Here is a 57,671-nt window from a genome sequence, read left to right on the forward strand (position 1 = left end):
TACATGCAAAAATCGGTGAGCAGGCATTAGAAATTGATTTTTTAGAAGGTGTGTTGAAGAAACTGGGCCGCTTCAACCACAAAAGTTAATCGACGACTCACTTCAGATTTCAGTATCTAAGCAAGCTAAGCTACTGAAAGTCTCCCGTGGTTGTTATTACTATCGCCCAAAACCTGTGAGTGCATCAGATCTGAAGCTGATGCGCTGTATTGATGAATTACATATGCAATACCCTTTTGCAGGTAGCCGTATGATGCGTGATTTATTGAACCGTCAAGGACATCATATAGGACGACGTCATACACGTACTTTAATGAAAAAAATGGGCATTAATGCGTTATATCGTAAACCAAATCTAAGTCAGGCCAATCAAGCTCACCGTAAATATCCATATCTGCTCAAAGGATTGAATATTCAACGGAGTAATCAAGTGTGGGCAACGGATATAACGTATATCCCTATGGCAAAAGGCTTTGTCTACTTATGTGCTGTGATTGATTGGCACAGCCGTAAGGTGCTTGCCCATAGCGTATCGATTAGTATGGAGGTTGCATTTTGTATAGAAACATTAAATGAAGCTATTGAAAAATATGGTCGACCTGAAATCTTTAATACAGACCAAGGCAGTCAATTTACCAGTGATGCGTTTATTGAAGTGTTAAAATCAAATGACATCCAAATCAGCATGGACGGTAAAGGTCGTTGGGTCGATAATGTGATGATTGAACGATTATGGCGGAGCGTTAAATATGAGGAGGTTTATCTCAAAGCCTACAGCAATGTTTTGGATGCGAAGAAGCAATTAAACGCATATTTTGAATTTTATAATTTGAAACGACCTCATTCGAGTCTGGACAAAATGACTCCAGATGAGTTTTACTATGACCAGCTACCACAACAAAATAAGGTAGCTTAACTAGAGCAGAATATCACTTATAAATAAGCTTTTAGTTGTTCAAACAAGTGGGACCACCTCTGTGTCGTCTTACGTTAGATTTATTTCTAAAAAGGGAGGGTTAATCCCCACTGCTGTCCCATAGTTTGATTTAAATAAAAAACCTGAGTCCAAATCGTTAAAATATGAGTGCAAACAAACACTTTAACGACCAGGATTCAGGTTTTGTCACATCAGAATACCGTATTTCATCAGCTTATTAAACCCGTCGTGCGACAGGATTTTGAGCAACTTGCTAAAGTACACCATGTTGGACAGAAATTTAGAGCGGCTTCAAGATGGGATCAGTTTATTGCCATCTTGATGTCTCAACTTTCCTGCAGGCAAAGTCTGAGAGATATTCAATCCAATCTGGAGTGCCAACAGGACAAACTGAGTCATTTCGGAGCAAAGTCTATTCCCCGAAGTACACTGGCACGAATCAATGAGCAGCAGCCTGCTGCCTTGTATCAACAGCTCTTTTACAAGTTGCTTAAATACTATGAACACTCAAAAGTAGCCCATAAATTTCGCTTTAAGAATCCATTATATTCCCTGGATGCCAGTCATATTGACCTGTCGCTTTCCTTATGTGAATGGGCCAAAGTTCACGACTCAAAAGCCAGCATGAAACTCAGCATAGGATTGAATCACAGCAATGATATTCCTGAGTTTATTGCAGTTGAAAATGGTAAAGAAAATGACATGTTACAAGGCCGAAAATTCCAGTTTCCCGCTGGCAGCATTGTGGTCTTTGATAAAGGCTATGTCGATTATCAATGGTATGCGAATCTAAGCGCTCAAAACGTTAGCTTTGTGACACGTTTTAGGCCTAAATCTGTGTATCAGGTGATCCAGCAACATCCAGTGCTTGAATCCAAAGGCATTCTAAAAGATGAAACCATTCAGCTAAATAGCGCACATGCCCTAAAAAGAAAAGCCCCCGTATTAAGAAGAATTGAATATAGAGATCAGCAAAGTGGCAAGCACTTTAGCTTTCTCAGCAATAACTTTCATCTAGCTGCCTCTACCATTGCAGCGATTTACAAAGACCGCTGGAAAGTTGAATTGTTCTTTAAAGCGATTAAACAGAACCTGAAATTAAAAGCCTTTTTAGGCCGAAGCAAGAACGCCATTCAGACGCAAATCTGGATTGCGATGATCGCCTATTTACTGGTAAGTTTCGCTCAACATTTAGGGAAAAAAGGCTGGACAGTTCAGCGCTTACTCAGAATAATTCAAGTGAATTTATTTGAAATAAAAACCTTAAAAGCGTTATTTTCACCCGATAAAGTCCCCATCAAACAAGAGGAAGCTTAAATGAGCTTCCTCTTGTAAAAATTGTGGGACAGCAGTGGGTTAATCCCTCCCTTTTTTATTGCGACTCAAATTAAAAAAATATTTCTATATAAATCAAATACTAGAGATGAATTATGACAACAATGTATACACTAGAAGAAGACTTTCTCTTTTTACCACGAGATGTTGAAATCGCCCAAACTTCTCTTATCAATACCCTCTACAATCATATTCATAAACAAAATTTAAGATTTCTAACCACTTATATTGATGAAACAGACACTCTACATATTCAGACAACTCATCGTCTAAAATTTCAAATCACGTGCGTCAAAAATAATATTAATAGTTTCAAAATCACAAAATTTGATAGAACAAAAGAAGTTGAAACACTCACTTTCAGTAAAGTAACAATCACCAATATTATAAATTTCTTAGAATTAATATCTTCTCTAGATATTAAAGATATTGACCAAAGAAAAATTTCTTTAAATCAGATATCTAAAACCGATATAAAGAACTCTATATCTCAACTAATTCAATCAACACTGGAGAACAAAGATCAAGCTGAGCTATTAACAAGTTTTCTAAATAATGGACTAATAACTTGTCAAGACATAGTAAATACAGGGTACAGAAAACAACAGTTAGATGTTTTTGAGAAACTACTTTATGAACCTGATGCTATCACTGAATATCAAATAACCAATCAACTAACAAGTTTTTCTGAAGAGAAAACTTGGCAACATTTTTTTGAGAAAAATGAATGGATTTTTGGATATGGCTTAGATTACAGATTCAACAAAATCTTACAACGTGAAGCACATTTAAATCCATCAAATCTCGACGGCTCAAATTCCGTTATTGTTGATTACGTAATGGCTGATAATAGATTCACTACTTTTGTCGAAATAAAACGACCAAATACCCCCCTATTTAAATCACAAAAACTGCGAGGTAATTGTTGGCGCATTTCCAATGACTTATATGAAGCCCATAGTCAGATTCTCGCACAAAAAATTTGCGCCCAAACTAAATTTGAAACAAATAATGCAGGTTTTTGCAGTAAAGGGAAAAGAATTCAACAAGGTGCTTATGATCCTAAAGCTATTCTTATAATTGGTTGTTGGAGCGAAATTGAGTCAGATAGTGAATATATACAGAACTTAAAAATTCGAACATTTGAGTTATTTCGTCGTGACTTAAGAAATATAGAAATTATTACCTTTGATGAACTTTATGATCGAGCGAAGTTTATTGTTGAACATCATCAATAGTTAGGGCTTTATCTAGAATAAGTTTTCAATAAAATAAAAAATATATTAAATAAAAGCCACCCTCGCGGTGGCTTTTTTATGATCTGAATGATCGACTTTAAATCCTGCGATTTATTTCAACCGCTTCCCTGCTTCATCAATAATCATTTCCCCATCTTCATTGCTAAACGCTGCGCACTGCGGAGCAGAAAGAATATCTAAAACAACTTCTGATGGAGGAACTCTACAAGTTCACCTTACTCACCCGCGGTCAGTCTGCTGATCTCACCAATCGATATTCTGAACGGGTCGAAAGTGCCGGGGAATTATCAAAGCGGGTAAATCAGAAAACAATCTAGTATTTTCCAGACTGCTTCGATTCATCTTTTTAAAACCTCAATATTTAAAATCCCGCTTTAAAAGCGGGATTTTTTATTTTGAAAATTTAGCAGCCACAAATCATTTCAATTAAAACTCTTTTGTCACGCTCAAACCCGCACTCCAGTTCTGCCCTTCTGCCGGCTCATAATAACGTCCTTCTGGTCTACTACTTTCATTAACAATCACCGAACCAGAATAATCTTTATCAAACAGGTTATCGACACGCGCAAAAGTATTCACCGCCCAATCTTGCATTTTCCAGTGATAACCTACATTGGCACCAGCGACTGTGTAGCTTGGCGCATATTCAGTATTGGTATCATTGACATAAATACGATCTGAGTAACGCACGTCTAAACCCGCACTCAAACCATTTTCAGGTTTCCAGCCTAAACTTAAAAATGCCTGATTTTTGGCAATCCCCGGAATATAGTTTCCTGATTCAACTCTCGACACTGCAATACTGCCATTCTGATTTAAAATTTCAGGAATATCTGCATCAAAAGTTGCATCTATATAGCTATAGCTGGCCTGTGCAGTTAGGTCACGCCATAGGTTTTTATTCCAGGAGAGTTCAACACCTTCTCTTAAAGTTTTATCGGCATTACGGAAAGTCGCACGTCCTCCCTCACTTCCTGCCGAGACAATGTCATTTTTAGTTTGGGTCTGAAAAACTGCAACAGTAAAATCACCTAATATATTTGCAGACTTCAACCCCATCTCATAGGTTTCACTTTCTGCTGCTTTTAAATTAAATGTGCGGCTACTACCATCCGCTGGATAAGCCATTTCCGTAAAAGTTGGAGTTTCAAAGCCTTGGGCATAGCTGGTATAGGCCATAAGTTCAGGTAGAATTTGCCAACTTAGAGCCAGTGAAGGTAGTAATTTCTCATAAGTAGTTTTACCTGAGTTATTACCATTTCTATCGTCTTCCTCATCAGCATCAACGATATAGTAATCTTTGGTTTTGAAATGCACATTGCTATAACGTAGCCCTGCATCTAAAGTCCAATCGGGAGCAAAGTGATAAGAAGCTTGCAAATACGGATCTAAATTCCACAGGGTATTATCTTCATCTCGACGCAGTTCACCTTTAACCCCCAAGCGATCACCTAAAAAGTTTTGATAGCCTTTACGGTCTTCGGTCATGGCATCTACGGCGACACCTGCAATCAGTTTGGTATTGGGCAGAATATCTTTACCCGTCCAGCGTAAATCTGTCCCATAAAAATTACGGTTAAAGTCAATTACACCACCCGGGTGGTTTGCTGCCTGCTGAATAGTCCTAGGAATACAAATATTCGTATCTTTCACATATGCACACTTCGGAATAGACTGATATTGTGTAACTTCACGCTGTCCCCAATAGGCCATACCATACAGTTCATGCTGGTCATTGATCGGTTTATTCCAGGTTAGACCCGTTTGAACCTGTTCAATTTCTTTGCGCGCATTGAAATCTAATACATTTTTTACTGCTTGTTTAGGATTTGCTTCCCAATCCTTTCTCTCTAGACCGCCCGGATCATTTGCTGCAATTTTAACGTAGTTATTGACCCAGTTAATTTTACTACCATCTTCCAGATCCCAGGTCAGTTTCGCATTATTCAGGACTTTATGCGCACTGCTGTGGTCACGAAAACCATCGGTATCAAAATAAGATGAGCTGATGATATAAGCTGGTTCATCGGCATTTTCTGAACCACCTTGCAAAACCAGCTTGGTCTGCCCTTTATTTTGACTACCAGCAGAATGCCCCAGTTCAATCGAATCAGCACCTTGCCCCTCTCGCGTGGTGGTTAAAATCGTTCCCCCCGAAGAGTTGCCATAGAGCGATGAAAATCCACCACCCAATACTTCAATATGGTCCAGACTGTTCAAATCAATATTCGAGGTTTGTCCCTGTCCATCCGGCATCGTCGCAGGGATTCCATCTACATATAAACGCACACCACGCACACCAAAACTGGAACGTGCCCCAAAGCCTCGCATCGAAATTTGCAGGTCTTGGGCATAGTTTTCACGATTATTTAACTGTAATCCCGGAACACCTTTTAATGTTTCAGAAAGGTTCACATTCAGGCTGTTATCTTGTTCTTGATTCAGATAATACACTGACGCCGGTGTGGTCAATCGCTCCCGATCGGTACGGGTCGCTTGAATGACAATCGTGTCTAACCTTTGGACTTCTTGTGTGTCATTTTCTGCATAAATGTTCTGACCTGCGCAAGCAATCAGGCAGGACAAGGTCGATCTCACGAATGGAAATTTCGGGCTTTGGTACATAAATGACAGGCCTTATTTGAAAGTGGTTTAATGCGGCAAATACCTTATCGAGATGGCGTACATCTCATGATTCAATTCATTTTGTTTTAAGCATCGATATCCAATAAATGCGCTGATTCGATCACATATAGTTCGCTCAATAGGTAAAAAGGTTTTGAGCTTAAAGTTCTGTGTTCGATAAATTCAGACTTGATTAATCCTTTATCTGAATAGCGCTTAAAATCAGCCATATACAAAGAATATTATTTTAATGCGATCTGAATAAAATTGAGCTTTCAGAAACAAATCAACATCATTTCTCTGTGTCCTTAAAACTCGATGTAGGCATTCAACAATAGCGTATAAAAAAGCCTGACGGATCAGGCTTTTTTATACTGAATTAAAGGTTTAACTATTTATTGTCTGGCAAGGCATAAGCCACCAGAGAGTCGCCCATTTTGGTGCCAAAGGAACCATGACCACCGGCCATAATGACCACATACTGCTTGCCATTGGCTTCATAGGTCATTGGTGTAGCCTGACCACCTGCAGGTAGACGACCTTTCCATAGTTCATCACCGTTGTTCACGTTAATGGCACGGATATAGTTATCTTGAGTTCCACCCACAAACATCACGTTGCCCGCAGTTGAAATAGGGCCACCCAGCATCGGCACACCCATTTTGAATGGTGGCAATGGAATGCCCGGCATACTGTCACGAATGGTACCGATACGGCGTTTCCAGGCCACTTCATGAGTATTTAAGTCCACACCTGCAACAAAGCCCCAAGACGGCTGTTTACACGGCAATCCAAACGGAGACAGGAACGCACTGATTTCAACGCCATAAGGCACGCCATACATCGGTTGAACGCCGGCTTCTGTGCCTGCACCTTTAGCCGTCTTAGGACGGTTCGGATCTTGAGGAATCAGTTTTGATACAAATGGCAGACCAATCGGGTTGGTTAATGCAATTTGACGGTCCGGATTCACCGACATACCACCCCATTCAAACACACCCAGGTTACCCGGGAAGACCAGCGTCCCATTTTCAGAAGGTGGGGTATAAATGCCATCGTAATTCAGTTTGTGGAACGCAACACGGCAGACCAATTGGTCAAACATGGTCGCACCCCACATCTGTTTATCGGTCAGTTTATCTTGTGGCGCTAGGTTAAAATCAGAGAACGGTTGAGTCTTAGAATAGAACTCGCCTTTAGTTTGAGGACCGCGTTTCACAGATTGTGGTACCGGTTTCTCGGTAATCGGCACAATCGCTTTACCATTACGACGGTCCAGTACAAAAGCATTCCCGGTTTTGGTCAAGACATAAATGGCTGGAACCATATTGCCGTTTTTGTCTTTAATCTCGGTCAATGTCGGCTGTGAAGGTACGTCCATATCCCACAAATCGTGATGGGTAGTCTGGAAGTTCCATACCAGCTTACCGGTCGTCGCATTCAAGGCCAGCATCGAGTTGGCATAACGCTCGTCCAGCTCAGTCCGGTGACCACCGTAAATATCCGGTGTGCCGACACCCGTTGGTACGTAGACGATATCCAGCTCTGCATCATAGGCCAAAGGTGCCCATGCATTTGGTGAGTTGTGTACAAATTTTTGACCCGGTGCAGGAATCAAATTCGGATCTTCAGCGCCTGTGTCAAATACCCAAAGCAGTTCACCGGTATTCACGTCATAACCACGGATCACACCCGATGGTTCTTCAGTTGAATAGTTATCGGTAGTTGAACCCGCAATAATGATCGTAGTGCCGGTTACTACAGGCGGTGAGGTGGGAATATAACCGCCCGGATATGGGAATGGCATATCTTTTTGCAGATCGACTTCGCCATTTTTACCAAAATCAGAACAGACTTTACCGGTGGTCGCATTGACCGCCACTAAACGCCCATCATTGACCGGTAAAATGACTTTTTGTGGACAGTCAGCCGATGTGGTTTTCTTCGCAGCGAGACTGCTTTCAAAACCTACCGTATTGTTGACATCATAATAAGATACACCACGACAGGTTAAATGCTGATAGGTATGATCAGCTTTCAGCTTTGGATCATAGGTCCATTTTGCCTTACCGGTTGCCGGATCAAGCGCTGTCAATTTCTGGTGAGTGGTACAGATGTACATGTTGTCACCCACCTTAATTGGGGTAACCTGATTGGTAGTTTCACCCGAGTCATTTTCAGTCTTGAATTCGCCCGTGTGATATTCCCAAGCCACCTGCAAATCTTTGACATTTTCAGTATTAATCTGCTTTAAGGGTGAATAACGCAAACCAGACTGGGTACGGCCATAAGCCGGCCAGTCTTCATCTGCCACACCGGGAATTGGCTGGTGGGTTGCAGGCTGCTGGGATTTTAATTCACCGCGAATTTCTTGCGGGTCATTAAATACAGCATAAATCATGACAGCGATGGTAATGGCCAGTGAACCACCCAGGGCAATTTTCGCACCTTTGCTTTGATCAAAACCGCGTGTTACCGCCGGAATCAGCAGGGCCAGACCAAACAGCCCTAAAATATCTAAACGCGGCGCAAGTGCAAAGAAATCTGAACCGACTTCCCACAGCCCCCACACCACTGTCGCCAAAACGAATATGGCATAAACAAGGAGTGCAGCACTTTTTCGTTTATACAAGAGAACTGCGGTCGCAATAAAGAGAATACCTGCAATGATGTAGTACCAAGACCCACCCAGCACTGCAAGATAAATCCCTCCAATCAGCAGTCCTATACCGAAAACAGCGGCAATGACCGCTAAAATCGTTTTCAGTACCGAACCTGATGATGAAGTATTCATATTGAACACCTATAAAAGTTTTTTTGAAAGTCCATGCACATGACAGGCATGAGCACCCTTATTGTTAAATTCTGAGTTATAAATACATCAATGTCTTAAGCAGGCATTGCCCATTACTGCAACAAAGCACCTAGAGATTCAATAGTGTATTTGCAACTAAAAACTATATTTTAAAATGACGTATTAAACTTGATTCCGCCCACCCAGACATTTTCACCATCTTTATATGCACCGACGTGACGCACATATTGCACATTCGGGCGAATGGTGAGCCAATTAGTGGCATGTAAGCCATAATAAATTTCTGCATCGATTTCTTGATGACGGTCAGCACTGACATCGTCATTCATGTTGATGCGTGCAATACCAAATGCGATTTCATCTTGAGGGCGTGAATCCATTGCACCCTTATAAACCAGCCCGATATTTTGCATATCACTGACATTATTGGTTTTGGAGTCATGCACTGTCGCATTCACAAAGCCGGTCAAACCACGCGAAGTATCTCCGTGATGTGCAGTCAATTGTTGCTTGGCAACAATCCAGCCCCCATGGTGATGATCGGTTTGATCTGGATTGGAAATGACTTCAGCCTCTGCTGTACTGTAGTAATAACCGGCACGGTATTCACCCGGTAGTTTCTGTTCACCCAGTTTAGGCGCCCAAACCACTTCTGCAGGAAGCATTGCCCCTTTGGAACCATCCGTACTCAGGTTAAATCCTTTACCACGTTCCAGATTCTCAGGGTTGTATTCATAAGCACCGACTTGGGCATAAAATTCAGGGTTAAGGTTATATTTGACCCGTGCAGCCCATTGGCTTACCGGCCAGTTGTACCACTGATCGCCAACCCAGTTCCCGACTTGTGAACCGCATAGGGCCAGATTCTGGAAATCACAGTCAAAACTATTGAAGTCTTCACCCTCACCAAAGCGTCCGACTTTCACATCCAGTTTTTGTTCCAGGAATTTTTTCTTGATCCATAAATCAGTCAGGCGCCAGGTTTGACCACGGCCCCAGACTTCTTGCACTGAACTCAGATGGCCATTTAAAGCAGCAGCGCTTTGAGACAGTGACTGACCGTTACGCTGGGTCACTGTTATTTGTGCTTCGGTGTCTTGCCAGCCTGCAATTTTTGCCAGATCCAGATGTGCCCCAAAAACAAACTGGTCCGCATATTCAGTTTTATGGTTTGAAGATCTTTGCGCATCGATCAAGGTTGCCATTTCACCGGTATAACCAAAACTGAAATCATAGCCCTGATTTTGGAGTGCTGTACGTTGCCCGTTCCAGTCACCGAGCATCCACGGGCTTTCCGAACTGAAAGCAGCTTCAGCATGCACAGTGGTCGTGGTTAAGATGAAAGAGGCACAGCAAAGGTAAACGGCCTTCGATAATGGGGAGAGATACATTGAATGTGATACCTTCATCACAATATGAAGCTTTTTATTATACGCCTGTTGATTTTAAAAAATCGTTACTAATAGATAAAAAGTATGAATAAAATGTTATATTTATTAGTATTATTATATGCTTTTTGTAAATTTAAAATTTATAAGTATCTGTTTATCATCATATTAAATTTAACAACATCAAACCATAGTTCCAAAGAAAAATTTGATATTCATCAGATAGATTTAGCTTTAATTTCTTATAAAAGATTCAGAGATAAATCAGCTCCATTACTATTTAATTTTCTTCATTTCAAATCATGCAACGCTACATTTTTTGTTGATTGAATACTGAATCACTATTGCGATAAGGCTTTTAAAAACATGAAAAAATTATTGTCATTTCACCACAAACTTTTAAAAATTAGATTATGCTAAAGTTATTCTGATAAGAAATTGCGTCGCTTTAAAACAATAATCTGGCTTAATAGACGAGAACAAGCATGAAAGGTTCAATCCTTGATTTTTCTATTCAACACAATACCGGTTTTATCTCGGGGGATGATAATCAGCGCTATAGCTTTAATGGCGCGGACTGGCGTAGTGAGCGTCCACCTTCACGCGGTGATCGGGTCGATTTTATCGTCAATACTACAGGTGAAGCCTCTGAGATTTATCTGGCCTTAGGCAGTTCTATTTATCTGGGAGAAAAAATTTCCAGTCAGCTCGGCAAATATTCCAATCTGGATCAAGCCGAGGAAAACTACAGCAGCATTGACTGGTTTGTAAAATGTCTGACCAACTATGCAAACTTTTCCGGCCGCGCACGCCGTAAAGAATTTTGGTTCTTTATGCTGTTTTGTGTAATTTTAGGCATTATTGCTGAGGTAATTGATACAGTTTTAGGCACTAAACCGCTGGTGAATAGCCTGCTTAATCTGGCACTTCTAGTCCCAAGTCTGGCCGTTGGCGCGCGTCGCTTGCATGATGTAGGACGCTCTGGTTGGTGGCAATTACTGACGCTTACCGTGATTGGTATACTGGTACTGATCTGGTGGTGGGCAACTGAAACCAAGCAACAAAACAATGAATATGGTGCTCCTACCAAATAACCGAACCTTACAAATCCCGTCTTGATGCGGGATTTGTTTATCGATTATTTAATGACTAAATATCAGCAAAATCAGACTTTCTCCATGCTGCAAGATCAATTAGTGAAATTTCCAGATGCTGTATGGGTGCAAATCTATAAAGATAAAATGCAGCTGATGAATATAGATGGCACGATTACGCATACTCTGCTACCCGATGTGCCTTATGCCCATCCGCGGAGTATTATTGCCGACTTTGATGCAGCGGCGGTGACGCTGAAACAGCTGTTACCCTCCTCAATGATGAAGAAACTATTTAGCTCTATAGCATTGCTGCAAATCATGGATCTGCCTGAAGACGGTTTAACCGAAGTTGAAAAGCGCGCGTTACTCGAACTCGGTTATGAAAGTAGCGTGCAAAATGTCATCCTGTTTGACCATGCAGGAAATGCACTGACCAAAGCCAGAGTTCCACCCCAACATCGAATGACGATCATCAATATTTTACTGGTGATTATCATTATGGTGGTGTTGGCATCGACCTGGTTTTTGACGCTTTAAATGTTCTTGTAAGAGCAAAAATCCCGCACGCTGCGGGATTTTTATTGAGATAACAATCTAATAAGAGAGTTGATCTGTATAGATGTAGCAGCTTATAGACAAAATATCTCTAAAAATCAGCTCAAATAAAATAAGCAAAAATTAGGGTTTATTTAAAATAATCTAGCAACTGATTAAAGCGGTCTATTTGATATTTAGGCTGTGCCAGTGCTAACTCTTCCTGACTACCATAACCATAATTTACCGCAATAGTATCAATACCATTTTGACGGGCACCAAAAATGTCATGCTCGCGATCACCGACCATCATGCATTGATCGGCCTGTAATTTTTGTTGCGCTAAAATATACTGAATCAGCTCGGCTTTATTGGTTCGGTCACCATTCAGCTCACTGCCATGAATGTCGGTAAAATACTGGGCCAGATCAAAATGTTCCAGAATCTGTTTGGCATACACTGTCGGTTTTGCTGTAGCGACAAACAAGCGATAACCACGGCGTTTCAGTTCTGCCAGCGTTTCTGCTACACCCTCAAAAACATGATTTTCATAGAGACCCTTGACTGCAAAGCGCTCCCGATAACCCATCAAGGCCTGTTCAGCCAGAACATGATCGGCCTCAACATTTAAAATTTTGGCAAGCGAGGCTTTTAAGGGCGGACCAATAATCCAGTCGATATTGATCTCGTCACTAATCGGATGACCAATTTTTTCCAGACCATAGCGTGCAGACGTCGTAATCCCCACTTTCGGATCGGTTAATGTCCCATCCAGATCAATTAAAATATTCTTAATCACCGCCTATCCCCTCTCATCAGCACCGATATAAATTAATATCGAGAGTTCATTCAAATTTGCCTATACTAATGCAATTTTAGTGAATGAAGGACATCATTTTGCGCCCTACCGTACTTTGCTTTTCCGGTTTAGACCCTTCAGGTGGAGCCGGCCTTCAAGCAGATATTGAAGCTATTGGTCAAAGTGGTGCACATGCGGCAATTGCCTGCACAGCCCTCACTATTCAAAATTCACAGCAGGTTTTTGGTTTCGAAGCCACTTCCAGAGAATTGCTATTGGCACAGGCCAATGCGGTGGTCAATGACCTGCCCATTCGTTGCGTAAAATCTGGCATGTTAGGCACCACAGACAATATCGTGGCTCTGGCCGAGTTTCTGACTGTACATCCAGATTATCTGTATGTGCTGGATCCGGTTTTGGTCGCCAATAGTGGCGGCTCGCTGGGTAATCAGGAAACGCTGGTCAAAGCATTTACCCAGCTGATTCCATTGGCCACCATTTTAACGCCAAATACGGTTGAACTACGCGCCCTGACGGGTGAGCAAGACCTCAAACTGGCCACTCAAAAATTATTTGAAATGGGTGCACAGGCAGTTTTGGTCAAAGGTGGCCATGAAGATACGCCAGATTACATTCAGAACAGCCTATATATCGCAGGTGAGCTGGTCAACGAAACTCGCTGTCCACGTCTGCCAGGTGAATATCATGGTTCAGGCTGTTCACTGGCCAGTTTCATTGCCGGACGTCTGGCCATGGGTGATCAGTTGAAAACTGCGGTACAGCATGCTGAAACCTGGTTATTTGGGGTATTAAAAAATGCTGAAATTCCTGTTCCAAATGGCCAGAGAATTCCAAAGCGTTTTTAAGATCACACTTCTTAAAATCAAAACTAAAAAAGCCTGAGTCATTCAGGCTTTTTTATCACTGATATTTTGTCCCGTCCTGAAATAAGTTTACACCTTAAGAGACTTATTTTATGGAACATAAACGAGAACAACGAGTTAAACGTACACAACGTGACTATAGCTTTGCCTTTAAAATGATGGTGGTACATGAAGTAGAAAAAGGGCAAATTACTTATAAGCAAGCTCAGGCAAAATATGGTATTCAAGGAAGATCAACTGTGCTGGTATGGTTACGCAAGCACGGACAACAGGACTGGACTTCGAATATGCCGACTTCTTCTAAACGCCAATTGACACCCCAACAACGAATCCGCCAATTAGAAAAGCAGTTAGCCGCAGAAAAGCTTAAAACTGAATTTATTCAGGATGTGATTTATCACATTGATAAAGAATGTGGGACTGATCTTGGAAAAAAGTATACCGAGCACGTTTCAAAGATTGGCAAAGCCAAAGAAGACTAAGCGTTTCACGTTATTGTCAGTGGTTGGGAATCACCCGACAAGCTTATTATCAAGCAGAAAAACGTGCTCAAATGACTGCACAAGCAACTGAACAAATACTTGAGTTGGTTATGGAATATCGCTGTCTCATGCCAAGTATCGGAACACGTAAGCTGTATTGGCTTATTAAAGGCAAATTGTTGCAACGTGGTTTAAAGTGTGGACGGGATCAGTTATTTAAAATATTGAAAGAAAATAACTTATTGATTCGCCCTAAGCGTCGCTATACAAAAACTACGGATAGCAAGCATTGGATGAAGAAGCATCCAAATTTATTAAAGGATTATTCAGCGGTGCAAGCCAATGAAGTCTTTGTTAGTGATATTACCTATGTTGAGAGTGCTGAAGGTGTGCATTATTTATCCTTGGTGACAGATGCTTATACCCGACAGATTAAAGGTTATAAGTTATCGAATGATATGCGTGCAGAGAATGTTGTGCAGGCACTACATATGGCGATGCAGCATGTGACAGATCGGGCAGCCAGGATGATTCACCATTCAGACAGAGGCTCTCAGTATTGCTCTGAGCTATATCAATCGGCATTGCGCCATTATGGGATATGTCCTTCCATGACAGATGGCAAGGACTGTTATCAGAATGCATTAGCAGAGCGAATTAATGGAATATTAAAGCAGGAGTTTTTAACCACGCGATGTCAAACCATGAAGGAGTTAGATCACTTAATTGCGGAATCTATCATGATTTACAATTGTTATAGACCGCATTTAAGTTTAAATATGAACACCCCGAATCAGATGTATGAGCAAACAAAAACCGAGCTAATTGCTTAACTCGGTTTGAAGTGGAATACTGTCAATCTATTTCAGGACAAGACATTTTATAAACAATACTATTTGGCCTGATAAATGATTTTGCTTACATAGGTCGGTAAATTCCAAGCACCACCGGCGAAGCCTTTGCATTGTACGGTCAGACCACTGAAGCTTTTGACAAATTTCTTGCCATTCCAGGCCCATTCGTTCTGACTCAGACAATCGCCCAAACCACGCACTTTATGCCCGGAAAATATCTGGCCTTGGTTAAATGTTTCTCCCGAGGTCGTCACCAACTGTTTAAATTGCTTGTTTCGATCCATCAGCCAGAAGCCACTACCCATATTATAAGCCCCACGCCAGCATGGAATCTGAATCAGTTGATTCTGGGCATTAATGGGATAAATGGTCATAACATCATCATCCAGAAAACGCTGGCTAAACAGCAAATCACATTGATCTTCCTTGGTGGTGGCTTGCAGTTTTCGAATCATCTGCTGACTTGTTGCCGTATTCAGTTTTGCTTGAGTGACTTTGCCTGACTGATATTTTGGTATCTGAATTTTCGGTATCGCTGCAGCTTTGAGCACCGCCTGATTGGATTTTTTCCCCGGCCTGATCAAGGCTGAGGGCGTAGAAAGTCGACGCTGAAATTCATCCATCTTGAGTAAAACGGCACTGGCACCGGAAGTCGACAGGTTCCAGCGTGATTGCGTATTCTTAAATACAACCGGAGCTGTTCCCTGTACAGCTTTTAGCAAGGCTCGCGTTTGATCAGTACTGAGGTGCCCTATTCCCTCCCGATTCAGACCAATCACACCATAAGGTGTGCTGGCAATTTGTAGCTGAAGCTGTCGTGTAGGTGTGGCAGCAGCTAAGGGTAAAATCTGGACTTGGGCTTTGATACTACTGTTTGCACCCGCAGCACGCTCTAGTAGCACCGAAACCGGCTGATCAATATCTTGATCCGATTGATAACCGGCAGCGCGGCAGGTGCCGGTATTATCACAGGAAATTTCCCAGTCTTTATGTAAAAAATGCAGTCCCTGAATAGCAGCCAGACTCCATGAACTGATACTGGCTAGACCAAATGTGATACTCATGATTTTGATGCTGTAAATCCATTTTTGTTTCATCATTTAGTCCTTATTTAAAACGCTTGCCGAGGTAGCAGGCTGCATCTGCTCAATCTGCTTCTGTTTATCTTTTTTCTTGCGCTCATTGCTCAGGGTCGCCATTAAATCCTGCGCCAAAGCCTTAAGCAGAATCATATCTTCGGCCTGCATCTGTCTCGGTTGTTTATCCAGCAGACATAGACTCCCAACCGCAATTCCATTTTTATCTTTTAAAGGCACACCAGCATAGAAACGGATATGATGCTGTCTTAATTCTGACAGATGTGGAAAGCGCGGGTCACGCTGCAAGTCTTCTATCACCAAAGGCTCATTCTGATAGAGCAAATGGGTGCAGACTGAATCCTTGCACATTTGTCGGGTTGCAACAGGCTCCTGAGTAAAAGGACTGATTGGAATATACATTTCATGCTGATTCAGCCAGGAAATTTGTGCGTAATCAACGTCAAAGGCTTGACGGGCTTCTTCAATATATTGTTTATAAAGGGTCTGATGACGATGATCCAATAACCCCAATTCATTTAAAGCCTGCTGCCGTTCTTTTTCATTCTTGATCTCCAGATTCTCAAACCAGCTTTCGCCTTCATTCAAGGTATAAGTTTCGATAGTCAGAATCAGATCATCGACATTATTGACCAATGCCTCCAGCTCAAAACGTTGTTGCAGTTCATCCAGAAGCTTCAGCTGCATCACGCCCCAAGTCGCAAAAATGATTTTCAGCTCAGGATATTGCTGCGCCAGTCTATATTTCAGCAGCCGAATCTGTGCCGCAGGCGCATGATGAAAAATCGACACACATAAAATCTTGATCGAAGCTGGCAGTACAATACCCTTTCCTGATTCACTCGATTGAATCAATACATCCGGATCATTTCGGGCAGCAATATTTTTGAGATTCAGCGCGTGTGCCAACATGGCAGAAATCTGGGTGTCAATTTCCCAACGTGCACCAACGCAATAGACTTCGGGCTGCTCGGCACTCATCTTACTCGGATAGGCTTTTTGAAACGCATGATTAAAGAACTGCAAGCCCTGATAAAGACGCAACCGGTGTTCGGCAGTGACATCGGTATCATGTCCTTGAGAATAAATCCGAATGGCTGGAATGGCCACTTCGCCATAGAACATTTGTACCCGACGGGCCACCTCCTCTTCACTGGGCTTTTTCGGTAATTGTGCACAGATGTAATCATTGGCTACCTGCATTGCATCATTGACTTCATCAGCCACCAGTCGTTGGTAAAAGCGTTCGGAGGGTGACAATACTGGCGTACTGCCAAGTAAGGTTTTGACAAAACCCAGTGCCGGTACATAATTGGACAAAACCAGCAGGCAGGCAGTCAAAGGCGTCGACAAGATCAGCCCTACCGGTCCCCAGAGGGTGGTCCAGAACGTAGCAGCCAGAATAATTGCCAAAGTAGACAGACCGGTACTTTCCCCATAGAGCCACGGTTCAATCACGTTATTGCTGATGAGTTCCAGCACCAGTATCAAGGCCACAGTCCAGAGCACCATGTCCCAGCCCGGATCAACGGCGAAAGCCAGCGTAATCGGGAAAATAGCTGAAACGATCGGGCCAACATAGGGTACAAAACGCATAACCACCGCAACCAGCCCCCACATAATCGCTGCCGGCACACCAATCAATAACAGCCCAATCGCCATGGGAATGCCATAAGTGACATTGACCAGCAGCTGCATGCGCAAATAGGTTCCGATACTTTTGCCGGCATCATCCAGCGCATCGGTGCCGATATTCAGATTACCGCCCAAGAGTTTCAGAAAGCGGTCATGCAGGTCTTTGCCATTGAATAAAATCAATACCATAAACAGGAACACAATCCCGATAATCGCCAGTGGATTCAGGATTTTATTCAACCAGTCCAGCGCAGCCTCTTCACTCGTTGGTTCCAAACCGACCACTTTGACATTCTGCACATTTGGGTCTTCTGTTTCCTGTTCTGGGGTGTCTATCGAATCTTCGACTGTGTCAAAGGTCTGGATCGCACCGTCCCACATGCTCGGTCCTTGACGGTAGTTTTCGAGCATTTTCAGTTTTTGCTGGATAGTGTCCTGATATTGCGGCAGTTCCTGACTCAGCTTGCCGAGTTGTACCCCCAGATAAGTTGCAGTGCCACCCAGAAAGGACAAGGTCAAGCACATGACCAGGCCAATCGCCGCCCATTGGGGACAGCCCCAACGCTTCAAACGGGAAACCAGAGGAGAAAGTAAAAATGCCAGCAGAATGGCCAAAGCCAGCGGAATAAAAATATCACGGCCAAAATACAATGCCGTCATGACTACAGCAGCAATTACAAAGCCTGCCATCATTCTGAGTGCATGTTGGGTGCGTTGCCGCTCGGACTGATCCGGCATCAATACTTCAGTCTGTTGTTGCAGGTTGGCCTGTCGTGGTTTTACTTGACTGTTCTTGTTGTTATCCACCTGAAAAGTCCTAAAATATTATTCCTTCAACATAATTTAGGACTTTCTATATTTTTGTTACAAAGGTATTCCTGTAATCATTTGCAAAGATATTTCACTTAAATCTTTTCAGGTAAATAGATTAACTCACGCTTTTGATCCGGCGCATTTTCCGGGTTTCGAGTTGCACAGGGACTGAAGTATGTTGATGCAGCAATTGCCATTTGCCCTGCTGCTTGCTCAGGCACATGCTGACCCGACACCAGCCCAGCTGGAAAATCGGTTCAATCACCGCATAACTCACCCGTACATAACCATCGACTACAGCCAGATCAGAAGTGACATGAATATTAAGGTCTTGGCGTTCGATGCGTATGCCTTCCGGTATAAATGCCCGATATTGCTGCCAGAGTGCCTGATAGGCTTCTACACCTTTCACTTCCATACTGACATCGACCAGACGGATATCGGGTCGGCATAATTGAACAATATCCTGAATTTCAAGTCTGGCTACGGCATTATCCCACTCCTGAAGAAATGCCATGACTTCCTGAGCCAATTTTTCATCCCCAAAAACCTGCATAAAATTTCCTTCAACCGGACAAGTCAGACCTGAAATCTGGGATTCAATCAACTCACCGGATTTCTGATCTTTTTGTTCTTATTATTATGCCTATGCTAAAGCGTTATTCTCGCTTTGCTCTTCCCACTGCCGGATTGGATACAGCTCACCTGAAGATTATTTTTTAAATTATTTTTATTTCAATCAGGATGAATATGCTGTTTCTAGATTGGATGATTCAAAAATCAGCAGCGATTAAAAGTTACTTTAGAACTTTTATCGCATGCCTGTAAATGACATAAAGCGTCATTTAAAAATAGAAATAATTTTAGATCTGAATAAAATAGCGAGCTGTTACAGACCAAGTCGATCTGTTTATAAATTTCGTATGGCATTGATAAGGTTTCAAGGCATTTGATCATATCATCTCAGCAAATAAAAGCCATCATTCAGATAACAGCTTTACGATAAGTCTGCTTTGGCATTTCAATGATTTCGACACAAAGCTGTATTTTTAATTCAGGTTGTGGCGCAATATATTGCTGCATCACGTCGAGCACCAATTCGGAAATCGCCTGACGAACTTCGACACTGCGCCCACTCAACAGTGAAACTTTGGCATGCACATAGGCCTGATCTGTAACAGCATTCAGTCCAATCACATAATCCCGCTGCATAATCGCACGACTTTTTAAATCATTGGGATCAGTGACATGGCCGGTGTTAAAAAGTGCCTGATGGATCGCGACCAATAAAGGTTTGATCTCGATATGTTGCAGATTGTCAGAATATTCCAGATGCAGGTGCGGTATTAAAGTGGTCTCAAATCGAAAACGTGAGGATCAGAGCGGCAGGAAAATAATCAGCCCAGAATTTCAGTAATAATGAGAATAATACGATACATCAACCGTATTATTCTCTCGTCAGAATTTTAGTCTAGGGCTAAATTTAAGCTTTCTTTACATATTCTGATTTCAGTTTCATCGGGCCGATTCCCTCGATTTTACAATCAATATCATGCCCATCGGCAGCATCAGGCAGCAAACGGATATTTTTTACCTTGGTGCCCACTTTCACCACTGAAGATGAACCTTTGATTTTCAGGTCTTTAATCACCGTTACGCTATCACCGTCCGCCAGCACATTGCCGTTGGCATCCTTAATGATCACTTGTTCTTCAGTGACTTCACCTTCTTTCCACTCGTGTTCGCATTCAGGACAGATCAGTAGATCGCCATCTGCATAAGTATATTCAGATTGACATTTTGGACAGTTTGGCAGATCCATAAGAACCTCGAAAAAAAGAGAAAAATAAAATAAATGAAACAAATAAGCGCACAGTATAGCATCTTTGTCTGGAGCACTCATGGATAGGACATTGGGATGAAACCTACACAGGAGATCGAAGGAATTAATTGTCTGCAATCTGGGGATTAACCAGCAAAGATAGGAGTTGCAGTGATTCCTGCCAGCTCAAATGACACACCGCTGGCGGCACCACATCCGGATAACCCACCTGAATAATATGCAAACCGGTACCGATTGACACTTTTTCAAAGATGATCGTCACCTCTATTTCACCCTGCAATTCCGGGGTAGAGAACTGATCGGTATAGCGCAGCAGCTGATTGGGAATGACCTCATGATAAATGCCATGAAAATGATGCTGGGTCCCGGTAGAAAAATTGGTAAAGGTGGTTTTATAGCTGCCGCCGGGTTTGACTTCCGCATGTTCTACTTTGGCAATAAAGCCATGTGGTGCCAGCCATTTGGCCAGTGCATCCGGATGCACAAAGGCACGATACACCCGCTCCGGTGGTGCACTGAACACACGATGCATTTTTAAGGTGTAACTCATTTTTTCTTGTCCTTTGTTCTTATTATTTTTTTATTGCGGGATATTCCCTACATTTATTGTGACTAAATCATCAGCCTGAGTTAAGTACTCATTTGAGTTATTTTATCCAGTTTTGAGCTGGCTATATATAATGAGTATGTATCTATACTCAAGCTCAAATCTTCGTGTAGCAATTAAATAGAGCAATAAAAAAACCCGGCAGCACCGGGTCTCTTATTTTAAATGCTTTAAATACAAGCATGATCAGCTACTACGCAGGCTGCTCTCTTCGTCATCCAGCTCATCATCATAGACATAGGCCATGCAGCCCCAGCCATCATATTCGCCCTGAAATTGTGCAGCGATTTTGCTGAACCATTGTTCCAGATCCACGATATCTTCGTAGGCAGGCTCCATATACACATAAATCGTGATAATCCATTCCAGGGTATCGCTTTCTTCGTCCTGAAACAGGCTGATTTTTTGCTCTTCTTTTAATAGATGCAAGGCACAGCGATCTGCCTGCGCTTCATCCGCAAAGGCAATCGAAAATTCAATTTCGTGCGCTTCTTGCAAGTCGTCGCCATCCTGATGCATTTGCCACAGTACATTGCCATTTTCATCGTCAGGGAATTGATTGTAATCACGTGACATAGAAGTATCCTTATTATGATGCTGTTTTATTCTGCATTTAAGATTAGCTGATTTTTGTACAATTATCGAGATACAGACAAAAAATATTATCTTTTAACCATAAATAAACATATGATTTTTATAAATATAAAAATAAGTAAGGGGATCAATATATTCGAGATTCCTCAAGGCCAAAAATCCTGAAAAATATCAGGATTTAAACCAACTTATAGCATTCAGAATACTCTGGTAAAAATCTTCTAGACCTATGAATGTCATGATCTACGCGATGTGTGGATGCAGATGGTCTTGTTTCAGTTGCAAAAGCAGCGCAGCAAACTTGAGTTCCTCTAGACGCAGATCAAGATAGGATTCCCGAATCATCGCCTGACTCAGTGCCTGCCCGGTATAATTCAGCAAGACATAATCATCCTTTAAGGCTTGCAGCATCTCGCCTAGATTTTCTGTGCTTAATTGAGAGAGATATAAATCTGCCTTACAGTTGAAAGCCAGACTAAGGATTTCAATAGTACTTCGACGGCGATTGTCGTCGACATAATTACAGCTCGCCACCTGCTGTGTTTCTATGGCCTGTTGAATTCTGTCACGGACATTGCGTAAATGCCGAACCGCATCCGTTTCGCTATAACCCTCAATCAGCTGCTCTAAAACCTGTGTTGCGGGAAGCTGCAAGCCGAAGCGCTGGGCCTGTATTTTATGCTCTAAAGCACTCAATACCTCTTGCAAGCGATGCTGTTGTTTGGCCTGTTCATAATAACCGTGCAAACTTTGTCGGGCCTCCTGCTCAACCTCGGCCACGGCCTGCGCCTGAAACTGGGCAAGATAATCTTTTACTCTTGCGATATAGGCTTTGAGATCATCGATCATGATCGAAGCATCCAGCTTGGTCGCTTCAACAAAGTTTTCGGCCTGCAAAGTCCGGTTAATAATATATTGCTCGATATCCCAGATATCCTGATATTTTTTATATTTATTCAGCGCAATGTTTAAACTGCCATTCTGTACCCGCAGTTGGGTGATTTCATAATTCAATTCATCAACTTGAGTTTCATAATCTGCCAATTTGCTGCGGGAATGATCCAGATTTTCCTGTAAAAACTGAATATTGCTGCGTAATGAAGCCTGTACCTTCAAGCTCCATAGCAATGCACATATTGAAATACTCGCGAGAACGAAGAGAGCCATACTGAGCATCGTTCTTTCCTTTAACCCCGGGCAGCGCCCTAAACCATCAAATTAAAAATTTATTATAAAGTAATGATTGATTTTGCATCACTTCAGCCAGATAAGCAAAGCCATTGATCACCACTAAGTCATTCATTCATTTTATTTTTCTACAAAATTTTTATGTGAAAGTCATGTAGGACAGACTGCTTTCCGGCTCAAATCAAATCTATTCTGAAACAACTTACGATATTTTTTATATCAAAGGATATAATTTGAAAGTTTAAAAATAATGAAAGGAAAATTAAAAAACCATAAAAATAAAGGCATCAGGCCTATAGTGGGAGATAAAAGAATAAAAATTCTCTAGGCTCATCATCAAGAGATAAACCGAACATTAAAAATTTATGTGCGGTAGTGACAACCGATCAGGCAATGGATCAGTAGAAAATTTCATTTGAACATGCTTGTAAAGCTACTCATCTCCAAGCTACTATCGAAATAAATTCTCACACTTTTTATTCGGGTTGCCCAGTTTAAGGGCTTGAACCTCATTATATTTATGAGCTTAAAAAGCATGTGTCCGGTTGAATCTAACTATTAAGCAGAATCAAATTAGAACGGTATGGCTGCCTTAATTTCGACCGGGACACCACTCAAAGGCTGGGTAAAAGCCAGATAACTGGCATGCAAGGCCATACGATTTAAAGGACTGCGCTGGGGTTCAGGATGATAAATTTTGTCGCCAGTAATGGGATGACCAATATGCAGCATATGGACGCGAAGCTGGTGGGAACGGCCGGTAATGGGGGTCAGTAACACCCGACTAATGTCTTGCTGAGGTAGATATTCTAATGCCTGATACAGGGTTTTGGCAGCCTTGCCCAGTTCAAAATGCACCATCTGACGCGGACGGTTTTCCCAGTCGGTAATCAAAGGCACTTCGACGCTGCCCTCACCTTCGAGTTTGCCTTGTACCAGCGCGACATAATTTTTAAGTACCGTGCGTGCCTGAAACATTTTACTCACCGCCACTTCTGCATCGCGGTGTTTGGCAAACATCAAAATACCTGAAGTGGCCATATCCAGACGATGGGTAATTTTGGCCTGCGGATATTTATCCAGCACACGTAAATAGGCACTGTCATGATGCTCAGGTAAACGCCCTGGAACTGACAATAATCCGGCCGGCTTTTCAATCACCACCAGATCATCGTCTTCATAAACAATATGCAGCGGTTCTTGCGGTGGACAATAGACAAAGTCGTTATTGATGGGCATTTTAAGGGTACAGCATCTGGAACAATGCGCGCAAAATAACAAGCGGCTTCTAGGCTGTCAATTACCGTGCTTGACCAGCTCAGCTTAATCTGCCAGATAATAATCGACCGTCGAGACTACACGCACTTTCTTCAAATACGGGGTATTGCTGTCGCGATCTTCAATACTAAACAGCCCCTGATTGGCGGACTTGATTTTGCCCAGACTGCTTTTTGAATCTGCCGCAAATTTTTCGGCTACACTGCGCGCATTTTCGGTGGCCTGTTCAATCATCGCCGGCTTGATGTCATTCAGCTTGGTAAATAAATATTCCGTTCTTTGTCCAGAATCATCTCCGGCAAAGGCAATGCCTTTTCGACCCAAAGCCACCAGACGACTTTGTGCCGCACGCACTGCATCTATTTTATGGGTATAGACTGTAATGGTCTGGCTGGCGGTGTAACGTAGCGCGACATTGGCATCCCCGCCATATTGCTGGGCGTATTTATCGGTGATACTCGGTGAAGCACTGGTAATTTCTTCCGTGCTAAATCCTTCATTTTTTAAGAAGGTCTGAATTTCCTGGGTATTGGTTTGCATGGTATCGTACAATTCGGCCAAATCCTGACTGCCGGCATTAAAGCGGATTGGCCATACCGCCACATCGGCTTTGACTTCGCGTTCCGACAAGCCTTTGACCGAAACTATACGTTCATACTGTTTAATTTTCAGCGCGCTATTGCCCAGAATCCATCCTGTAATAATCATTCCCAAGCCGATCAAGGCGCCTAAAATCAGGGCCGGTTTGAATTGATTCATCCTTCAACTCCTTTGAAATCTTTTTTCGTTCTTATTGATCCTGCCACGCTATCAAGTAGCGATAAAATGATACTAATTCAATCTTATTTTTATCACTCGAAGATTCAATCACAACATCGTACTTAACCTTGATTTATCAGATAGATTGCAATTAACGGCGTCAGGTTAAACAGCAGAATCCCAATTTTATAGAGCGCCATCCCTGAATAATGAATCACATCGAAACTGGTATCTGACAGCTGAAACCATTTTCCATGCACCTGTTTCATCCAGTTTCGGGCAAAGACAAAGACCACGAACCAGATCATGAGAATGACATAATTGATCAGTGTGCAAAACAGTAAAAAGCGACACCAGATATCGAGATTCATGAGGATTCCCCTAAGGGGCAGCTGATGTTTTAAAATAACAGATCATGTTGAGAAATGAAGGGCTTATTTGTATCTTGCGCAGCTAGATATTTTTCTTAAATTTATGATTTATATTTATTTTAATTTTTTATTCTGCGTATATTACTAGAGAATTTTTTAGGGTGTTGGGAAAACTCGCAATGGTTTACTTCAACTATCATTCTTTGTAAGACCTGATCTTATAGCCTATAAACTTTTGGTCTATAGCGTCCTAAGCCGGATCGAGACCTTTTGGGTTCGTACTGCACTCGCGTTTTGCGCCGCTCACAGCATGCTACTCTTTCCGATCCCATCACACCCTTGAAAGCTATATTAGGCAAAGATGGACGGGATTAATTTCCTATGTTTTTTTAATTTCGATTAAATCTGAAAATTTATTTCACTATTAACCCCAATATAGAGAAATAAATTCCATTTCTTATTTTTTACGCTTTTTTATTCGCCAAAATGAGACTTTATTGCAATTTATATTCAGGAAATAATTACTATTTTATTGAAAGAATGTTCCCTGAATCCATTGCGCACTAAACCACCAGGCACTGATCGCTGACATCCCGCACAGAAGATTGGCCAAGACCTTGTTGAGCCTGGTCAGTTCAGAACTATAAATTTTCAGATTAAGCAGATAAGCGATCACAGCGTAAAACGAGCCAATCGCGCCCCCAAAAAGAATCAGGATCAGCGGCCATGCAGAATAGAAATGGGCTTTTTTATCTAATTTTCCTGATTCTGGCGCGTGCTGTTGAATATCCATAGGTGATAGCCCTCTTTTTAATATATGCACTTGCACTATTTCTAGGCAGATATTTATCCTTTAGAAAATATTTGCCTTCTAGGACTTTCACTGAAGCAAGAAGCAGACCAGTTTTAACGTACAAAAAGCTGTCGGGTATGATGATTGATATAGGCATTTAGCCCATCCCCATATTGAGCGAGCTGTTTCATGTTTTCGACATGCTGATAACTGGCACTGCTATAGCTATAGGTATAAACTTTCGAGGTTTTTTTGAATTGAACGCGAATAAACTCGTTACCAATCTCGTAATTGGCAACACCTGAGTCGTGATTAAGATCAAGATAATGTTGCAATTGAGCTGCCCTAAATACTTTGAATCTAGAGTTTTAGATGGGGTTTTATTGATTATTTTTCAATCAATCTTAAACTATAAATAGGGATGTTTAAATAGCAAAAAGCCCTATCGAGTAATAGGGCTTTCATTCAAAACAGAGGGTAACTGTTTGAGTTGTTTTGCTTAGGCATTCTTATTGTTAAATTGATTGCCTTGGCATTTGGTACACGGTGGTAAACGATCAGTACCAATTTCTAAGTAGGTGCGGTGTCCGCATTGAACACAAAAATAGAAGCCTGTTCCGGGTTTTTCGCCAGCAGTAACCATCTTTGTTCTCCATGGTTTTAGAAATGGTCTGACTAGTATAACCCTCTGGTAATGAATGTCTATTGTCCATTTTTGTAAATGATAGTGTCGTTTGGGCAAAGTAGTATTTCTAATTATTATTTAGTAACTTATTAATTAAGTGATAATTTATTATTTTTTTCAAGTTAACTAGTTTAATAACATTGAGATAAGTGATGCATAAGGCCAAGTATAGCGCAGTGCGTTAATACAAAATTATCACCATAGCCATATGAAATTTTATATTCCCTTAAAGTTATAGACGTCTTTAATCATTGAGGAAGCTCAATTGCTTAAGTTTAAAAAGAAAAGTACCTGTTTGTATTTTCTTGATAAAGACATTAATGCTCTAAATAAAAACCCCACTTCACAGTAGGGTCTTTTTTAAACAATATCAACAACTTTAATCCACTCCAACCCTCCTTAAAAAAGTAGGGAGTTCCCCTCTTTTTCAAAGAGGGGCTAGGGGTGATTAAAAAAAAAGATTAAGCCACATTTCCTTCCAAGAAATCCTGTGCAAAGCGCTGTAATACCCCACCCGCTTCATACACATGTACTTCTTCTTCAGTATCCAGACGACAAGTGACTGGAACTTCAATAATCTGGTTCTTACCATCATCGGTTGAACGCTCAATCACTAAAGTTAAAGTCGAACGTGGCGCAATATTACCAATCACGCTATACAGCTCTGTACCATCAAGACCTAAAGTCTTACGATCTGTACCCGGCTTAAACTCAAGCGGCAACACGCCCATACCGACCAGATTGGTACGATGAATACGCTCAAAACCTTCAGCGACAATTGCTTCTACACCTGCCAGACGTACACCTTTCGCTGCCCAGTCACGACTCGAACCCTGACCATAATCCTTACCAGCAATAATAATCAACGGCTGTTTACGGTTCATGTAGATTTCAATCGCTTCCCACATCCGCATTACTTCGCCTTCAGGTTCCACACGCGCTTTCGAACCCTGCTTGATCGTGCCGTCTGAACGCACTACCATCTCATTAAACAGTTTCGGGTTGGCAAAAGTCGCACGTTGCGTCGTGAGGTGATCACCGCGATGCGTTGCATAAGAGTTAAAGTCTTCCTCAGGCACGCCCATTTTTTTCAGGTATTCACCTGAAGCACTGTCAAGCACAATGGCATTCGATGGTGACAAATGGTCGGTGGTGATGTTATCGCCCAAGATCGCCAACGGACGCATATTCGATAATGTACGCGGTGCAGCCAAAGCCCCTTCCCAATACGGCGGACGACGGATATAGGTACTTTGTGGACGCCAGTCATACAGCGGACTTGTTGCTTTTTCATTCACACCCAAGTCGAACATCGGAATATAGATTTTTTTGAATTGTTCTGGTTTTACAGCAACTTTCACCAGCGCATCAATTTCTTCATCCGATGGCCAGATATCTTTCAGATAAATCGGATTGCCGTCTTTATCGTTTCCTAAAGCATCTTTTTCGATGTCAAAACGAATCGTACCGGCAATCGCATAAGCCACCACTAAAGGCGGTGAAGCCAAGAATGCCTGCTTCGCATAAGGATGGATACGTCCATCGAAGTTACGGTTGCCCGAAAGCACCGCTGTTGCATACAGGTCACGGTCGATAATTTCTTGCTGAATTTTTGGATCGAGTGCACCCGACATCCCATTACAGGTCGTGCATGCATAGGCCACGATACCAAAGCCCAATTTTTCTAAATCTTTAAGTACGCCTGCTTCTTCCAAATATAAAGCAGCCGCTTTAGAACCCGGTGCAAAAGAAGATTTTACCCAAGGCTTACGGACCAAGCCCAATTCATTGGCCTTACGCGCCAGCAAACCGGCTGCCACCGTATTACGTGGGTTTGAGGTATTGGTACAAGAGGTAATCGCCGCGATAATCACCGCGCCATCTGGCATTAAGCCTTCTGCTTCTTGTGCGCGAGCAGCATCTAGATTACCGGCAATACCTTTTTCTTTCAGGTCAGAGGTTGATACACGTGCATGCGGATTCGATGGGCCAGCGATATTACGTGTCACAGTCGATAAATCGAAATGCAGCACACGTGGATATTCCGCTTGGGTCATATCCGATGCCCAAAGCCCGATCTCTTTGGCATAAGTTTCGACCAGTTTGACTTGCTCAGGCTCACGACCGGTCAAGGTCAGATAATCAATGGTGTTCTGGTCGATATAGAACATCGCAGCCGTTGCGCCATACTCAGGCGTCATGTTGGAAATCGTGGCGCGATCACCCACCGACATGCTGTCAGCACCTTCACCAAAGAATTCTAAATATGCGCCAACCACACGCTCTTTACGCAGGAATTCAGTTAATGCCAAGACGATATCCGTTGCGGTAATACCCGGCTTGCGCTGACCTACCAATTCCACACCAATGATATCAGGCAGACGCATCCAAGACGCACGACCAAGCATCACATTTTCAGCTTCAAGACCGCCCACACCAATTGAAATCACACCTAAAGCATCTGTATGTGGCGTATGTGAATCTGTACCGACACAGGTGTCCGGGAATGCCAGACCATCACGGTTTTGAATCACCGGAGACATTTTCTCCAGATTGATCTGGTGCATGATGCCATTGCCCGCAGGAATTACATCAACATTTTCAAACGCGGTTTTAGTCCATTCAATAAAATGGAAACGGTCTTCGTTACGACGGTCTTCAATGGCACGGTTTTTCTCAAAGGCATCCGGATCAAAACCACCAAACTCAACCGCCAGTGAATGGTCGACAATCAATTGAGTTGGAACTACCGGATTGACTTTAGACGGGTCACCGCCCTGTTCTGCAATCGCATCACGTAAACCGGCAAGGTCCACCAGTGCCGTTTGCCCCAAGATGTCATGACACACTACACGTGCCGGATACCAGGGAAAATCATGTTCCTGTTTACGCTCAATCAGCTGGCGTAAAGACTGTTCCAGAATGGCAGGATCACAACGACGCACCAACTGCTCTGCCAGGACTTTGGAAGTATAAGGAAGTTTGGCATATGCGCCTGGCTGAATATCTTCTACGGCCTGTCGCACGTCATAATATTCCAGCTGGGTGGATTGCAGCGGTTTACGGTAGTTGTTGTTCATAAGCTTGCCTGCCCTCGTTTATCTCTATTTTTATTCATCAATAGATATTGATGAGTTACTTTTGTAATAGCAGCATTGTACGCTGCACAAATAGCATTTCCCAAATTTTATATTTTTCAAATACTTAATTATAAAAATCGGTATTTTCGCAAGAATTTGTTACATAGACTTTAGAATTTTTGCTTTAAAGCGGTCTTTTGCTAAAAAAATCTGAATAATTCGCCTCATTCTTTAGTCTTATGTTGCAAAATATTTCTCTAAATTTTTATTTTATTATTAATATAAACCACTAATATCATTAATAAATAATTAATTTTATTTGCATTTTTCTAAAGATAAAAAAATATAGTCTCCCTGGTTTTCCTAGGCCTGTCCTGCCGCCGCATTTAGCAAAATTTCAATCCCCTAATTTGGGATAGCAGATTTTCCAAAACTATCAGAAGCTCAGTGTGACGCATATCACATTATTCGTAATCCTCACATTAAAACAATAACCATAACAGGCAGAACTGAAATGTTGAAAATCGCAATATTCGGAGCTATAGCCGCCATTTTGACGCTCTTAGCTCGCGGTTGGGATGGAACAAAAAATCCATCGCCGCCGTCAAATCCCCCTAACCCGTCCCAACCCTCTCATCCCTCACACCCCACACCTCCACCCAAGCCATTACATCCCGTTCCGACAACATCAGACAGCTTGATTAGCAACCCACCCCTGTTACCGAAAAGTGCCAAAGGCAAATATGAGCTGATCGTGGCCTATAAGACTAACAAGCTCTATAACCCCAGAAACGGCTTATGGGATCAGGTGCTGCTGAGAGGCTATTTAACCAAACCCAGTTTATTTGATAAGAAAAAAACTGGTGAATATGTTGAGGATCAATTGGTCGGGCCACAGATTCGGGTCAAACAGGGTGAAACCATGGCGCTTAACCTGAATAACCAGCTTCCACCCGAGTCAGAAACAACCTGTCCAACTCATGTCGAGAATGTAAATGAACCACACTGCTTTAATACCACCAACCTGCATACCCATGGCTTCTGGGTCAGTCCTCAAGGCAATAGTGATAATGTTTTCCTGAAATTCAAACCTCAGGAAAAATTTGATTATGAGTTCAAAATGGAACCGAATCATCCTGCAGGGACTTACTGGTATCATGCCCATCTGCATGGCTCAACTGCTCTTCAGGTGTCGAATGGCATGGCAGGCCCATTGATTATTGAAGGCTCAAGAACACCAAAAGTCAAAAATGGCAAAGTCACTTCAACTGGAGATATGGATATTCTATGGAAAGAAAAAAACAGTTACCCCAACGAAAACATCCTGTTGTTCCAGCAAATCCAATATCGCTGTAGCAATCCCGATCCTAATGTCACATTTGCTGTTCCCAATAACTGTGAAGGTGAAGGTGTAGGCATGCTAGAAAATTATAATGACCTGTCTATTGGCGGCTTCTGGACCAACCAGAATTACTACACGTCTATCAACGGTAAAATTGTGGGAGAAATGAAGGTTGAACAGAATGTATTTAACCGCTGGCGCATGATTCATGGCGGTGTACGCGATACTATTGGTTTAATCATTAAGGAAATTCCTGACTCCAGTAAGTTTACTGCAGAGCAAACCATTAAAGCCTGTTCAGCCTATCAGGAGGCAGACAAGAAAGCTGAATTTGAGAAGCTGAATAGCCTGAATGTGCATACCATCGCGCAAGATGGCTTAACCATGAATCATGTACAGACCAGAACCCTGTCCATGTTCCATCCTGGTTATCGTCATGATGCAATGGTTGCCTTTCCGACCACCAATAGATACTGCCTTTTTGACACCAAATTGAATATCGATGATGAAATTAACGCGCCATTACCCAATGTAGGTCCTCAAATTGCTCCAAATCACCGCCTCAATGCCCAACTGCTTGGATGGGTCAATGTCAAAGCAGCCAAGACCAAAGCTCAGACTGCTGCACAGTTCCTGAAAGATCGGGCACAAAAAATTGGTTTAAGCAAAGACATCCAGACCCAGTTATCTCAGCTTAATCTTTCTGCGTTTAGTGATCATCCATCACTGATGACGCCGGAAATTGATAAAATAGTTGCTGCCCGACCAAAACAATATAGTGCTTTTTCGCTCGGCCCCGACCCTAGAACTGGCATATTTAAATTTGGCTTCCGACATAAAAAAGATGGAGATACACTGAGTTTTGGAGATTTCTTTGATGGAGATGGTTCAGTAGATGGCGAATATGTCCGTCAGTTACAAGTTGGACAGACTGATGAATGGGAACTGACCAGCGCTGGTTTTGGTGGTCATCCGTTCCATATTCATGTTAACCCGTTCCAGATTGTTAAAATTTTGAATCCTCAAGGTAAGGATGTCAGTGAGGCAGTAGCCCCAGAAGATCCGGTAAATCCAGTTTTGGATGATGTGCAATACCGTGGCATGAAAGGACAGTTTAAGGACACACTTTTTGTAAAACAAAACTATACCTATATTGTCCGCAGCCATTACAAGAAATTTGAAGGTGACTTCGTACAACATTGTCATATCCTTGACCATGAAGATCAGGGCATGATGGAAACCGTACGAGTCTGTGGAGGCAAATTCCCTTGTGATTCACCATTACCGGCTAGCCATCACCACTAAAGATCCGCTCACTAAAAGCCAATGATTTCGATTGTTGGCTTTTTTGTTTGCCTCTATTTGATGCTTGCTGCACAATAACTGCATTGATTTATAGTATTCAAACCGGGGCTTATTATGGCAGCGTCTCCTGCTTTTACATTGTTTAGTCTGAATGGTGTAGATGCACAAAAATTCCTTCAAGGTCAGGTGACTTTGAATACTGAAACTTTGGCGGAAAACCAGACACGCTATACTGCGATCTGCAGTCTGAAAGGACGCATTCAATTTGGCTTGTGGCTTAAAAAAATCAGTCCGGAAAGTTTTGAAATCGTCAGCACTGAAGATCAGGCTACGGAACTGACCAATCATATTAAAAAATTTGGTGCCTTTTCAAAAATGAAACTGGAACTGGTCGGTCCAGTTTATCCAGTCATCAATGGCATTCATACTGACTTTGTGGCGACTGAAACCGATGTGACGATGTGGGAACAGCAAGCCATTGAATCAGGTCAGGCCTGGATTCAGGCTGCCACTGCAACCCTGTTTCAACCACAAGAATTACGTTTGCATCAACGCGAAGGCATTCACTACGACAAGGGTTGCTATCTGGGTCAGGAAGTGATTGCGCGTTTATGGTTTAAAGCCAAGCCAAAACACTGGTTACATCTGGTTCAAGGCACAGGTGCCGCGCCTGATGTTGCGACCAAACTGAATAATGATGTTGAAATCGTCAATAGCATCGCGATTGAAAATGGTTATAAAGCGCTAGTCGTGGCAAAACCTGAAGCATTGGCTGAGCTAGGTCTCGAAGTTCTGGAGCTTCCTGAAGCTTTGAGCGGTGATGTAACGCGTCCGCAATAATCACTGCATAACTCATAAAAAAGCCAAGATAAAATTCTTGGCTTTTTTATTTTAGAAGCCATGAAACAGCTTGTTCATGTCTTTTACCACATAATCTTTAAAATGATAGGCCCGCGCATGTTTGGCATCAAACTTTGCCGTGAGTTCACCTTTTTGAAAGACATATACTCGGTCTTCCTGACTCATCAAAAACTCTGCACCAAGTTTCATCAGCAGCGCATCAATCTTGTCTTCATCGGCAATCGATTCATCAGCATTGATTCTGTCATAGTGACGTTTAATGGTTTTGACAAACATGGTTAAATCCTGGGAGTCTGATTCAAACCGAGATTTAATCAGAGAAGTCGGCTGAAGCAAAGTAATCCTTTTGATATCTGCAGGATTGATCAGAAACCTGTGCAAATCATGCATCGATTTAATCGGTATATTGTGCTTCGATGATTTGTAATTAGTGACAAATTGTATATTTACAAAGCACAAAATCCTTTTATGATGTAAGTGAAAATGATTAAAACGGCACCAAGGAATAAGGTGCCAGCAATAATAAGGTTATAGGAACCATGAAAAAATTAGTACTCGCTACAGTTCTTGCCCTTTCTGCGCAATTCGCTCTGGCAAATACCGTAAAAGATCAAGTCGATCCCCAATTCCAAAAAGTTGAGGCCATGGTCAAAGCCAATAATTTTAAAGGTGCCTATGACGCTTTGAATCAATTGGCCAGTCAGGGAAATGCCCAAGCTTTATATAACTTAGGCTATTTGACCCAAACCGGCCAAGGTACAACCAAGGACGAGAAAAAAGCCATTCAGCTTTACGAGCAGGCAGCCAGCAAAGGCTATCCGGTGGCCAATTATGTACTGGGTAAAAACTATGCAGCCGGCACACTCGGCCTCAAACAGGATTTGGCCAAAGCCAAACAGCATCTGGAACGCGCTTCAGCAGCCAAATTTGATGATGCCAGCATTGATCTGGCCATACTGCTATTTTCTGAAAATACGACAGCGTCAAATAAAGCCGGACTACAAAAGCTGCAACCGCTGATCAGCAAAGGCAATATGCAGGCCATTCATGCCAAAGCCTTATATGACATCAGCAGCGGTTTCAAAAACAAAGATGAAAAACCGATTCAGCAAGGCCTAAGCAGCATTCAGGAACTCGCCAAAAAAGGTTATATTCCGGCGCTGATGGCAGTAGGTAATATGTTTGCCAATGGCAGTATTGTTCCGCAAAATCTGCCAGAAGCTAAGAAAATCTTTGCTGCATTGGCGCAGCAAAATGTTCCGCAGGCCAAAGAGTCTTTGGCAGCGGTAGACAAAATGCTGGCTGAGCAGAAAAAAGCGCCTGCGAAGAAAAGTTAAGTTAATTCCACAAAATTAAAATATAAAAAGCCCCATGCAATTTGGGGCTTTTTTTAGTAGCAGAGCATCCATCTGCTAAAAGATTATCCCCACCACAAGGCAATTAAGCCACTGGTCACGATAAAACCGACAATAGTACTCATCAACAATGGCGTTAAGGTTCGATCATTCAAACCATACGCCTGTCCCAGCATGCCAAAAATCGTCGGCATCGGCAAAGCTGCAATTAGCGTACCAGCATGGACCATTTCCTGACTTAAATCAGTTAACTGGCTCAGTCCCAGATACATCAATAACGGCATCATGATATTGCTGGAAAATACCAGATAGAAACTTTGCAGGTTGACATATTTCAGACTCATTCCCACGATCCCACCTCCAATGGCAAACAAGGCCAATGGTGAGGCCGTCTGACCAATCAAGGCAAAGACCTGATCGAGATAGACTGGAATTTTAATCTGGAAAACTGCACAGGCCATGCCCAGCATCACTCCCATAAATAAGGGATTCTTTAGCAAGGTCAGTAGCACACTTTTCAAAATGGCGCCAAGGTTCGCCTGATGTTGTGTGCCCAGCGCAGCCATGACCAGCACCAGCGGAATCAGCAACACGCTTTCAATGATGACCACCAGAGAGGTATAGGTCATCGCCTGTTGTCCGATCAATAAGCTAAGCACAGCTGTACCAATCAGCCCGGTATTTGACATTGCAGCACCCAGCGACAAGACTGCACTTTGCGAATGCGTATTCTGAAAATGACGGCGCATGATCCAGAAACCGCTACCATAGAGCAGTAAGGTCACGCTGCTATACACGGCAAAGTATTCAAAATACCAGATTTCATGCAGGTCTTTGGAGGCAAGGGACTGAAAGAACAGCAAGGGCAAGGCTACTTTAATCACAAAGGCACCGACCGTCCCCACCTGTTCTTTGTTTAACACTTGACTCTTTACAGTCAGATAACCCAGCGCCAACAATAAAAATATGGGCACAATGACCGCAAAAATCATAATGCAGTATCCTCTTGCCAGTGATATTCCATTATAAGAATTTCTGAGACTAAAGCAGTGTTAAAAAGGCTCAAACAGGTGATTCAAACCATGGGGTGCAGAGCGCAGATATTGCGGTGAAATCTTGATTTTTTCCTCAAGTGCTGCCGCTGCATGCCAAGGCCAATGGGGATCATAAAGAATGGCACGAGCCAGTGCGATAGCGTCGGCTTGGCCCTTTTGTAAAATATCTTCTGCCTGCTTAGCTTCAGTAATCAAACCGACGGCAATCACGGGAATATTCACGACTTTCTTGATCGCATCTGCAAAAGGCACCTGATAATTCGGCTTCACATCAATGTTCTGTTTGGCATGTAAACCGGCACTAGAAATATGAATATAGGCAGCACCCGCAGCTTCCAGTGCTTTGGACAATTCAATTGAAGAGTCAATGGTCCAGCTATCTGGCTGATCCATCCAGTCGCTGGCCGAAATACGCACTCCAATCGGATAACCGTCTGGAACCGCCGCCTTCATGGCTTGTAATACTTCCAGAGTCAGGCGCATCCGGTTCTCCAGTGAACCGCCATACTGATCATCACGTTTATTGGAAAGTGGTGACATGAACTGATGCAGTAAATAACCATGCGCTGCATGCAGCTCAATCAGGTCAAAACCAGCCTCAACTGCACGTTTGGCACTTTCTGCAAAGTCAGCAATGACCTGCTCAATTTCCAACTGGCTTAATGCCTTAGGTGGATGTTCATCGGCCTGAAAAGGAATATCACTGGCAGAAACAGTTTGCCAGCCATGTGCTTCATTCGGCTTAAACTGACCTTTACCTGCCCATGGTTTATCTGTGGAAGCTTTACGTCCGGCATGTGCGAGCTGAATGGCAAAAGGCATCGGGGAGATGGATTTGACTTTTTCTAGTAAAGTCTTGATCTGCTTTGCCTGTTCGTCATTCCATAACCCCAGATCGGCATAACTGATCCGGCCTTCTGGCTGTACCGCAGTCGCTTCGACGATACATAAACCTGCACCCGATAAGGCATAGTTAGCCCATTGCTGCTCGTGCCAATAGGTAATTTCCCCCTGCTCTGTTGCAGAGTACTGACACATCGGCGCAATTACGATTTTATTTTGAAGTTGCAGTGATCCAAATTGAATAGGTTGAAATAGTAATGCCACGCTGTATTTCCTCTTTTTATTGCACAGTTTCACTCTAGAAATAAAAACAGGCTCCCAAGAGCCTGTTTAGTTATAACGTGAACGATCAAACTTTAGAAGATGATTCGTGTAGTCAAACCGAGTACCAGTGCATCATCCACATTGTTGCTTGAACCTGGATTAATGACATATTGCAGGTTTGGACGCAGCATCAGCCACTTTGTTGTGTTATAGCTATAGTTCAGTTCAATATTGTATTCTGCATCAGCATTGAAAGCTGGCCGTGAATCAGCAAAGCGATCATTCACATGCACACGGTTGACCGCCAGACCTAAAATGTCGTTCGGTTGACTGTCCGCAAGACCGATATATTTCACACCGATTTGTTGTGAATTATCCACTTTATTGGTATCGCGGTCATGCCAGGTAAAGTTGGCAAATGAATGCAAACCCTGACGGCCCTGACCTGTAGACGTTAACTGTTGCTCTACAGCTAACCAGCCGGCAAAGGTACGGTTTTTGGCATCAGTAGGATTGGCAATATCCTTTTGGTTGGCAACATCATCGGCAGTATTGTACATCCCGCCGACACGGTAGCTGCCCGGCAAGCCATTCACCAATGATTTCGGCGTCCAGATTACTTCTGCCGGAATCGTCACGCCATCGGCATGGTCGGTATCCAGACTCCAGCCCTGACCTTCTTTAGCGCCATTACCATTATCTGGATTAAACTCATACACACCGACTTGTACTGCAAGTTCAGGATTGAGTTGCTGCTTCACGCGCGCACCCCATTGTGCTACAGGCGTATTCATCCAGATATTGCCCTGCCATTTTCCCATTTGCGCTGCACAAAATGCAGTACTGGCAAAATCACAAGCCATGACATTAAAGTCCATGCCCAGACCAAGACGACCCGCCTTAATACTGAGTCCCTGCTCTTTATAATTCTTTTCAATAGACAGCTCGCTCAGACGGCTATCCTGATTACCACGTCCGAAAGTACCTTGTACATTGGCCAGTTGCGGTGCACTAGGATCCTGCAAGTCACGGACAGAGGTACTTTGACCCTGACGTGCACTCATCACGGCACGTACGGTGACGCCATTCCATCCTGCCAGCTTTTCCATGTCCAGTTGAGTACCTAGCCATAATTGGGCAGAAGTTAATGGATCTGCGCCCTCATTACGACCACCATCAGCAAGATAGGCGGTATCGGTTAACAGATTGGCTTCAAATTTAATTCCCTGTTGGGCCAGTTCTGTACGTTGACCATTCCAGTCCCCCAGTAAATACTGACCTTGTGGATCAAATGCAGATTCCGCCTGAGCGGTTGTCATGGCAGCCATTAAAGGCAATAGAGCTAGACCTAAATATTTCATGTAAAACCTAAACATTCGGAGAGAAAAACAAGCAAGGTTTTTAAATTGCTATTAGGTGCATGAATTTACATAACTTTTCATACAAATTCCCAGCATTTTTTTTATTACTCATTAAACTTTTAGTTATGTCTTAAACATAAAAATATAATTTTTATTTAAAAAATCTTAAATTATTTATATATTTTTCATCAGCTTATAATGTATTGATAATTTCCATTCGATTTACTTCTAAGAAAATTCGCTATAAAAACATAGAAACCCAGTTTATTCTTTAAACAATTACAGCTTAAATAAATATGAAATACCCAGTCATTTTCCAGCGATTTCACCCAGATTAACGCTTGCAATCCCAGCCAATTCACCCAATATTAGCTGCATCTCCCTCGCCACTGATGTGTTATGCCTGAATTACCAGAAGTTGAAACCACCAAAACCAGTTTATTGCCTTTATTAGAGCAACGCGTAAAACGTGTTGAAGTACGTCAGTCAAGTTTGCGCTGGCCTATTCCGGAGAATATAGAAAAGCTGGTGGGGCAAAAATTACTGAAGCTCACTCGCCGTTCTAAATATATTCTGGCGGAGTTTGAACACGACACCATGCTCTGGCATTTAGGCATGTCGGGGAGTTTCCGTCTATGCGAGAGCAATGAAGAATTACGCAAACATGACCATCTAATCATTCAGTTTGAAGATATCGAACTGCGTTATCATGATCCTCGCCGTTTTGGCTGCATTCTTTGGCTGGATGCACAATCACAAAGCAAATTGATTGACACGTTGGGGCCAGAACCTTTAAGCGAGAACTTTAATGCCAAGTATTTATTTGAAAAATTGAAGAATAAAAATGTTGGCACCAAAGTTGCAATTATGGATAACCATATAGTGGTGGGCGTAGGCAATATTTATGCGACTGAAAGTCTGTTTAATCTGGGGATTCATCCGGCACAACCGGCCTCGACGTTAAGCTTGGTGCAGATTGAAAAGCTAGTGCTGGAAATCAAGCGTATCTTGAAACAGGCAATTGATCTGGGTGGTTCAACCTTAAGAGACTACACCAATGCCATGGGCGAAAATGGCTATTTTCAGCAAACCCTGTTGGCTTATGGCCGTGCCGGTGAGATGTGCGTGAACTGCGAGACCACGCTTGAAAATATCAAATTGGGACAACGGGCTTCTGTTTTTTGTCCTGAATGCCAACCTTTGAAAAAGATCCAGCTCCCTGTCAAAAAAGTGGCAACTGTACGAGGGAAAAAGTCATGAAAACAGCCATTGTGCGTCATATTCTGGTTAAAGATAAAGAAACTGCTGAACAGCTTAAAAAGAAGATTTTAAGTGGCGCCGACTTCAATAAAATCGCCAAACAATATTCAACCTGTAATTCTGCCAAACGTGGCGGTGAGCTAGGTGAAGTGAAGAAAGGCCAGCTGGTTCCAGTGATTGATAAATTGGTATTTACTGCCGCTGAACGTGTATTACATGGTCCGGTCAAAAGCCAGTTTGGTTTTCATTTGGTCGAAATCAAGTTTCGGATGGATTTTTAATATTTATAAATCCCTCCTTACCTCCCTTTGTCAAAGGGAGGAGTTCCCCCTTTATAAAAGGGGGATTTAGGGGGATTAGAAAAATTAGACTTGAGGTGGACGCTTTTTCAATTCATCACGAATTTCACGCAGTAATTCAATATCGGCTGGGGTAGTCGGAGTTTCCTCGACTGGGCCTTCTTGTTTACGTAAACGATTCATGAATTTAACCAATAAAAATACGACCCAGGCTAAGATTAAGAAATTAATTAAAATCGTTAAAAAGTTACCGTAAGTCAGTACATTCACACCCGCCTTAGTCAAGGCATCTAAAGATTGTAAATTGTCTGGGTTTCTTCCTAAGATAAAGAATTTTTGCGTAAAATCGACGCCACCACCGGTAATCACGGTAATTAAAGGCATAATGATGTCTTTCACCAATGAATCGATGATCTTGCTAAAAGCGCCACCGATGATGACACCAATCGCCAGATCCATCATATTGCCTTTGATCGCAAACTCTTTAAATTCTTGAATAATACTCATAACTGCTCCCATATTTTATTTTCAAGTTTTGGGTCAAATTATACCTGAGTAAATACTTTTAATTTTGACTTAATTTAATGCGTTTTAGTAAATTGCAATGTGAGCATCGCTTAAATATAAAAAAAACCGTAATCTTCGAAAAGATTACGGTTTTTGAAAACCCGAAATAATCTAGCGATTATTTACCTGAACGGTTACGTTTACGTTCGTTTTCAGTCAAGAAACGCTTACGGATACGGATTGACTTAGGTGTTACTTCTACTAGTTCATCATCTTCAATAAACTCAAGCGCTTGCTCAAGTGTATATTCAATCGCAGGAACCAGCGTTAACGCATCATCAGTACCAGAAGCACGTACGTTGGTTAACTGTTTTGCTTTAGTCGGGTTAACTGTCATGTCGTCTGAACGAGAGTTAATACCGATGATCATACCTTCATAAACTTCTAACTGTGGTTTCGCGAATAGACGACCACGGTCTTGAAGTGTGAACAGTGCATAGCCCAGGCAAGTACCTTGAACCATAGAAATCAGTACACCGTTTTGACGTTTCGCAACAGTACCTTGCTTCATTGGACCGTAGTGCGAGAAGCTAGACGTCATGATCCCTGTACCAGAAGTCATGGTCAGGAATTCAGAACGGAAACCAATCAGACCGCGTGAAGGAACAGTTGCCTCAATACGGATACGGCCTTTACCGTCAACTTCCATATTGGTCATTTCGCCTTTACGATGACCCATTTGTTCCATTACAGCGCCTTGGTGCTGTTCTTCAACGTCAAAAGTAACGTTTTCGTATGGCTCTTGTTTTTCACCATCAATTTCTTTAATGATTACTTGTGGACGAGATACGCCCATTTCGAAACCTTCACGACGCATGTTTTCAATAAGAACTGAAAGGTGAAGTTCACCACGACCAGATACTTTGAAACGGTCTGGACTATCAGTATCTTCAACACGTAATGCTACGTTGTGAATCAATTCGCGGTCTAGACGTTCACGGATATTACGTGAAGTTACGAACTTACCTTCTTTACCAGCAAACGGTGAGTTGTTTACCTGGAATGTCATCGATACTGTAGGTTCATCTACAGACAATGGAGGTAAAGCTTCAACATTTTTCGGATCACAGATGGTGTCAGAAATGTTGAGTGCATCGATACCCGTTACACAAACGATATCGCCTGCAGAAGCTTCTTCAACGTCAACGCGATCTAGACCATGATAACCCATGATTTTTAAGATACGGCCGTTACGTGTTTTGCCATCTTTATCGATTACAGTTACTTGTGTGTTTAATTTCACTGAACCGCGCTGGATACGACCAATACCGATAACGCCTACGAAGCTGTTATAGTCAAGTGAAGATACCTGCATTTGGAATGGACCATCAACATCAACTGCTGGTGGTTCAACGATGTCTACGATCGTTTGGAACAACGGAGTCATGTCTTCAGCAAGTTCTTCTGGAGAAGGACCAGCAACACCACGAAGGCCTGAAGCATAAACAACTGGGAAGTCTAACTGTTCGTCAGAAGCACCCAAGTTATCGAACAAATCAAATACTTGGTCAATTACCCAGTCTGGACGCGCGCTTGGCTTGTCGACTTTGTTAATAATCACGATTGGTTTTAAACCACGTGCGAACGCTTTTTGCGTTACGAAACGAGTTTGTGGCATCGGGCCTTCTTGTGAGTCTACAAGAAGAAGTACGCAGTCAACCATCGACATTACACGTTCAACTTCACCACCGAAGTCGGCGTGTCCCGGGGTGTCCACGATGTTAATGCGGTATTCAGTATTGGTACGTTCATCTAACCATTTGATTGCAGTGTTTTTTGCAAGAATGGTAATACCACGTTCGCTTTCAATAGCGCCAGAATCCATGACACGCTCGATCTCACCCGCGCGATCACCGAGAGCACCTGATTGTTGCAAAAGTTTGTCTACAAGAGTGGTTTTACCATGATCGACGTGCGCAATAATGGCGATGTTACGGAGAGTTTTAATATCTGACATGTAAATTCAATGCGTATGTAATTTGAGGGCAAATTATACAGAAAAATACAAAACTTTTATAGTCACTGTAACCACACTCCTCAACTTTTTTTGCCCAGTTGGGGCTTTTTTGATTTTGTAAAGACGTGTAACTCGATTAGAATAGCGCCACCCAGCCTTAATTTGCATTGACACATGTCTGATTTTAATCAATCTCCTCCTTCTAAAGATCAACTTGACCTGGTATATGGTCTGGAAGATCGACCAAAACCATTAATTGCTTTTTTAGCTGCATTCCAGCACTTACTGGCGATTATTGTCCCGATTGTGACCCCTGGCCTGCTGATTTGTTTGGCGCTCGGTGTTTCCAAAGAAGACACCAACATGATTTTGTCCATGTCCTTGGTGATCTCGGGTATCGCGACTTTTTTACAGTCTAAAAAAGTGGGGCCATTTGGTGCCGGTCTGCTGATTGTCCAAGGAACCAGCTTTAACTTCATCGGTCCAATTATTGGTATTGGTTCAGCCATGGTGGCTGCAGGCACACCTGTAGAAGCAGTCATGGCTTCTATTTTTGGTGTGGTGATTGCAGGTGCATTTATTGAAATGGGCGTGTCACAAATTCTGCCTTGGATCAAAAAACTGATTACACCGCTGGTGACCGGGATTGTCGTGCTGCTGATTGGTTTGACCTTAATTAAAGAAGGTTTAATCAGTATGGGCGGTGGTTATCAGGCCATGAGCGATAAAACTTTTGCCAATGCTGACAACCTGATCATGTCTTGTACCGTCTTGGCGTTGATTATTATTCTGAACCGTATCCGGATTACCTGGGTAAAAAGTTCTGCCATTTTGATCGCCCTAATCTGTGGTTATGTTCTGGCGGGCTTTATGGGGCATCTGGATTTCTCTGGTCTAAAAGATGCACCGTTGGTACAGATTCCAACCCCAATGCATTTCGGTTTAAGCTTCTCCTGGAGCCTGTTTATTCCGATGGCATTCATCTATCTGGTGACCTCTTTAGAAGCGATTGGTGATATCACTGCGACTTCAAAGCTTTCCAACCAGCCAGTTGATGGTCCAAAATGGATGCAGCGCATTAAAGGCGGTGTACTGGTAAATGGCGCGAATTCATTCCTTGCCGGTATTTTTAACACCTTCCCGAGTTCCGTATTTGCACAAAATAATGGCGTAATCCAGTTAACGGGCGTAGCAAGTCGTTATGTCGGTATCTGGATTGCTGCTTTGCTGGTTATTCTTGGTTTGCTGCCTGCAGTTGCTGGTATTATTCAGGCCGTTCCGCAAGCGGTACTGGGTGGTGCAGTGATGGTGATGTTTGGTGCAGTCGCAGCATCTGGTATTAACATTCTGTCTGGTGTCCATCTGGACCGTCGTGCCCTGCTGATTATTGCGATTTCACTGGCGCTGGGTTTAGGTGTTGCACAAGTTCCACAAATTCTTGAGCATCTTCCTGAGTTATTCCGTAATATCTTTAGCTCAGGCGTTGCTACTGGTGGTATCGCTGCCCTTATTCTGAATGTAGTACTTCCTGAAACAAAGAAGTAATTTCATGTCCAAAGAACACTGTCTAGGTCAGACTTAGGCAGTGTTCTTTATATTGGAGAGATACCTATGGATCCTAAAAGCGAAGTTTTATTAAGACAATATGATTTTTTGTCGGGTCGCATCTTACTCATTAATGCACCGACAGATGATCTACTCGCTGAATTCGATGCCTCTATCAATCCCGCTGTCTGGACATGGAATTTTAATGATTTTCACTATTTCCAGTCGCAACAAGCAGATGTCCACTTTGGCGCAGAGATGCCTGAAGCTGAGTTTGATCAGGCGGTTATTTTTGTACCCAAGTCTAAAGAACTGCTCAATTATTTACTGCATAATGTGGCAGCACAACTTAAACCGGGCAGCAGTATTTTCCTGGTCGGTGAAAAGAAAGGCGGGATAGAACGTGCAGCCAAACAGTTGCAGCCTTATGGTAAACCCCTCAAACTGGATAGCGCACGTCATTGCCAGCTTTGGCAACTGGTTCTAGACCACACGGTCGAGAAAAAATCACTTGCAGACTGGGCACAGCGTTATAGCGTCTCGACCCCGAATGGTGACCTGAATATTTGTGCCCTGCCGGGCGTGTTTAGTCAAAACCGTTTAGATATCGGGACTGCCACCTTATTACCTTATTTGTCACAAGTTACCTCGGGTAAAATCGCTGACTTTGGTTGTGGCGCAGGTGTGATTAGTGCGTATCTGGCAAAGTTGAATCCGAAAAACCGGATTTTTGCCATGGATGTGGATGCCTTTGCGCTGGCCTCCACCCAAATGACCTTTGATGAAAACCAGCTTAGCCCTGAACAGATCGAAATTAAAGCGGTCACTGGCATTGCTGATGCACCCTTGTTCTTGCATGCCATTGTCAGTAATCCGCCTTTTCATATGGGAATCGAGACCGATTACACGGCCAGCGAAACCTTGTGTAAAACTTCGCGTCGTCATTTAAAATCAGGTGGCGAGCTTTGGATCGTGGCCAACCGTTTCTTAAACTACCCGACCCTGATTGAACAAAACTTTGGTCGCTGCACAGTGAAAGCGGATCAACAAGGCTTTAAAGTGCTGTTCGCTAGCACACAAAAAAATGTTAAGGAATCATGATGAGCGAAACGCAAAATACGATGCAGCTGCAGCGTAAGCTGGGTGCTCGTCATCTGAATATGATCGCCATTGGCGGATCCATCGGTACAGGTCTATTCCTGGCCTCGGGTGCGACCATTGCCAATGCCGGGCCAGGCGGAGCACTACTTGCTTATGCGCTGATTGGTGTCATGATTTATTTCTTGATGACCAGTTTGGGCGAACTCGCCACGCATAATCCTACCTCGGGTGCATTTTTCACTTATGGCACTAAATATGTCGAGGGCGGTTTTGGTTTCGCCTTGGGCTGGAACTACTGGTACAACTGGGCCATTACCGTAGCTTTTGAGCTGGTTGCCGTTCAGTTCATCATGAAATTCTGGTTTCCCGATATTCCTGGTGTTTATTGGAGTGCAATTTTCCTGGCTATTATTTTTGGGATTAATGCCCTGACAGTTAAAGGCTTTGGTGAATCTGAATTCTTCTTCTCTCTGGTGAAAGTTGTCGCGATTATTGCCTTTATCATTATCGGTATCTGGATGATCGTGAAGATTATGCTGACCCCAGGCGCAGAAGCATTTGCCAACTGGAGTATTGGTGACGCACCTTTTGTCGGTGGTTTCCAAGCCTTAATTGGCGTGGCGATGATTGCCGGATTCTCCTTTCAGGGAACCGAAATGGTCGGGGTGGCTGCGGGCGAATCAAAAGATCCAAAGAAAACCATTCCGGTGGCAATCAAGCAGATTTTCTGGCGTATCCTGTTGTTTTATATCGTGTGTATTTTCATTATCGGCACATTGATTGCCTACAATGACCCACGCTTATTACAGGCGGCTGCGACCGACAATATTGCGCTTTCTCCTTTTACCCTGCTCTATGAAAAGGCCGGCTTTGCCTTTGCTGCGAGCATTATGAATGCGGTGATTTTGACAGCCATTCTGTCTGCGGGTAACTCAGGCATGTATTCCTCTACGCGCATGCTATTTGATATGGCACGTAAAGGTAGTGCGCCAAAACTGTTTGGCCGTCTGGATCCACGTGGTGTACCGATGAATGCCCTGTATGCCACCACTGCAATCGCAGCACTGTGTTTCCTGACCACCTTCTTCGGTGAACAGGAAGTCTTTAACTGGCTACTCAATATGTCGGGCATGTGCGGCTTTATTGTCTGGCTCGGGATTGCGATTTCACACTATCGCTTCCGCAAAGGTTACTTGGCTCAAGGCTACAAACTGGAAGATCTGGCTTATCGCGCCAAGTTCTTCCCCTTTGCTCCTTGGTTTGCTTTTATTCTCTGTGCGATTGTCGTCCTTGGTCAAAACTATCAGGATGTTCTGGCAGGTCAATGGATGGGGGTTCTCTCGACCTATATCAGTATTCCATTGTTCCTAGCAATCTGGTTCGGATACAAATGGAAGAAAAAATCCAAACTGGTGTCTTATCAAGAGATGGATGTACAACCCATGAAACTTGATCAGGAATAAACCATCATAAATTAAAAAATCAGCCTACGGGCTGATTTTTTATTTCTTGAATTAACTATGACGCATCACAAAATTGCGATCATCGATCACAATCACTTGCTGACAGATCCCCTCTGCCTGACGCTGCTGCTCGAATACATCTGCCGGCATCGCATCAAAACTGTCAAAGAAACTGATCTCATGTTCATCTATTGCATAGATCAATGAATGATTACCGACCCCTTCTAAGGTATCGTAGAAAACAATCACGAAACGGCCTGCTTCCACCTGCTGCTGGACTTCTGTATAAGAGATCACACGCTCTTCAACAGGTATTTTAAGTGTCTGTGCTTGTTGATAAAAATCAAGCTCGACTGGCTGTTTATCTGCATCATATTCGCTAAAAAAAGCAACATCCAGTCCCAGCGTCTGCAAAGCCACTGCAAGGGCAATAGTTGAAGTTCCCATTTCCGGATTGTGACGACAGAGCTGAACCAAGTCCGGAATATGCAGGTCAATTCCATAATGATGGAAAATCATCCAGATCGAGAAAATTCCGCTATTGGCTTCCAGATTTTGTAAATCTTCCGGAATTTCTATACTCACGCTTTTACTCAACTACATTTTCAGTGCCTAGGTAGTGTAGTCAAAATTCAGATATAAAAAAAGCGGCTCATAGGAGCCACTTTTTTTAACAATTCAATAATTAATTATTGAGCTTGTTGTTGACCTTCAACTAGTACAGTACGGCTACCAGTGATCGTCGCGAATACACGACGGTTCATAGCACGACCTTCTTTAGTGTTGTTGTCAGCAATCGGTTGATCCCAAGCGAAACCTTGAGTAGACAAACGAGATGCATCTACGTTGTATTCATTCACAAGTGAAGATTTAACAGAGTTAGCACGAGCCAGAGACAAACGTTCGTTCAGTGCACGTGGACCAGTGTTATCAGTGTGACCTTCGATGCGAGCAGTAGCGTTTGGATATTCAACTAGCTTCTCAGCAACTTTCGCGATTTCAGGTTTGTATTGATCTTTGATGTTTGATTTGTTGGTATCAAAGAACACACGAAGTTCCATGTTCAGGTCTTCAGTCAACTCTTGTGGAGCTGGAGCAACCGGAGTTACAGGCTCAACTGGAGCAACTTCTACTACTGGAGCAGCTGGCTTCAGACGGCCACCTAGAACTACGTTAAGACCAGCAAGTGCTGTATAGTTCCAGAATTTTTCGTCAAAGTGGTAAGTACCACGAGCTTCAGTACGTAGTGCCAATGCATCATTGATGTGCCAGAATGCACCGATACCCGCATTACCTAAAGTACCTTCTTCTTCATTACCACGAGTACCGCGATCTACACCTTCAAATTCGTATTTGTAGTGACCAGCACCTAGAAGCATGTATGGCTTCACTTTGCTGTCATAGTTGCCAGTAAATACATCAGAAGTTGCGTAGAAGTTACCTGCGATGTTTTGGCCTTTATATTCTGCACCAGGCTCAGCACCGTCAACATCACCTTTAACTTGGCTGTATTCAGCTTCAAAACCTAACCAAGGAGTAAGTTCTACACCAATAGCTGCACCTACAAATAAATCATCTTGTAATTCAGGGCTGCTTGTAAGCTCACCATCATTACCGCCATTGTTGTGCTGAGTGTCTTGGAATGTATAACCTAACATCAACGGAGTAACAGTTACGCCTGCATTTGCAGCAGCAAAAGGTGCAGCTACAAGCATAGCTAAAGCAATACGACTCATTTTCATGGATTTATCCTCCAGAGATAACAATTGTTGTTCAAGCTCAAGCCCGTAATAGGCCATCCTGAGATAGGCTTTTTATTACCCCAGTTTTATTCTTAAGCTATTCACATGGCATCATACAAACACTTTATTATTTTTCCAAGTGCTTGATTAATTTAATCAAGTAAATTATTGACAAAATTACTTACAATTTCCGTTGTAATTCAGTAATTTTTTACTCAATTTTTTATTCTGAATGACCTATTGTGATTGCCAATTATTTTTTAATCGCTTTCTTGAAATTTGAGTAACAACCAAATTACACGCTCAACAAAGCATAAAAAACGCATAATTAATAACATGTTTCTTATAAAAATAATATATAAATCAGGTAACTCTATGTATAAAAAAATACTCTGTACACGACAAAAATAGATAACTCATTGAAATAATGTCATAATAATTGTTTTCTAACGACGAATACTATGACACATCTCAATGAGTTATATCTTATCTTAAACAAATATCTAAAATGGAACAAGTCACATTTAAAGTGCTTTGCGCTCATCATGCTTGTGATTATTTTAAAGCAAACATGTAATCTTTCTTCTGCATCTAAAGCCTTGCCCATCAAGTGCTTACCACAATCATTTTATCGACGTATGCAGCGCTTCTTTGCAGGTCAGTATTTTGATTATCGTCAAATTTCTCAGTTGATTTTCAATATGTTTTCATTCGACCAAGTGCAACTGACTTTAGATAGAACCAATTGGAAATGGGGAAAACGAAATATTAATATCCTGATGCTCGCAATCGTTTATCGTGGAATAGCGATACCTATCCTTTGGACATTGCTTAATAAACGTGGAAATTCAGATACGAAAGAGCGTATTGCTTTGATTCAACGCTTTATAGCCATTTTTGGTAAAGACCGTATTGTGAATGTGTTCGCAGACAGAGAGTTTATCGGTGAGCAGTGGTTTACATGGTTAATTGAACAAGACATCAACTTCTGCATTCGTGTTAAAAAAACTTCATTGTCACCAATCATTTAGGAAAGAATCATAAAATTAGTGATTTATTTCGCCATCTTAAAGTTGGTCAAATTGAATGTCGTAAACGACGGATTTTGGTTGGTCGGGTGAAACTATATATAAGTGCACTACAGTTAGAAAATGGAGAGCTTTTACTCGTCGTTTCTCCTCAGTTTAATGCCAATGCTATTCAGGATTATGCATTACGCTGGGAAATTGAAACCTTATTCAGTTGTCTCAAAGGACGCGGGTTTAATCTTGAAAATACGCGCTTGACAGACCCTAGACGAGTGAAAAAATTGATTGCGGTGTTAGCTATAAGCTTCTGTTGGTGTTACTTAACGGGTGAATGGCAACATGATCAAAAAAAAGCGATAAAAATAAAGAAGCATGGACGACTCTCAATGAGTTTATTTCGCTATGGTTTAGACTATGTTCAAATGGCGATTCAGCGTTTAATTGGTTTTGGGAAAAAAGAAGAGTTTAAGGAAATTTTGGCAATTTTAAGAAGGCAGAACCCTGATAGGATAAGGGTTCTGTGAAATTTGTCGTGTACAGAGAAAAAAATAACAAGAGCGTTCACTATTGTTGAGTTAATTATCTGTATTGCAGTGATTGCAATTTTAGCCAGTATTGCTTTACCTTACTTTCATGAGTATCGTTCCAAACAGGAAGCCAAAAATATCCCAATCAAATTATCTGCGATTAACCGCTATGCACGCAGCCAGGCAGCAGTGTTTCATCAGAATATTGTCATCTGTCCAAGCCAGGATTCCCTGACTTGTCAATCTAACCAATGGAATAAGAATATGCTGGTCTTTATTGATAAAAATAAAAATCGGCAAGTCGATGCGGGCGAACAAATTTTACACATTGATGCTCTAAATCTTAAATATGGCAACCTGAGTTGGCGAGGCGCATTAAGTTCACCAAGTGTCACTTATCAGGCACATACCGCCCTTCCGATTGGTTCGAATGGTAGTTTCTATTATTGTTCTGCTCAACTTTCCAGCCAGCAGCGTATTGTACTGAGTAAAATGGGACATATCCGGGTAGAAAGTCTCCCTTCTTGCTAACAGAACTATGCAGTTTATGATTGACTGCGATTAGCGCTTCAATCCTGAGTTTTTTTCAATATACTGCTTATGTTTGAAAAATTGATTAAAACTCATACGGAGATATAACAATGACTGATATCGTAATTGTCAATGGTGCACGCACAGCCATGGGTGGCTTTCAGGGTAGCCTTGCCAGTGTAACTGCACCTGAACTGGGTGCGGCTTCAATTAAAGAAGCGATTGCTCGCGCAGGCTTACAAGCAGCAGATATTGAAGAAGTCATTATGGGTTGTGTCCTTCCTGCGGGTTTGAAACAAGGCCCTGCCCGTCAAGCGATGCGTCAAGCCGGCCTTCCGGATTCAACGGGTGCTGTGACCATTAACAAACTCTGTGGTTCTGGCATGAAAGCGGTGATGCAAGCAGCCGATATGATTAAAGCCGGTTCTGCAAATATTGTGGTTGCAGGGGGGATGGAATCAATGACCAACGCGCCTTATGTATTGCCGAAAGCGCGCGGCGGCTTCCGCATGGGACATGGCGAAATTAAAGATCATATGTTCCTAGATGGTCTTGAAGATGCTGAGACAGGTCGTTTGATGGGTTCATTTGCCCAAGATATGGCAAATACCAAAGGCTATACTCGCGAACAGATGGATGATTTCGCCATTCGCTCATTGAAACGTGCACAAACTGCTGTGAATGAAGGCTATTTTTCTGATGAAATCGTAGCAGTTACGGTAAAAACACGTAAAGGTGATGTAGTCGTTGATAAAGACGAACAGCCGTTCAATGCCAACATCGATAAAATTCCAACTTTGCGTCCTGCTTTCGCTAAAGACGGTACGATTACGGCGGCTAATGCCAGCTCGATTTCAGATGGTGCATCAGCTTTAGTAATTACCTCGGCTGACAATGCAGCAGCAAAAGGGTTGAATCCTTTGGCTAAAATTGTTGCCTATGCATCGAATTCGCAACATCCATCTGAGTTTACTATTGCTCCAGTCGGTGCAATCCAGAAAGTGCTAGATAAAACTGGATGGGCCGCTTCTGATGTCGACCTTTGGGAAATCAATGAAGCCTTTGCCATGGTGACCATGTGCCCAATGGATGAGTTCAAGCTAGATCCTGAAAAAGTCAACATCAATGGCGGTGCATGTGCTCTCGGCCATCCTGTGGGTTCAACCGGTTCACGTATTATCCTGACTTTGATTCATGCGCTGAAACGTACGGGTGGCAAGAAAGGCATCGCTGCACTCTGTATCGGTGGTGGTGAAGCGACTGCTGTAGCGATTGAATTACTGTAACCTCTTCCCTCACCCCATCCCTCTCCCATAAGGAGAGGGAGTTAAAAATCCTCCTGATCTGGAGGATTTTTTTCGCTTACATTTTGATAAAGCTTGCTCGCGCAAAATACCACAAAGTGGCGTAGATTAAAGCAAGCAAAATAAAAAGGGAGTTCTCCCATGCAACTGAATCATTACCTCAATTTCCAAGGTCAGGCTGAAGCAGCCTTTAACTTTTATAAATCAGTTTTTGGAGGCGAATTTTCAAGTCTGAGTCGTTATGGTGAAATGCCAGCTGAAGAAGGTGTCACACTGTCGGAAGTGGATAAAAATAAAATCTTGCATATCTCACTTCCCATTAACGAATTTACAGAACTGATGGCATCCGATACGAATGATCAATTTTGTGCACAAAACAATACCGTTTTCATTCAAGGTAATAACCACTATATTTCCATTAACTTAGATGCCAGCGAACAAGCTGAAGCACAACGACTCTTTGATGCTTTATCGGTGAATGGTCAAATTGAGATGCCGCTAGAAAAGACCTTTTGGGGCGCACTTTATGCTGCCTTTAGCGATCAGTTTGGAATTCACTGGATGATCAACTGTCAACTTGAAGAAAATTAAAGGTTTTTATCAAGATATAAAAAAGCCGGAATCAATCCGGCTTTTTGACAGCAACTTAATTTAAATTAAGCACCTGTTTGATAATGTGCCTGTGCAACCGCAGTTGATGCCTGGTACGGATTTTTGAAATCATTCAAACCGGCAGCCGCTTCCTGAATATCTTTACCTTCTTTAATCACGAAAGTGTCGAAACCTGAACGCTTCATGTAGTTCAAAACATCTTTGAATACATCCCCAGTAGCACGCAATTCGCCTTGGAAACCCTGACGGCGAAGAAGTGCTGCAAATGAATAACCACGACCATCATTAAAACCGGCAAACTCAATAAAGATTGCATCTAGCTGATCCAATGGAAACTCATTGGTTTCAGGCGAAGCATCTACGGTTAAGTACAATGCTTTTTTACCTGTCACATTGGCAATCTGGTCTAACTGATCCACAGTCAGAACCACATCACCCTGTGGTAAAACACCATCTTCACCCATCAATTGATAGGTATTGTCTGCAATCGTGCCATCTTTAGAGAGCACTTGAAGTGCGGTATTAAGCATATGCACGCTCCTTGAATGGTTGAATGCCGACACGGCGATAAGTATCGATAAACTCTTCACCATCCTGACGCAGGTCAAGATAAGTATTCAAAATTTCTTCTACGATATCCGGCACGACTTCGGCTGCAAATGATGGCCCAAGAATGTCACCAATTGACGCATCATGATCGGCATTACCGCCTAAAGTGATCTGGTAGAACTCAGCGCCTTTCTTGTCTACACCTAGAATACCAATATTACCCACATGGTGATGGCCACAAGCATTCATACAACCTGAAATATTCAGATCCAGTTTGCCTAAATTGTAAATCGTATCCAGGTCATCAAAACGGCGTGAAATTGCTTCAGAAATCGGAATGGATTTCGCATTCGCCAATGAACAGAAATCACCGCCCGGGCAGCAAATAATGTCGGTCAAGAAACCGATATGCGCACGTGCCAGGTTGTTTTGGTCAAGGGTTTGCCATACAGCGAACAAATCTTTTTGTGGGACATCGACCAGGGAAATGTTTTGTTCATGCGTGGTACGCAGCTCACCGAAAGTGTACTGATCGGCAAGATCTGCAATCAGGTTCATTTCTTCTGTGCTGACATCACCCGGTGCAATCCCGGCACGTTTCAGTGAAATCGTCACGATACGATAACCTTTCACTTTATGTGCATTGGTATTGATGTTGAACCACTGTTTGAATTTTGGATATTGTGCAAATAGTTCAGTGAAATCTTCATCTGTATAATCTTGGTAGTCAAATGGCGTGAAGTTCTCATCCATTTTCGCCAAGGTGTCTGCATCGATTTTCAGTGTTTTAATCGTATGCGCAAATTCAGCTTCAACTTTCTCGGCAAATACTGCTGGTGTTAAAGCTTTTACCAGAATCTTGATACGTGCTTTATATTTGTTGTCGCGACGGCCATGCAAGTTATACACACGAAGGACTGCTTCCAGATAAGCAATCAGGTCTTCACGCGGCAAGAACTCACGGATAAAGCTACCAATCACTGGCGTACGGCCGAGACCACCACCGACTTTGATTTTATAGCCCATTTCGCCTGCTTCATTACGCACAATATACACACCGATATCGTGGAATGCAGTGGCTGCACGGTCAGTTTCTTCAAGCGCAGAGACTGCAATCTTGAATTTACGTGGCAAGAAAGCAAATTCCGGATGGAAGGTTGACCATTGACGGATCAATTCACAAGTCGGACGTGGATCGGCAATTTCACCTGCAACCACACCTGCATACTGATCCGTCGTGGTATTACGGATACAGTTACCTGATGTTTGGATCGCATGCATCTGAACGGATGCCAGTTCTTGCAACATGTCTGGTACGTTTTCAAGTGCAGGCCAGTTAAACTGAATATTTTGACGTGTTGATACGTGCGCATAGCCACGGTCATAGTCTTTGGCTAATTCTGCAATTTTACGCAATTGTTTTGAATTCATCAGACCATAAGGCACCGCGATACGCAACATCGGCGCATAACGTTGTACATAAAGGCCGTTTTGCAGACGAAGCGGACGGTATTCATCTTCCGTCAATTTACCCGCTAAATAACGTTCCGTTTGGTCACGGAACTGTGCAACACGTTCATTGATCAGTTGCTGATCGAAATCAGTATATAAATACATGGCGTACAGCTAGTAGTTTCTATTATATCGTCGGCAAGGATAACGAGATTAAAACTATCAATAAAATGCTTTTTATACATATTTCATAGCGGTTTTATTGATAAGCCTGACAAAGTTTCACGGATCTCGGTATTTACAGCACTGGATTAAATTTAAAGTAATAATGATGAAAATCTTCAATTATTATTACTTATTTTCATATAGGAAAAATTTCCTCTCATTTCATTAATAATCTAATTAACACGTTAAGAATATTACCAATTTTGACTTTCTCCCAATTGCTGTCCTACAAACTCATAGCGTATCGTAGAACGTGAAAATTTAATCGGACAAGCCAATTGTGCTTCGGTCTGCTGACTGCTGGATTTGAGTGGCACCTGTACTATCCATCCCCGCTGCTGAGCCAGATCAGAATGTAACGCTTCCTCAAGTCTGAGCACCGGTTCGACACAGACATCCAGCGCGGCAAACAGCATTTGCCATTCAGCTAATGACTTGGTCTTGATTTTATTCTTAATCGCCTGCTTCACCACAGCATGATCTTCAGCGGCATAAGAAGCGCCTTTTTCCAGAAGAATCGGCAGCTCTAAAGCCTGTGCCAATCCCTGCATAAATTGTGGTTCCAGACTGCCAATCGATAGATAACGCCCATCCTGGGTTTCATAATAGTCGTAAAAAGTACCGCCATTCAGATACCCTGATTCAGGCCGTTGATGCTGATTACCGGCCAGACTGGCTGAAGCCGCCAGATTATTCATCGTCACCACGCAATCGGTCATGGAAATATCAATATATTGCCCTTTTCCGCTTTGCTGACGTTCAATCACCGCGGCCAGAATCGCAATCACGGCATGCATGGAACCACCCGCAACATCAGCGACCTGAATCCCCAAGGCAGGTGGGCCATTTTCAATCCGGCCACTGTGTCCGGCAATTCCGGATAAAGCCAGATAATTAATGTCGTGCCCTGCCTTATCTTTATATGTGCCAGTTTGGCCGTAACCGGTAATGGAACAGTAAATCAATTTTGGATTAATTTCGCTTAAGGTTTGATAGTCTAGCCCAAGACGTTGCATTACACCGGGACGGAATTGCTCAATCACAATGTCATAATCTGCAATCTTGGATTTAACCAGTTCAATATTCGCAGGATCTTTCAAATCCAGTGCAACCGATTGCTTGTTTCGGTTCAAATAACTTTGTGAAGTGGCCTGTCCATTGGCAAAGGGTGGCATTAATCGCAACAGGTCCGGTCGGGTTGGTGATTCAATATGCACAACTTCTGCACCTAAATCAGCAAGATATAATGTGGCAAACGGGCCGGGTAAAAGTGTAGAAAAATCTAGGATTTTCAATCCTTTTAATACATATGACATTGGAGTATTTGCTCTACTTATATTGCTTTTTTCAGCATCTTAGGCACATAAATGCACAAAAACAATGTCATGTTCAGCCATTTACCTTGATAGTTTCGGCAATCTAATATGTAAGAAAATGGCAAAGGTATTCTTGTAAATTGCCATTGCTTTATTATTTTTCGTCATTTAGGTCAATTATTAGTGAACATTAAAGAGACTGAAGGATTAAACATGAGTCGTGATACGATCAGTATCCACTTCGTCAATGCTGCCTTATCTGGCGTTAAACGTCTGGGCATGGATGTCGATACTTTATTGTCTCACGTCGGGATTGAAGCAGAGCTGCTGCATCAGCCCAAAGCGCGTATTTCGCCTGAACAATATACCCGCTTTATTAAAATGTTGTGGATGGTGACCCAGGACGAGCATGTCGGCTTTGACAAACAGCAACGCCGCTTGGGTACTTTTGCGATTATGTGCCAGCTCATTATTCATGCCAAAACCCTGGGTGATGCACTGGAACTATCTTCCCAGTTCTACAAACTCTTTGGTGATGACTGGTCGGTGACTCTGGAACGTGACAAACACGAAGCACGTCTGGTACCACTTATTCCAAATGCGATGGATCCGGATCATTTCATTACTGAAAGCATGTTGATGATCTGGCATGGTTTGGCATCTTGGCTCATTGAGCGTCGCCTGCCACTGGAACGCGTGCATTTTAGTTATCCACGTCCAGCACATGCCGATGAATATGATGCCTTATTCTTTGCACCAGTGATGCAGTTCGACATGCCGCGCACCGAAATTACCTTTGCTGCGGACTATCTGGACCTGCCAATTCGCCAGAATGAAGAAACTCTGGAAGAATTTTTGAAAGCAGCGCCAGCTCAACTTCTGGTGAAATTCAAAAATACCAATTCACTGACTTCAAGAATCCGTGATGTGCTCAAGAGCCAGATTGGGGAAGAAATGCCGACATTAAATGATGTCGCATCGATGTTATATCTTTCTCCACAAACCTTGCGTCGCCGTCTGGCAGCCGAAGGCAAAAGCTATCAAGGTGTGAAAGATGCCCTGCGCCGTGATGCCGCAATTCATCTGTTACTTAATCCGGATCTGACCCTCGAAGATGTCGCGCAACAAGTCGGTTTCAGTGAAACCAGTACTTTCCACCGTGCCTTCAAGAAATGGACCGGTGTAACTCCGGGTCTGTATCGCCAATTACATGGTTATCATTGATCAAATGGTGCCTAGCCGCATTTAAAAATTAAAATCGGTTCTCTCCGCCTAAGCCTTAGCTTAGGCTTTTTTATAACTAAAATTGGCTAAATCGCTCAAATGATCTGACCCGTTCTCGTCATTGCACTTCAAAAATTAAGTATTACACTCGAGTCATTAGAATAATTTTCATCAAATCAATAAAAGGGACATGCTATGAGCGAGGCATATATTATTGACGCCATTCGTACGCCACGCGGAAAAGGCAAAAAAGATGGATCTTTACATCAAGTAAAACCCATTTCATTACTGACTGGTTTACTCAATGAACTTCAGGCTCGTCATCAATTTGATACCTCAAAAGTAGATGATATCGTGCTCGGCTGTGTCACCCCAATTGGTGATCAGGGTGCCGATATTGCCAAAACGGCTGCCATCGCTGCCGGCTGGGACAATGATGTGGCGGGTGTGCAAATTAACCGTTTTTGTGCTTCCGGTCTGGAAGCTGTCAATCTGGCCGCACAAAAAGTCCGTTCTGGCTGGGAAGATCTGGTTGTTGCAGGTGGAGTCGAATCCATGTCCCGCGTTCCGATGGGTTCAGACGGTGGTCCTTGGGCACTGGACCCTGAAACCAATATGGCTTGTGACTTTATTCCACAAGGTATTGGTGCGGACTTGATTGCTACCATTGACGGTTATAGCCGTGCAGATGTAGATCAGTTTGCCGAACAATCACAAAAGAAAGCGGCTGCTGCTCAAGCCCATGGCCATTTCAATGCATCCGTGATCCCGGTAAAAGACAAAGCCGGTGTGGTGATTCTGGACAAAGACGAATTTATCAAACCGACAACG

Annotated in this window: 50 protein-coding genes and 3 pseudogenes (1 of these 53 cut by a window edge); 22 read left to right on the top strand and 31 right to left on the bottom strand. The window is 42.7% G+C overall.

Annotated features, from left to right (window positions below):
• The 3 genes and pseudogenes from F891_RS12060 to F891_RS12070 all read left to right on the top strand — a co-directional run.
• Positions 1 to 916: pseudogene (locus F891_RS12060) on the top strand (IS3 family transposase); the annotation flags it as partial.
• A 204-nt stretch (positions 917 to 1,120) separates the two neighbouring features.
• Positions 1,121 to 2,254 carry an IS4 family transposase gene (locus F891_RS12065; RefSeq protein WP_004647387.1) on the top strand — a complete coding sequence of 378 codons (1,134 nt, stop codon included), beginning with the start codon at positions 1,121 to 1,123 and terminating at the stop codon, positions 2,252 to 2,254.
• Positions 2,255 to 2,367: 113 nt separating this feature from the next.
• Entirely contained in the window at positions 2,368 to 3,510 is a 1,143-nt protein-coding gene (locus tag F891_RS12070) for a Shedu immune nuclease family protein (protein ID WP_005263622.1), read from the top strand.
• A 111-nt stretch (positions 3,511 to 3,621) separates the two neighbouring features.
• On the opposite strand, the pseudogene F891_RS18325 reads toward F891_RS12070, so the two are convergent.
• Positions 3,622 to 3,726, bottom strand: a pseudogene (locus F891_RS18325) (arsenate reductase (glutaredoxin)); the annotation flags it as partial.
• Here F891_RS18325 and F891_RS17515 point away from each other — a divergent pair.
• Positions 3,720 to 3,848: pseudogene (locus F891_RS17515) on the top strand (arsenical resistance protein ArsH); the annotation flags it as partial. The pseudogenes F891_RS18325 and F891_RS17515 sit on opposite strands and share 7 nt — an antisense overlap.
• Before the next feature lie 109 nt (positions 3,849 to 3,957).
• Here F891_RS17515 and F891_RS12075 read toward each other — a convergent pair.
• The 3 genes from F891_RS12075 to F891_RS12085 form a co-directional block, all read right to left on the bottom strand.
• The gene (locus F891_RS12075) at positions 3,958 to 6,156 is read right to left on the bottom strand and encodes a TonB-dependent receptor (protein WP_005263623.1); all 2,199 of its coding nucleotides are present in this window, start codon (positions 6,154 to 6,156) and stop codon (positions 3,958 to 3,960) included.
• A gap of 391 nt (positions 6,157 to 6,547) precedes the next feature.
• A complete protein-coding gene (locus tag F891_RS12080; protein ID WP_004281748.1) occupies positions 6,548 to 8,950 on the bottom strand; it encodes a glucose/quinate/shikimate family membrane-bound PQQ-dependent dehydrogenase in 2,403 nt (800 codons plus the stop codon).
• A gap of 170 nt (positions 8,951 to 9,120) precedes the next feature.
• Entirely contained in the window at positions 9,121 to 10,362 is a 1,242-nt protein-coding gene (locus F891_RS12085; RefSeq protein ID WP_005263624.1) for a carbohydrate porin, read from the bottom strand.
• Between the two features lie 482 nt (positions 10,363 to 10,844).
• Between F891_RS12085 and F891_RS12090 the strand changes: the two genes are divergently transcribed.
• Together F891_RS12090 and F891_RS12095 are read left to right on the top strand one after the other, a co-directional pair.
• Entirely contained in the window at positions 10,845 to 11,453 is a 609-nt protein-coding gene (locus F891_RS12090; protein WP_004281746.1) for a DUF805 domain-containing protein, read from the top strand.
• Between the two features lie 24 nt (positions 11,454 to 11,477).
• Positions 11,478 to 11,993 (top strand): hypothetical protein, encoded by a 516-nt coding sequence (locus F891_RS12095; RefSeq protein ID WP_004281745.1) that lies wholly within the window; start codon positions 11,478 to 11,480, stop codon positions 11,991 to 11,993.
• Between the two features lie 148 nt (positions 11,994 to 12,141).
• Here the strand turns inward: F891_RS12095 and F891_RS12100 are convergent, their stop codons facing one another.
• Positions 12,142 to 12,789, bottom strand: coding sequence for an HAD-IA family hydrolase (locus tag F891_RS12100; RefSeq protein ID WP_004281744.1), 648 nt, complete (start codon positions 12,787 to 12,789; stop codon positions 12,142 to 12,144).
• Positions 12,790 to 12,887: 98 nt separating this feature from the next.
• On the opposite strand from F891_RS12100, the gene F891_RS12105 reads away from it, so the two are divergent.
• On the top strand, positions 12,888 to 13,655 hold the full coding sequence (locus tag F891_RS12105; protein WP_004281743.1) for a hydroxymethylpyrimidine/phosphomethylpyrimidine kinase: 768 nt from the start codon (positions 12,888 to 12,890) through the stop codon (positions 13,653 to 13,655).
• A gap of 110 nt (positions 13,656 to 13,765) precedes the next feature.
• A protein-coding gene (locus tag F891_RS17520) for an IS3 family transposase (protein ID WP_148335412.1) occupies positions 13,766 to 14,988 on the top strand; the annotation gives its coding sequence in 2 pieces (ribosomal slippage) (positions 13,766 to 14,102 and positions 14,102 to 14,988; 1,224 coding nt in all).
• Between the two features lie 59 nt (positions 14,989 to 15,047).
• On the opposite strand, the gene F891_RS12120 is transcribed toward F891_RS17520, so the two are convergent.
• The 15 genes from F891_RS12120 to acnD all read right to left on the bottom strand — a co-directional run bounded on the left by F891_RS12120 (position 15,048) and on the right by acnD (position 29,752).
• Positions 15,048 to 16,106, bottom strand: a complete 1,059-nt coding sequence (locus F891_RS12120; protein ID WP_005252694.1) for a DUF1176 domain-containing protein — start codon at positions 16,104 to 16,106, stop codon at positions 15,048 to 15,050.
• A gap of 3 nt (positions 16,107 to 16,109) precedes the next feature.
• Positions 16,110 to 18,548, bottom strand: coding sequence for an AI-2E family transporter (locus tag F891_RS12125; RefSeq protein ID WP_005252696.1), 2,439 nt, complete (start codon positions 18,546 to 18,548; stop codon positions 16,110 to 16,112).
• 121 nt (positions 18,549 to 18,669) lie between these two features.
• Entirely contained in the window at positions 18,670 to 19,110 is a 441-nt protein-coding gene (locus F891_RS12130) for a YybH family protein (protein ID WP_005252710.1), read from the bottom strand.
• A 428-nt stretch (positions 19,111 to 19,538) separates the two neighbouring features.
• Positions 19,539 to 19,901: a 5-carboxymethyl-2-hydroxymuconate Delta-isomerase gene (locus tag F891_RS12135; protein WP_034436289.1), complete on the bottom strand. Its 363-nt coding sequence runs from the start codon at positions 19,899 to 19,901 to the stop codon at positions 19,539 to 19,541.
• Between the two features lie 136 nt (positions 19,902 to 20,037).
• Complete coding sequence (locus F891_RS12140) at positions 20,038 to 20,376, bottom strand: zinc ribbon domain-containing protein YjdM (protein ID WP_005263625.1); 339 nt, start codon at positions 20,374 to 20,376, stop codon at positions 20,038 to 20,040.
• Positions 20,377 to 20,500: 124 nt separating this feature from the next.
• The gene (locus tag F891_RS12145; RefSeq protein ID WP_004281736.1) at positions 20,501 to 20,947 is read right to left on the bottom strand and encodes an SRPBCC domain-containing protein; all 447 of its coding nucleotides are present in this window, start codon (positions 20,945 to 20,947) and stop codon (positions 20,501 to 20,503) included.
• A 243-nt stretch (positions 20,948 to 21,190) separates the two neighbouring features.
• Positions 21,191 to 21,580 (bottom strand): ribonuclease E inhibitor RraB, encoded by a 390-nt coding sequence (locus F891_RS12150; RefSeq protein ID WP_004281735.1) that lies wholly within the window; start codon positions 21,578 to 21,580, stop codon positions 21,191 to 21,193.
• Positions 21,581 to 21,841: 261 nt separating this feature from the next.
• The gene (locus tag F891_RS12155; protein ID WP_004281734.1) at positions 21,842 to 22,774 is read right to left on the bottom strand and encodes an SNIPE associated domain-containing protein; all 933 of its coding nucleotides are present in this window, start codon (positions 22,772 to 22,774) and stop codon (positions 21,842 to 21,844) included.
• A 585-nt stretch (positions 22,775 to 23,359) separates the two neighbouring features.
• A complete protein-coding gene (locus F891_RS12160; RefSeq protein ID WP_005252715.1) occupies positions 23,360 to 24,025 on the bottom strand; it encodes a pseudouridine synthase in 666 nt (221 codons plus the stop codon).
• A gap of 84 nt (positions 24,026 to 24,109) precedes the next feature.
• Entirely contained in the window at positions 24,110 to 24,823 is a 714-nt protein-coding gene (locus tag F891_RS12165; protein WP_004281732.1) for an SIMPL domain-containing protein, read from the bottom strand.
• Between the two features lie 122 nt (positions 24,824 to 24,945).
• Positions 24,946 to 25,194, bottom strand: coding sequence for a DUF6868 family protein (locus F891_RS12170; protein WP_004281731.1), 249 nt, complete (start codon positions 25,192 to 25,194; stop codon positions 24,946 to 24,948).
• 529 nt (positions 25,195 to 25,723) lie between these two features.
• A complete protein-coding gene (locus F891_RS12175) occupies positions 25,724 to 25,987 on the bottom strand; it encodes a hypothetical protein (RefSeq protein WP_004281730.1) in 264 nt (87 codons plus the stop codon).
• Positions 25,988 to 26,100: 113 nt separating this feature from the next.
• Complete coding sequence (locus F891_RS12180; protein WP_004281729.1) at positions 26,101 to 26,322, bottom strand: hypothetical protein; 222 nt, start codon at positions 26,320 to 26,322, stop codon at positions 26,101 to 26,103.
• A gap of 164 nt (positions 26,323 to 26,486) precedes the next feature.
• The gene (locus F891_RS17525; protein ID WP_004645925.1) at positions 26,487 to 26,630 is read right to left on the bottom strand and encodes a zinc ribbon-containing protein; all 144 of its coding nucleotides are present in this window, start codon (positions 26,628 to 26,630) and stop codon (positions 26,487 to 26,489) included.
• Positions 26,631 to 27,133: 503 nt separating this feature from the next.
• On the bottom strand, positions 27,134 to 29,752 hold the full coding sequence (gene acnD, locus F891_RS12185; RefSeq protein ID WP_004281727.1) for a Fe/S-dependent 2-methylisocitrate dehydratase AcnD: 2,619 nt from the start codon (positions 29,750 to 29,752) through the stop codon (positions 27,134 to 27,136).
• Positions 29,753 to 30,266: 514 nt separating this feature from the next.
• Between acnD and F891_RS12190 the strand changes: the two genes are divergently transcribed.
• The gene (locus tag F891_RS12190; RefSeq protein WP_005252718.1) at positions 30,267 to 32,399 is read left to right on the top strand and encodes a multicopper oxidase family protein; all 2,133 of its coding nucleotides are present in this window, start codon (positions 30,267 to 30,269) and stop codon (positions 32,397 to 32,399) included.
• Between the two features lie 114 nt (positions 32,400 to 32,513).
• Entirely contained in the window at positions 32,514 to 33,239 is a 726-nt protein-coding gene (locus F891_RS12195; RefSeq protein ID WP_004281725.1) for a CAF17-like 4Fe-4S cluster assembly/insertion protein YgfZ, read from the top strand.
• Positions 33,240 to 33,290: 51 nt separating this feature from the next.
• Here the strand turns inward: F891_RS12195 and F891_RS12200 are convergent, their stop codons facing one another.
• Positions 33,291 to 33,536 carry a hypothetical protein gene (locus tag F891_RS12200; RefSeq protein WP_004645929.1) on the bottom strand — a complete coding sequence of 82 codons (246 nt, stop codon included), beginning with the start codon at positions 33,534 to 33,536 and terminating at the stop codon, positions 33,291 to 33,293.
• Positions 33,537 to 33,799: 263 nt separating this feature from the next.
• On the opposite strand from F891_RS12200, the gene F891_RS12205 reads away from it, so the two are divergent.
• On the top strand, positions 33,800 to 34,597 hold the full coding sequence (locus tag F891_RS12205) for a tetratricopeptide repeat protein (protein WP_004281723.1): 798 nt from the start codon (positions 33,800 to 33,802) through the stop codon (positions 34,595 to 34,597).
• An 83-nt stretch (positions 34,598 to 34,680) separates the two neighbouring features.
• Here F891_RS12205 and F891_RS12210 read toward each other — a convergent pair whose 3' ends face one another.
• The 3 genes from F891_RS12210 to F891_RS12220 form a co-directional block, all read right to left on the bottom strand.
• Entirely contained in the window at positions 34,681 to 35,607 is a 927-nt protein-coding gene (locus F891_RS12210) for an AEC family transporter (RefSeq protein WP_004281722.1), read from the bottom strand.
• A gap of 60 nt (positions 35,608 to 35,667) precedes the next feature.
• Positions 35,668 to 36,777, bottom strand: coding sequence for an NADH:flavin oxidoreductase/NADH oxidase (locus tag F891_RS12215; protein WP_004281721.1), 1,110 nt, complete (start codon positions 36,775 to 36,777; stop codon positions 35,668 to 35,670).
• A gap of 92 nt (positions 36,778 to 36,869) precedes the next feature.
• The gene (locus tag F891_RS12220; protein WP_005252726.1) at positions 36,870 to 38,138 is read right to left on the bottom strand and encodes a carbohydrate porin; all 1,269 of its coding nucleotides are present in this window, start codon (positions 38,136 to 38,138) and stop codon (positions 36,870 to 36,872) included.
• Positions 38,139 to 38,537: 399 nt separating this feature from the next.
• On the opposite strand from F891_RS12220, the gene mutM reads away from it, so the two are divergent.
• Positions 38,538 to 39,398, top strand: a complete 861-nt coding sequence (mutM, locus tag F891_RS12225) for a bifunctional DNA-formamidopyrimidine glycosylase/DNA-(apurinic or apyrimidinic site) lyase (RefSeq protein WP_004281719.1) — start codon at positions 38,538 to 38,540, stop codon at positions 39,396 to 39,398.
• Positions 39,395 to 39,679, top strand: coding sequence for a peptidylprolyl isomerase (locus F891_RS12230; protein WP_004281718.1), 285 nt, complete (start codon positions 39,395 to 39,397; stop codon positions 39,677 to 39,679). The genes mutM and F891_RS12230 overlap by 4 nt, the downstream gene beginning before the upstream one ends.
• 84 nt (positions 39,680 to 39,763) lie before the next feature.
• On the opposite strand, the gene mscL is transcribed toward F891_RS12230, so the two are convergent.
• Entirely contained in the window at positions 39,764 to 40,204 is a 441-nt protein-coding gene (mscL, locus tag F891_RS12235) for a large conductance mechanosensitive channel protein MscL (RefSeq protein WP_004281717.1), read from the bottom strand.
• A gap of 178 nt (positions 40,205 to 40,382) precedes the next feature.
• Positions 40,383 to 42,221, bottom strand: coding sequence for a translational GTPase TypA (gene typA / locus F891_RS12240; RefSeq protein ID WP_004281716.1), 1,839 nt, complete (start codon positions 42,219 to 42,221; stop codon positions 40,383 to 40,385).
• A gap of 174 nt (positions 42,222 to 42,395) precedes the next feature.
• On the opposite strand from typA, the gene F891_RS12245 reads away from it, so the two are divergent.
• The 3 genes from F891_RS12245 (at position 42,396) to F891_RS12255 (ending at position 46,330) form a co-directional block, all read left to right on the top strand.
• Positions 42,396 to 43,766, top strand: coding sequence for a uracil-xanthine permease family protein (locus F891_RS12245; protein WP_004281715.1), 1,371 nt, complete (start codon positions 42,396 to 42,398; stop codon positions 43,764 to 43,766).
• 66 nt (positions 43,767 to 43,832) lie between these two features.
• On the top strand, positions 43,833 to 44,867 hold the full coding sequence (locus tag F891_RS12250) for a methyltransferase (protein WP_005263629.1): 1,035 nt from the start codon (positions 43,833 to 43,835) through the stop codon (positions 44,865 to 44,867).
• Positions 44,867 to 46,330 carry an amino acid permease gene (locus F891_RS12255; protein WP_005097999.1) on the top strand — a complete coding sequence of 488 codons (1,464 nt, stop codon included), beginning with the start codon at positions 44,867 to 44,869 and terminating at the stop codon, positions 46,328 to 46,330. The genes F891_RS12250 and F891_RS12255 overlap by 1 nt, the downstream gene beginning before the upstream one ends.
• 51 nt (positions 46,331 to 46,381) lie before the next feature.
• Here the strand turns inward: F891_RS12255 and F891_RS12260 are convergent, their stop codons facing one another.
• Positions 46,382 to 46,915 carry a hypothetical protein gene (locus tag F891_RS12260; protein WP_005263633.1) on the bottom strand — a complete coding sequence of 178 codons (534 nt, stop codon included), beginning with the start codon at positions 46,913 to 46,915 and terminating at the stop codon, positions 46,382 to 46,384.
• 104 nt (positions 46,916 to 47,019) lie between these two features.
• Positions 47,020 to 48,072 (bottom strand): outer membrane protein Omp38, encoded by a 1,053-nt coding sequence (omp38, locus tag F891_RS12265; RefSeq protein ID WP_005098001.1) that lies wholly within the window; start codon positions 48,070 to 48,072, stop codon positions 47,020 to 47,022.
• Positions 48,073 to 48,533: 461 nt separating this feature from the next.
• Here omp38 and F891_RS17530 point away from each other — a divergent pair.
• From F891_RS17530 to F891_RS12290, 4 genes are all read left to right on the top strand, one after another.
• A protein-coding gene (locus tag F891_RS17530; protein ID WP_085940413.1) for an IS4-like element ISAba1 family transposase occupies positions 48,534 to 49,624 on the top strand; the annotation gives its coding sequence in 2 pieces (ribosomal slippage) (positions 48,534 to 49,074 and positions 49,074 to 49,624; 1,092 coding nt in all).
• 3 nt (positions 49,625 to 49,627) lie between these two features.
• Complete coding sequence (locus F891_RS12280; RefSeq protein ID WP_005263635.1) at positions 49,628 to 50,158, top strand: GspH/FimT family pseudopilin; 531 nt, start codon at positions 49,628 to 49,630, stop codon at positions 50,156 to 50,158.
• 110 nt (positions 50,159 to 50,268) lie between these two features.
• A complete protein-coding gene (locus F891_RS12285) occupies positions 50,269 to 51,444 on the top strand; it encodes a thiolase family protein (RefSeq protein WP_005263637.1) in 1,176 nt (391 codons plus the stop codon).
• 159 nt (positions 51,445 to 51,603) lie between these two features.
• Entirely contained in the window at positions 51,604 to 52,053 is a 450-nt protein-coding gene (locus F891_RS12290; protein ID WP_005263639.1) for a VOC family protein, read from the top strand.
• 65 nt (positions 52,054 to 52,118) lie between these two features.
• Here the strand turns inward: F891_RS12290 and F891_RS12295 are convergent, their stop codons facing one another.
• From F891_RS12295 to F891_RS12305, 3 genes are all read right to left on the bottom strand, one after another.
• Complete coding sequence (locus F891_RS12295; RefSeq protein ID WP_005263640.1) at positions 52,119 to 52,604, bottom strand: DUF934 domain-containing protein; 486 nt, start codon at positions 52,602 to 52,604, stop codon at positions 52,119 to 52,121.
• Positions 52,597 to 54,240: a nitrite/sulfite reductase gene (locus F891_RS12300; protein ID WP_005263642.1), complete on the bottom strand. Its 1,644-nt coding sequence runs from the start codon at positions 54,238 to 54,240 to the stop codon at positions 52,597 to 52,599. The genes F891_RS12295 and F891_RS12300 overlap by 8 nt, the downstream gene beginning before the upstream one ends.
• Before the next feature lie 254 nt (positions 54,241 to 54,494).
• Positions 54,495 to 55,616 (bottom strand): CaiB/BaiF CoA transferase family protein, encoded by a 1,122-nt coding sequence (locus tag F891_RS12305; protein WP_005263644.1) that lies wholly within the window; start codon positions 55,614 to 55,616, stop codon positions 54,495 to 54,497.
• A gap of 213 nt (positions 55,617 to 55,829) precedes the next feature.
• Between F891_RS12305 and F891_RS12310 the strand changes: the two genes are divergently transcribed.
• Entirely contained in the window at positions 55,830 to 56,840 is a 1,011-nt protein-coding gene (locus F891_RS12310) for an AraC family transcriptional regulator (RefSeq protein ID WP_005169495.1), read from the top strand.
• A 195-nt stretch (positions 56,841 to 57,035) separates the two neighbouring features.
• Positions 57,036 to 57,671: the 5' portion of an acetyl-CoA C-acetyltransferase gene (locus F891_RS12315; RefSeq protein ID WP_005263651.1), read on the top strand. The gene runs 570 nt beyond the window's last position; 636 of the gene's 1,206 nt are visible here — the first part of the coding sequence; it begins with the start codon at positions 57,036 to 57,038; its stop codon lies beyond the right edge, outside the window.

The organism is Acinetobacter sp. CIP 101966 (assembly GCF_000369725.1).
Lineage (GTDB): Bacteria > Pseudomonadota > Gammaproteobacteria > Pseudomonadales > Moraxellaceae > Acinetobacter > Acinetobacter lwoffii_Q.

Excerpts from the sequence above, each read along its gene's own strand:
- F891_RS12295 (WP_005263640.1), bottom strand. The coding sequence starts at position 52,604 with ATGCTTAATACCGCACTTCAAGTGCTCTCTAAAGATGGCACGATTGCA.
- F891_RS12170 (WP_004281731.1), bottom strand. The coding sequence starts at position 25,194 with ATGAATCTCGATATCTGGTGTCGCTTTTTACTGTTTTGCACACTGATC.
- F891_RS12070 (WP_005263622.1), top strand. The coding sequence starts at position 2,368 with ATGACAACAATGTATACACTAGAAGAAGACTTTCTCTTTTTACCACGA.
- F891_RS12290 (WP_005263639.1), top strand. The coding sequence starts at position 51,604 with ATGCAACTGAATCATTACCTCAATTTCCAAGGTCAGGCTGAAGCAGCC.
- F891_RS12300 (WP_005263642.1), bottom strand. The coding sequence starts at position 54,240 with ATGTATTTATATACTGATTTCGATCAGCAACTGATCAATGAACGTGTT.
- F891_RS12085 (WP_005263624.1), bottom strand. The coding sequence starts at position 10,362 with ATGTATCTCTCCCCATTATCGAAGGCCGTTTACCTTTGCTGTGCCTCT.
- F891_RS12140 (WP_005263625.1), bottom strand. The coding sequence starts at position 20,376 with ATGGATCTGCCAAACTGTCCAAAATGTCAATCTGAATATACTTATGCA.
- F891_RS12090 (WP_004281746.1), top strand. The coding sequence starts at position 10,845 with ATGAAAGGTTCAATCCTTGATTTTTCTATTCAACACAATACCGGTTTT.
- F891_RS12245 (WP_004281715.1), top strand. The coding sequence starts at position 42,396 with ATGTCTGATTTTAATCAATCTCCTCCTTCTAAAGATCAACTTGACCTG.
- F891_RS12160 (WP_005252715.1), bottom strand. The coding sequence starts at position 24,025 with ATGCCCATCAATAACGACTTTGTCTATTGTCCACCGCAAGAACCGCTG.
- F891_RS12230 (WP_004281718.1), top strand. The coding sequence starts at position 39,395 with ATGAAAACAGCCATTGTGCGTCATATTCTGGTTAAAGATAAAGAAACT.
- F891_RS12310 (WP_005169495.1), top strand. The coding sequence starts at position 55,830 with ATGAGTCGTGATACGATCAGTATCCACTTCGTCAATGCTGCCTTATCT.
- typA (WP_004281716.1), bottom strand. The coding sequence starts at position 42,221 with ATGTCAGATATTAAAACTCTCCGTAACATCGCCATTATTGCGCACGTC.
- F891_RS12120 (WP_005252694.1), bottom strand. The coding sequence starts at position 16,106 with ATGAAACAAAAATGGATTTACAGCATCAAAATCATGAGTATCACATTT.
- F891_RS12250 (WP_005263629.1), top strand. The coding sequence starts at position 43,833 with ATGGATCCTAAAAGCGAAGTTTTATTAAGACAATATGATTTTTTGTCG.
- F891_RS12130 (WP_005252710.1), bottom strand. The coding sequence starts at position 19,110 with ATGCAGGTTTTTGGGGATGAAAAATTGGCTCAGGAAGTCATGGCATTT.
- F891_RS12095 (WP_004281745.1), top strand. The coding sequence starts at position 11,478 with ATGCGGGATTTGTTTATCGATTATTTAATGACTAAATATCAGCAAAAT.
- omp38 (WP_005098001.1), bottom strand. The coding sequence starts at position 48,072 with ATGAAAATGAGTCGTATTGCTTTAGCTATGCTTGTAGCTGCACCTTTT.
- F891_RS17525 (WP_004645925.1), bottom strand. The coding sequence starts at position 26,630 with ATGGTTACTGCTGGCGAAAAACCCGGAACAGGCTTCTATTTTTGTGTT.
- F891_RS12150 (WP_004281735.1), bottom strand. The coding sequence starts at position 21,580 with ATGTCACGTGATTACAATCAATTCCCTGACGATGAAAATGGCAATGTA.
- F891_RS12200 (WP_004645929.1), bottom strand. The coding sequence starts at position 33,536 with ATGTTTGTCAAAACCATTAAACGTCACTATGACAGAATCAATGCTGAT.
- F891_RS12205 (WP_004281723.1), top strand. The coding sequence starts at position 33,800 with ATGAAAAAATTAGTACTCGCTACAGTTCTTGCCCTTTCTGCGCAATTC.
- F891_RS12075 (WP_005263623.1), bottom strand. The coding sequence starts at position 6,156 with ATGTACCAAAGCCCGAAATTTCCATTCGTGAGATCGACCTTGTCCTGC.
- mutM (WP_004281719.1), top strand. The coding sequence starts at position 38,538 with ATGCCTGAATTACCAGAAGTTGAAACCACCAAAACCAGTTTATTGCCT.
- F891_RS12155 (WP_004281734.1), bottom strand. The coding sequence starts at position 22,774 with ATGCTCAGTATGGCTCTCTTCGTTCTCGCGAGTATTTCAATATGTGCA.
- F891_RS12145 (WP_004281736.1), bottom strand. The coding sequence starts at position 20,947 with ATGAGTTACACCTTAAAAATGCATCGTGTGTTCAGTGCACCACCGGAG.
- F891_RS12175 (WP_004281730.1), bottom strand. The coding sequence starts at position 25,987 with ATGGATATTCAACAGCACGCGCCAGAATCAGGAAAATTAGATAAAAAA.
- F891_RS12285 (WP_005263637.1), top strand. The coding sequence starts at position 50,269 with ATGACTGATATCGTAATTGTCAATGGTGCACGCACAGCCATGGGTGGC.
- F891_RS12220 (WP_005252726.1), bottom strand. The coding sequence starts at position 38,138 with ATGAAATATTTAGGTCTAGCTCTATTGCCTTTAATGGCTGCCATGACA.
- mscL (WP_004281717.1), bottom strand. The coding sequence starts at position 40,204 with ATGAGTATTATTCAAGAATTTAAAGAGTTTGCGATCAAAGGCAATATG.
- F891_RS12190 (WP_005252718.1), top strand. The coding sequence starts at position 30,267 with ATGTTGAAAATCGCAATATTCGGAGCTATAGCCGCCATTTTGACGCTC.
- F891_RS12255 (WP_005097999.1), top strand. The coding sequence starts at position 44,867 with ATGAGCGAAACGCAAAATACGATGCAGCTGCAGCGTAAGCTGGGTGCT.
- F891_RS12210 (WP_004281722.1), bottom strand. The coding sequence starts at position 35,607 with ATGATTTTTGCGGTCATTGTGCCCATATTTTTATTGTTGGCGCTGGGT.
- F891_RS12165 (WP_004281732.1), bottom strand. The coding sequence starts at position 24,823 with ATGAATCAATTCAAACCGGCCCTGATTTTAGGCGCCTTGATCGGCTTG.
- F891_RS12305 (WP_005263644.1), bottom strand. The coding sequence starts at position 55,616 with ATGTCATATGTATTAAAAGGATTGAAAATCCTAGATTTTTCTACACTT.
- acnD (WP_004281727.1), bottom strand. The coding sequence starts at position 29,752 with ATGAACAACAACTACCGTAAACCGCTGCAATCCACCCAGCTGGAATAT.
- F891_RS12080 (WP_004281748.1), bottom strand. The coding sequence starts at position 8,950 with ATGAATACTTCATCATCAGGTTCGGTACTGAAAACGATTTTAGCGGTC.
- F891_RS12195 (WP_004281725.1), top strand. The coding sequence starts at position 32,514 with ATGGCAGCGTCTCCTGCTTTTACATTGTTTAGTCTGAATGGTGTAGAT.